The sequence below is a fragment of the Kribbella sp. NPDC004536 genome, assembly GCF_042873835.1.
Lineage (GTDB): Bacteria > Actinomycetota > Actinomycetes > Propionibacteriales > Kribbellaceae > Kribbella.
In genome coordinates this window covers 396,112-451,048 of record NZ_JBIALY010000003.1, presented here as the reverse complement: position 1 = coordinate 451,048, position 54,937 = coordinate 396,112, and the positions used below count along the sequence as shown (strand labels likewise).

Sequence of the window (54,937 nt, the reverse complement as noted above, 5' to 3'; positions counted from 1 at the left end):
AGGACCAGGTGGTCGACGGCAAGCGTCAGACCGGTGTCGGCGTACTCGTACCGCGTGGTGAGCTCACGGACCAACTGCGCAAACGCGTACGTGAGCTCACCGGCCTCCCGGTGCACCACACCCGATGGCATCGCGAGACCGGGGTGCCGCCGGCCGACGATGCCGAGGTCGACGGCCGCGAAGTAGAAGTGGTGATTGCCGGACCGGCCCGCGAGGTGATGCCTGACCCCCGGCGGTACGGCGAACAGGTGCCCCGGGTGCAAGGCATAGCTCTCACCATCCGCGATCCAGTGCGTGGTTCCGTGCTGCTGCAGGTAGATCTCCCAGACCGGATGCTCGTGCGGCTCGATGAGAAACTGCTCCGGGACCCACTGCTCGCCGGCGTGCAGCAGGCCGCTGCCCGGAGCGAACCCGTCGGCGTGGAAGCCCGCGCGCAGCCCGTCGGGCCGGTACAAGGACACCTGAAGATTGTGTCCAATCAGCTGAACATCGGCAACGCTCGGAGCAGGCGTTGGTTCCTAACGTGGTCTGCATGGACGCTGACGACATTGCCTTCTACCGGGAACACGGCTACTGGATCTCGCCGGTGATCATCCCGCCCGACGTACTGGACGCGGCCGAGCGCGGCATGGAACGGTTCTACGCGGGCGATCACGATCATGTGCTGCCCGACGTACGAGCTACGCGGGGCTGGCAGCCCTCGGACGCCGACGTACTCAGGAAGAACGACTACGCGTCGCTGCGGGTCGACGAACTCGCTGCGCTGGTTCGGCATCCGGCGATCGGGGAAGCCGCGGCGGCGTTGTCCGGCGCGGACGGGATTCGCTTGTGGCACGACCAGTTGCTGTACAAACCGCCGGGCGGGTCGGCAGGGAAGGTCGGGTGGCATACGGACCGGCAGTACTGGCAGTCGTGTACGTCGGACGAGATGCTCACCGCGTGGGTCGGGTTCCACGACGTCGACGAGGTGAACGGGGCGGTCGCGTTCATGCCCGGCAGTCATCGGTGGCCGGTCACCGGGCTGGACTTCTTCTCGCAGGACGCGGCCGGGTTGGAGGCCTCGATCGTCGCGCAGGGGTTCGACCCGGCGCCCGTCGTACCGCGGATGAAACGCGGGCAGGTCAGCTTCCACCACTGCCGGACGGTGCACGGTAGCTCGGCGAACCTCAGTACGTCGCCGCGACGATCGATCGCGATCCACCTTCAGCCGGCCGGAAACCGGTGGCGGGCCGGATCCGCGCACCCGAACGACGAGCTCGTCCGGCACAACCCCGACCCGGACTACACCGACCCCGCGATCCAGCCGCAGCTCTGGCCCTAGCTCTCCTTGACCACTTCGCCCTGCTTCATGATCACCGCGAACGACGTCTCCGGCGTGGCCAGCAGTTGGAGGTCGTCGAGCGGGTTGCCGTTGACGAGGATCAGGTCGGCGAGCGCGCCCTCCTCGACGACGCCGAGGACACCTGGGTAGGGGTTCCGCTCACCGGACAGGGTCAGCAGTTCGGCGTTGGTGACCGTCGCCATCGTCAGTACCTCGGCAGGCGTGAACCACCGCGCCGTCTTGGCGAGCTGCTTGCCCTGCTTGGCGGCCAGCCCCGGGTCGAACAACGTGTCCGTACCCCAGGCCAGCCGGACCTCGTGCTTGCGCGCCAGCTCGTACGCCGTCTCGGTCCCTTGCACCATCTGGTCGAACTTCGACTGGTTCCCCGGCGGGACCGGCGGGGAGTCCTCGTCGTCCATGAAGGGCTGCAGCGACCACCAGACACCGTTCTCGGCCATCAACGCGACGGTTTCCTCGTCGAGCAACTGGCCGTGCTCGATGCACTTCACCCCGGCCCGGACCGACTGCCGTACGGCGCGCGGGGTGTAGGCGTGCACCATGACGTACGTACCCCAGTTCTCCGCAGCCTCGACCGCCGCGCGCAGCTCGTCCTCGGTGTACTGGGTGACGTCCAACGGGTCGTACGGCGACGCGACGCCGCCGCCTGCCATCAGCTTGAGCTGGGACGCACCGAGCATGAGCTGCTCCCGGGCGGCCTCGAACACCGCGCTGACGCCGTCGGCGATCCGTACGGCACCCACCAGCTCAGCATGACTGAGGTGCCCGGTGCGGCCGCGCGGAACCTCGTGCCGGGTCCGGAAGTCACCGTGTCCACCGGTCTGCGAGATCATCGCGCCCGACGGGTAGATCCGCGGGCCGGGGATCAGCCCCGCGTCGATCGCCTGCTTGAGCCCGAACGACGGACCACCGGCGTCCCGGACCGTGGTGAAGCCGCGCAGCAACGTCTCCCGCGCGGCCGCCGCGGCGACGATGTGCAGGTACCCGACATCGCCCAGCATCGCGGTGGCGAGCGGCACCGCGGCGAAGAGCGAGTGCCAGTGCGCGTCGATCAGCCCCGGCATCAGCGTCCGCCCGTCGCCCGGGACCACGCGCGCGCCGGGCGGTACCTCCGCCGCCGCGGAGATCTGGTCGACGACGCCGTCGCGGACCACGACCTGCGCCGGGTCGCCGACGGTGCCGTGGCGTACGTCCAGGACGCGCACCTGCTGGAAGACGGTCGGCTGTGTCTCTGTCACGGTGACCCCTCTCGCAGTGGGCTCACGTTGCAGCGTAGGACCGCGCCGGACGCGGCTGCTCACCCGATTCGGAGGAGGAAGCCGGCGCTCGCGCGGGTCACCCTGGGAGCCCATGACGGACACGAAAAGGGTCAGGACCGTGCTCGCGGCCGTCCTGATCGTCGCCGGGTGCCTGCTGGCGCCGGTCGCGGTTGCCGGCGCGTGGGCGCGGACGCAGGTGACCGACACCGACCGGTTCGTCGGCAACGTCGCCCCGCTGGCCGCAGACACCGACGTACGCAACGCCGTCGCCGACCGGGTCACCGACGTGATCCTGCGCAACCTGCCGGACCGGATCGCGAACGGTGCGCGCGGCGTCGTACGCCGCCAGGTCGGTGGGCTGGTCGAGAGCGACACGTTCCAGAGCCTGTGGAGCAGCGCGCTCCGGTCGGCACACGGGCAACTGCTCGACATTCTCGCCGGCCGCGGGCCGGTCGGGTTGGACAGCGGTACGGTCAGCATCGAGCTCGGGCCGTTCGTCGCGGCGGCCAGAGATCGCCTGGTCGCCTCGGGATTCACGGCCGCGCAGCGGATCCCCGATGTCCAGCAGAGCTTCGAGCTCTTCTCCTCGCCGGACCTGGTCCGGGTCCAGCGCGGCTACCGGCTGCTGGACCGGTACGGCCCGGTGCTGCCGTTCTTTGCGGGTGGGTTGCTCCTGCTCGGTCTGTGCATCGCAGTACGTCGTCGCCGTACGTTGATCGGCACCGGTCTCGGTGTCGCCGCCTCGATGGTCGTGCTGGGCATCCTGGTGCTGGTTGTCCGGCAACTCGCTCTCGACCGGCTGCCGGACGGCATCGCGCCGGCGGCCGTGTTCGACGCCGTCACCCGATCGCTCTGGCTCACGCTGGTGGTCGTCTTCGTGATCGGCCTGGTCGCGGCGGCCGCCGCGTTCGCCGCAACACGACTCGGCCGCGCACACTGACGGCTGCCGGACCCCGAGCCGATAGGCTTCAGCCGTCCGCACGCACCGTGACGAAGGACTTACCAATGGCCGACGGGGAAGCCTGGACCGGAGTCGTCGTGAAGAAGTCGCGCGCCATGTACGACGGCGCGAACCTCTACCGCAAGCTCGAAGTGCAGCTGGACAGCGGCGAGGTCCGCGACGTCAAAGTGAAGCGCGACCTCTGGAAGTCCCTCGAGGTCGGCGACCGCCTCAGCAAGGAAGCGGACGCCGACCCACAGCGGGGGTGATCAGTGCTGCCGGTTGGCGCGGCGCTTCCGGCCGATCAGCAGGAACGCTGCGCCGGCGGCTGCCAGTAGGCCGCCGAGGATGATCAGCAGCGGCGAGACCGGCGCGCCGGTGCCGGCCAGGTTGCCGCCCGGACCGGGTGGCGGCTCGGTGGTCGTCGGCGCCACGGTCGGCGTCGCCGACTGGGTAGGCGTTGCCGACGGGGTAGGCGTGACGGTCGGGCTGGGTGTCGCCGTCGGTGTCGGACTCGGTGTGGGAGTCGTCGGCGGGACCGGGGCCGGGATGTAGACGCCCGCGTCGATTGTGTGGTCGACCCCGCCCGGGCTGCCGGGTGCCGTCACCTGCGTGGACGCCTTGCAGAGCTGCCCGGAGGTGGGCGGCGTCGGGTTCGAGTCGTGCGCCCGATCGGAACCCGCCACCGGCAGGGTGAACCGCAGATCGGTCGCCGCCGGTTGCTTCGGTACGTTGCCGGTGTCGGCCGTACAGACGTTGAACTCGACGGTGTACTTGGCTCCAGGCGTCAGCTCGTACTTCGCTCCGACGCCGCCGAAGTAGTACTCGCCCGCGGCGTCGGTCTGCGTACTGTCGACCTGCTTGCCGTCGGCATCGATCAGGTTGACGGTCGCACCCGCCAGCGGCACCTCGTCCTCATGATAGGGGTCCTGGATGCCGTTGTGGTCACCGTCGAACCAGACGATGTTGCCGATCTGGATCGGCGCGTTCGCCGCCTCGTACGCGATGTCACCGAGACCGCCGGCCTTGCCGAAACTGTTGGTCGGGCCAATGAACTGATACCCGTGCGCCGGGTTCTCCTGGCCGGGGCCGACACCGGTCTCGACGTTGTAGAAGCCGGCGCCGTTCGAGCTCACGTCCCGCGCCGGGTCGAGCTCGGTGCTGACCACCCACTGCTGCTGCGGGATGTAGGCCACCGAACCCTGCGACGTCTCCTGGTGCAGTCCGTTGCCCGAGCGGTTCGGATCGAAGAAGTCGCCGTGGAAGTACTCGACCACGCCGTCCGGTTCGTGCCCGTTGGTCGCGGTCGTGCCGTGGTTCGGGCAGCTGCCCGTACCTTCCCAGTCGTACCCGCCGCCGGGCTTCGCGCAGGCCATGTTGATGTCGCCACCGGACATGCCGGCCTCGATCTGGCTGTTCAGCGGACGCGGGTCCTGGCCGTTGCCGATGACATCCATGAACCGGTCGCGGAAGCCGAGGATCATCGACCCGTTCCGGGTGAAGGCCAGGGTGGCCAGCTCCGGCTGCGGGTTGACGTACAGGCTGGGGCTGATCGCGCGGCTCTCCCAGTTCAGCAGGCTGCTGTCCCATGGGTTCCAGTGGTTCGTGGTCTGCGTGGTCCACCCCTGCAGGACCTGGCCGCGGTCGAATCCGAGGCTCTGCGTGAGGACCGGCGTGAACGTCGAGCCGTCGTAGCTGTAGACGACCGCCTTCAGGTCGCTGCGCTGCTTGGTGCTCTCCGCCGAGCACACGCCGCCGACGTAAAGCTGGGCGTCGTGCGCGGTCAGCGCGAACGGCCGCCAGTCGTCGGCCGCGGCGCAGTCCGGGTCGGGAATCTGTACGGACTTCTCCGGCAGCGCGGCCGCGGCGCCGGTGGCGTCGAAGCTCAGCAGCCGGCGGGTCCGCAGGTTCACTGCGTACAGCGTCCTGCCGTCCTCGGACAGCGCCAGACCGCCGAGGCTTTCCTTGCCTGGGGCATCGGTGAACAACGGATCCTTGCGCAGGTCGCCCGGACCGTGCGGCGTCAGCGCGGCGCCGGCCACCTTCGTGAACAGCGTCGGCGCTCCCGAGTCGTCGAGCGGCGTCGTGTAGATCGCGCCGCCGCCCTCAGGACCGTACTCCGTGTAGCGCTTCGCGAACGCGGCCTGGAAGATGCGCTTGCGGTACTTGTCGTACGCCAGACCCCACGTCGTACCGACCTGTGCCTGGGTGTTGACCACCTTCGGGCAGGCGAGCTGGTCCGGGCAGGTACCGCGTGCGTCCTGGCCGAACGACACCAGCGCACGGGCGTTCGGGTCGGGCGCCGAACCGTCGGCGTTCACGGCCGGGCTCTGCACCGGCACGTAGTACTTCGAGTCCGGCAGCGTGTAGTCCGCCGGGTTCCAGACCGCGGTGACCACCGAGTCGGCCTGGCCGTTGCGGACGTCGACGAACGACGTGAAGCTGTCGAAATGGTTGTCCTTGGTCGACGCAGGCGCGGGCCGCAGGTAGCCGTCGTACGGCGCGGGGATCGACACGTCCACGCGGTACTGCCCGCCGACCAGGGTGGCCGACGGTGGTACGACGACCTTCCCGGTCGCGTCCGTCGTACCCCGGACGTGATGCCCGGCGACGTCGGTGACCTCGACGACCATGCCCTGCTGGGGCGTGTCCATCGCGGCGTTGATCACCCCGGTACCGAAGAAGTCCCGCAGTACCTGAACTGTCAGTGTCCCGTCCGCGGTCGCGGCACCGGCCGCACCGCTCGCCGCCACCATCGTGCCCGCGGTACTGCCGGCCAGTAACAGGCCCGACACCCCCGCACGCAGCAGCCGTCTTCTCATAGTTGTTGCTGTCCCCTTTGTGGTCGTGCTCTTAAATCGATTCAGCCAAGCAGAACGGGACCGTCGAACACTCTCGGTATCGGGTGAATTACTGGGTGAAACTGATTGCCTGTTAGCGTCCGCGGCATGCGAAACCTGACGCACCGGACCAGATGGGTGGTCGCAGCTGGTCTGGCGGCGTGTGCCGTGGCCGCGCTCGTACTTGCCGTCGTCGGCACCGGCTCCGGAGCGGCGGCACCGCGGGCACTGACCGCGGACGAGGCGAACCGGCTCGCGATCACGCGCTTCCGCAACTACGAAACCGGTGGGCGCGCGGTACGCATCACGGTGCCGGACGCCGCCGGCGGTGTGGTGGTCACCGCGTCGGTGGACTTCCGGGCGAAACGCGCCGCCGGCGAACTCCACGGCAACGGCCGCAACTCGTCCAGCGACGGGTTCGTCCGCTGGAATCTGACGTCGCTGTCGGTCGCGCCGATCGCGGACGCGTCGGCGTGGAACACCCGCCCGCTGCAGCCGACCGGCAGCGCGCTGGACACCGCGCTCCGGATCGCGATCGGCCTGGGCAGCGACCGCCCCGACAACGCCCAACTCCTCCCCCAGAACGGCGCCACCCGGATCGGCCAGGACACCGTCAACGGCCACCAGGTCGAGATCATGACCGGCCCGGCCGCCCGCAACCACCCCGGCACCGACGGCACCGTCCGCTACTCCCTCGGCCCGGACGGCACCATGTACCGCGTCCAGCTGACCGTAGCCTCAGAACCCCACCCCCTCACCATCGACTTCGACACCCAGCCCTACATCCCCCCACCCAACTGATCCCCCGGCGGTCGGTGAAGGTCGCCGGCTTAGCCGGCGCGGGCGAGGGAGTGGTCGGCGAGGAAGGACGTGGGAGGTGCGGCAAGCGTCGCGAGGGCCGGCAGGCCGGGAGTGGCGGGGACTGCAGTGGCGCCGGTGGTCTTGGCGTTGGCGAGCTCCGGTTGCGCCGGCGGCGCAGCAACCTCACTGAACGGGATGCCGGGAGGCGGGGTCGGGGCAGCCCAGCTACCCGACGGCGACACAACACGAGCCCCCGGAACAGACGGTGAGGGTGCGCGGGACGGCAGCCCCGCTTTCTCTCCTCCACCGCACGGGGCGGTGGTTGCGAGGGTGGACGGGATCGTTCGGCGGATGGGTCCGGAGATGCAGTTGTTGTGGCCTTTGGTGGGGGTGGGGAAGGTCCAGCCGACGTCGAGGGTGTTATTGGTGAAGGTGTTGCCGACGATCTTGTTGTTGTCCGGCGGCAGGTCCTGGGTGGCGGTGAGGATCACTCCTGCGTTCGCGTTTCCGGAGATGCGGTTGTGCACGATCTGGTTTGCGCTGCCGCCGTCGATGCCTACGCCGATGCCCCAGCCGCCGTCGGCCTGTTCGGGTGTCGCGGGCTGCTGGTTGTTCGCGATCAGGTTGCCGGCGACAACGGCACCCTCCTGCGGGAGGAGCTTCTCCTGGTGGTCGGAGCCCGTCGTGAGACCGACCCGGTTGCCCGTCAGCCGGTTGCGTACGACGTACATGTCGCCGCTCGCGTTCGTACCCTCGAGCCCGACCGCGTTGTACTCGGCAACGTTGTCCCGTACGACGATGTGGCACGGCTTGCACTGCCCGACGTAGATCCCGGAGTCGGCCGCACCGGACGCGTACGACTGCTCGATCACGCCGTTCTGCGCGGAGAACGCGTAGATGCCGTACAGCCCGTTCCGCGTCGACGTCACATGCGACACCAGGAACGAGTCGAGGAACCGTACGGGCTCGTCTCCCGTGTCGTACCCGCCATCGCCCGGCTGCTCGTCGGCCGCTTTCACAGAACCCGTGACGAGTACGCCGTTCTGCGTGTTGCCGCGGACGGTCAGGTTCTCGACCGCGACACCGGGCGCGGTCACGACGATGCCGTTCGGCTGCTGGAGCCGGCCGTCGATCACGACCTTGGCGCGGGACTCGCCGCGCAGTGTCACGTGCGGGGTCGTGATGCGTACCGACTCGTGGTAGGTCCCGGGTGCGACCAATACGAGATCGCCTTGCTGCGCTACGGAAACCGCTGCTGAGATCGTCGGGGCGTCCGCGGGTACGTGGATCGTCACATGGTCCCCGGCGGGGCGCCGTACCTGATCCGCCTCCGCACCACTGCATCCCGCCAACGCCAGCACACCTACGACCAGGACCACCGCACGCAACATGGCGGAAGTGTGGCACGGTCGGCCGATTCGCGAGTACTCCGGGTGATGTGGCACTCTCGCTCCGTGATCCGAGCCGACGACCGCCCGTCACGCCGCACCCTCCTCACCGTAGCTGCCCTCTCCGCTGCCGCTACCACCGCCGGTTGCTCGGCTACCTCCACTCAGCAGTCCCACACTCCACCAAGCACTGCGGTACCACCGACCGGTCGCTACCAAGCAGGCGTCACCACCCCACGCACTCCCCAACTGAACCTCCTCGCGGTCGTCGCGGATGTCACGCCATCGGTTGCCGTCGGCCGGCTGCTCGCTGACCTCGGCGAGACGATCCTCGAGCTGACCTCCGGCAAGTCCCCCCGCCTACTCGGCCTCGAACCTGGCGACTTAACAGTCACCGTCGGCGTAGGCCCAGAACTGATGCGAATGGTCGCCAACCGGAGGCCTGGCACCGGGGCCGGGGGCCGGGGTGCCACCGGAGCCGGTGGTGACGCCGGTGGTGACGCCGGTGGTGACGCCGGTGGTGACGCCGGTGGTGGCGGCGGGGGTGGGGTCGGGGGTGGGGAGTTGCCTGGGGCGGCGGAGCTGCCTGTGTTTGGGCATGAAGCGGTGGGGGATGGGGCGCGGGGTGGGGATTTGTTGGTGCAGGTTTGTGCTAGTGATGCGTTGGTGTTGTCGGTGGTGGCGGCTGCGTTGCTGGAGCGGGCCGGGGGGCGGCTGAAGGAGCGTTGGCGGCAGTCGGCTCGGCGTGGGCCTTCGGTTGCGGTTGCGGAAGGGTTGACAGCGCCGCGCAATCAGCTGGGCTTCATCGACGGCATCGTCGGCCCGCACACCGAGGAGGAGCAACAGCGCGACCTCTGGATCGCCGAGCCGAGCGAGGTGGCCGGCGGTACGATCGCTGTCGTCCGGCGGATGGAGCTGGACCTGCGCCGCTTCGCCGCGCTCTCCGTCGACGAACAGCAAGCGGTGATGGGCCGGCACCGCGACACCGGCATCCCGTTGTCCGGCGGAGTAGTTGCCGACGGCCCCGACCTCGGCGCGAAAACGCCCGACGGACGCTACCTCGTCCCCGCCGGCGCCCACGCCCGTCGCGCGCACGCGGCCGTCGTCGGCGTCGGCCTGATGCTCCGCCGTTCGTACAGCATCGACGAACCCAACCCGGGCCTGCTGTTCATCAGCTTCCAGAACAGCCTGCGTACGTTCACCGCAACGCTCACCCACATGGAGAACGGCGACGCCCTGCTCCCGTTCACCAGGACCACCGCGAGCGCAACCTTCCTGATCCTCCCCGGCTTCGATCAGCAGCGACCGCTGGGCAGCACCCTCTTCTAGAGCAACCCGAGCTCGTACGCCCGCAACACCGCACCCTCCCGGCTGGAAGCACCAAGCTTCCGGTAGACGCTCTTGACCTGCGTACGCACGGTGTTCACCGAAACCACCAGCTTCCCGGCGATTTCCGGCGTACTCCCACCGTCGTCCAGCTCGGCCAGCACAGCGTGTTCCCGGCTCGTCAGCTCCACCAGATCCAGCCGATCCGGAAACACCCCGGGCGCCCGCGCGAGCCGTTCCCGCGCTTCGTCGGTCAACGGAAACTCCTTGATTTGCTGGATTTCCGCTCGATCGGCCGCCGACAGCGACGCCAGCGACAGCACCTCGTCCGGCGCCCGCAACCGATCGGTCAGATCAGCCGCCGCCCGCGCCTCGTGCGGGTCCCCGGTCCGCAACGCCGCGATCGCCTTCAACAGCAGCAGTTGCCGCAGATCCCGGTACGACGTCACGCTGCCCCAGGACAGCCGCGAAGCCAACGCCCGGACGGCGCCGTACTCGCCGTTCAGGAACCGGACCCGTGCGGCCGGCAGCGTCAGCCACGGTTCGTTTGCACCGCTTTCCTTGATCAGCCGCAACGCCCGGGTCCCCTGTCCGGTGGCGATCAGGAGATCGATCAACGCCCGGCGCATGATCCGCGCGGCGGCCGGGAGTTCGGTGAGCTCCGGCGCGTGGCTGAGGCGGAGCGTATCGAGATGCGCGAGCGCGGCGGCCTGGTCGCCGCGGTACAGCCCGTGCGCGAACATCAGCGCCGCCGCGAACGGCCACACCTCGATCCGCCGCGTACCGTCGCCGACGGTCTCCAGCACACGCGCCAGTTCACTGTCGTCGTAGCGGTCCAACGCGTCCCAGCCCTCGGCGATCGATCCGCCGACGGTGAGCAGGTACCGGACCCGCGGCGACGGCGCCTCGAACTCCCGCATCCGGCGCAGCCACTGCCCGGCCGGACCGGTGTGGCCGAGGTTCGCGAAGATCATCGCGAGGTTCGCGGAGGCGTTCAGCGCCGTACCGGCCGGCACCGGCTCGAGGGTCGCCAGTTCGTACGCGTGCCGGTACAACTCGACCGCGGCCGGCAGCTCGTCGGTCAACGTCCGGGTCAGCCCACGCTGCAACGGCAACCACCCTGGCCGCCACGCACCGTCGGCCCCGGGCAACGGACTGAGTTGCGCCGCCCGGGCCGTGAGCCGCTCGCCGAGCTCCTCCGCGTCGACGCACCGCCCCTGCTCCCGCAGCGCGATCATCGCCGCGACGCCGACCGTCGTCAGCGTCGCCACCGACGTCTCGTTGGCAATGTCCATCGACGCCGCGAGCCGGGTCCCAAGCTCGGTGTAGTGCCGCAGGAACGGCCTCAGCTCGAGGGCCTCCGGCTGCGTGGCCGCGTAGTACACGCACAACCACGACATCATCAGCCGCGGCCGAGCCCGCAGCTCGTCGTCCGGAACCAGCGTCAGCACGCCGAGCAGTTGCGCCGCGAGCTCCCCTTCGACCGACAGCAGATGCTGGTCACACACGACCTGCAGCGCATCCCAGTCACGTTCCCCCGCGATCCTTGCCAGCACCTCACTCGTGACCAACTCCGGCATCCTTCCCCCACTGCGGACACGGAGTGTAACCCAGCAATCACTCTGCTCACGCAGGTACCTAGCCGGCGGGCTTCTTTCGTCGCCGCGGTTGCGCCGATCGCGGTGGCGTCCGACGCATGTGGTCCCGGGCGCGGCCGAGGATGTCGGCGAGGGTTTCGATGTCGGAGCGGGACAGCGAGGCGAACAGCAGGTCGTCGAGGATGGCGATGTGACCGGGGAAGACCCCGGCGAGCACCGAACGTCCGGCCTCGGTGATGGTGACGGTGACGCTGCGCTCGTCATCGGCGGACTGCGTGCGCGTCACCAGGCCACGCTTCTCCAGCGTCTGGGCCTGGTAGGTCAGCCCGCTGCGGCTGTAGACGACACCGTCGGCCAGGTCGGTCATCCGCCGGCTGTCCGTCGGCGAGTCGCCGAGGCTGGCCAGGAGCTGGAACTGCACGTAGCTGAGCCGGCCGGCCTCTTGCAACTGCTGCTCGACGGCGTGCTTCAGCAGGCTGCTCGCCTCGATGAGAGCGAAGTACGCACCCAGCTGCGTGGGGTCCAGCGACGGCGATGGCGTCATGGGCGGAGCGTATCAGTGCTTCTAAGTCGAAGCACTTGCTTCGAGTTCGAAGCACTGCTAACGTCGTCGGCAGTTGCTTCGAATCCGAAGCACATCCTCGAAGGGTGACTTCCATGAAGGCAGTGCGGTTCCACGAAACGGGCGGCGCGGAGGTGCTGCGGTACGAGGACGCCGAGCAGCCGGTGCCCGGCGCCGGCGAGGTACGCATCCGGGTCGCCGGATCGGCGTTCAACCCGGCCGACGGCGGCCTCCGCGGCGGCTTCCTGCCGATCCCGGTGACGCTGCCGCACGTTCCGGGCTACGACGTCTCCGGCACGATCGACGCCCTCGGCGACGGGGCCGGCGACGCGCTCGGCGACCGGGCCGAGGGACTCCGCGTGGGCGACGACGTGATCGGGTTCATCCCGATGAACGCCGACGGCTCAGCGGCTCAGTACGTCGTCGCGCCGGCCGGTGCCCTGGTGACGGCCCCGGCGCGGATTCCGCTCGCCGACGCGGCCGGGCTGCCGTCGGTCGGGCTCACCGCCTCGCAGGCTCTGTTCGAAGCGGGCGGCCTGACGGCCGGTCAGCGGGTGCTGATCAACGGCGCCGGCGGCCCGGTGGGCGGCTACGCCGTGCAGCTGGCCAAATGCGCCGGTGCGTACGTCGTCGCCACCGCGAGTCCGCGCAGCAGCGCGATCGTCAAGACCGCGGGCGCCGACGAGATCATCGACCACACGACGACCTCGCTTCTCGACGCGGTGACCGAACCTGTCGATGTGCTGCTCAACCTGGCCCCGATCAGCCCTGACCGGTTCACCGACCTCGTGGCGCTGGTCCGCGACGGCGGCGTGGTCGTCTCCACCACACCGACCGTGACCACGCCAGGCGACGAGGCGCGGAACGTACGTGCCACCACGATCTTCGTCCACCCCGACGCGACCGTACTCTCGCAGCTCGTCGCCCTCGTCGACAGCGGCGACCTGCACGTCGAGATCGCCCAGCGCGTACCGCTGAGCGACCTGCCCAAGATCCACGAGCAGGCTGACGAGGGCCGCATCCACGGCAAGGTCATCGCCGTCACGCCCGCCGGGTGACGAGCCCGCTCAGCTCGCCTCGCGCTCCGGCCGGGAGGCGAGCGGCGCGTTGCGGGCAGGGAACACCGGCGACCGCCGACCGAACCAGGCGTCCAGCACCGCGTCCGTCCCGATCGTTCCGAACAGCGCTGCCGGCCGCTCGATCAACCGCCGCAGCGCCAGCAACCGCGCGCACGTCTCACACAACCCGAACCAGCTCCTCTCAACTGGTTGTATCGGGCAACAGGCGGTGAACGTTTCACGCCACTGAACGTTCTCTCAGCTGAGACCCTTCAGCAGCTGGCGGGCCATCACGATGCGCTGGACCTGGTTGGTGCCTTCGTAGATCTGGGTGATCTTGGCGTCGCGCATCATGCGTTCGACCGGGTAGTCGTGGGTGTAGCCGTAGCCGCCGAGGAGTTGGACGGCGTCGGTGGTGACGGCCATCGCGGTGTCGGAGGCGAAGCACTTGGCGGCGGCGCCGAAGTAGGTGAGGTCGGCGTCGTTGCGCTCGGACTTCGCGGCGGCGGCGTAGGTGAGCTGGCGAGCGGCCTCGATCTTCATGCCCATGTCGGCGAGCATGAACTGCAGGCCCTGGAACTCGGCGATCGCCTTGCCGAACTGCTTGCGTTCCTGGACGTAGCCGAGCGCGTAGTCGAGGGCGCCCTGGGCGATGCCGAGGGCCTGCGCGGCGATCGTCACGCGGGTGTGGTCGAGGGTCTGCATCGCGGTCGCGAAGCCGGTACCGGGCTCGCCGATCAGGCGGGACGCGGGGATCCGGACGTTGTCGAAGTACACCTCGCGGGTCGGTGAACCCTTGATGCCGAGCTTCTTCTCCGGCGCGCCGAACGACACCCCGTCGTCGGCCTTCTCCACCACGAAGGCGGAGATCCCGCGGGACCGCGCGTCCGGGTCCGTCACCGCGAACACCGTGTAGAAATCGCTCACGCCGGCGTTGGTGATCCAGCGCTTCACGCCGTTCAGCACGTAGTCGGAGCCGTCGAGCACCGCGCGGGTCTTCATCGAGGCGGCGTCCGAACCGGCCTCGGGCTCGGACAGGCAGTACGAGAACATCGAGTCACCGGACGCGACCGGCGGCAGGTAGCGCTGCTTGACCTCGTCCGAGGCGGACAGCAGCAGCGGCAGCGAGCCGAGCTTGTTCACGGCCGGGATCAGCGACGTCGACGCGCAGGCGCGGGCGACCTCCTCGATCACGATCACCGTGGCGAGTGCGTCCGCACCCGCCCCGCCGTACTCCTCCGGGATGTGCGGGGCGTGGAAGTCCGACGCCTTCAGCGCGTCGTACGACGCCTTGGGGAACTCGGCCAGCTCGTCCACGTCGCCCGCGTGCGGGGCGACCTTGGCGTCGCAGACGTCGCGGACGGCCGCGCGGATCGCCTGGTGCTCCTCCGACAGCGCGTACAGCTCGAATGAGTTACTCACGAGTCACACAGTACGACGAACCATCGCCGTGCGGAGGACGTCGTACGCCGAAAGTGACCAACAGCGCACGCCCCGGCCATACGCCGGTCACGCGTTGATAACCACGATGGGTAGAGTCCCGGACATGAGTGAAGCGACGTCCCGTCCGCTCCGGATCGCCGTCATCGGCACCAACTACCTCGGCGCCAACACCGCCGCCGGGATGGCCGAGTTCGGTTTCGACGTGATCGGGGTCGAGATCGACGAGCACCGGCTGAAGCTGCTGAACGACGGCAAGGCTCCGCTGTACGAACCCGGGCTGGATCCGCTGCTGAAGAAACACGTGGACTCCGGCCGGTTGCGGTTCACCAAGGACTACAGCGAGATCGCAGACTGGGCCGACGTGCACTTCGTCTGCGTCGGTACGCCGCAACTCGAGGGCAGCGAGGCCGCCGACCTGGCGCAGGTGCACTCTGTCGTGGACATGCTCGCGCCGCTGCTGACCCGGCCGGCGCTGGTGGTCGGCCGCTCCACGGTCCCGGTCGGTACGTCGAAGATCGTCGAGGCCCGCTTCCACGCCGAGGCCCCGGCCGGTACCGGCGTCGAGATCGCCTGGCAGCCGGAGTTCCTCCGCGAGGCACACGGCGTCGACGACACCCTGCACCCGGACCGGCTGGTCTTCGGTGTGCAGTCCGAAGCCGCCGAGGCCCGGCTGCGCGAGGTGTTCGCGACGCCGATCGCCGAAGGTACGCCGGTCGTGGTCTGCAACCTGCCCACCGCGGAGCTGGTGAAGGCGGGCGCGAACGCGTTCCTGGCCACGAAGATCTCGTTCATCAACGCACTCGCCGAGATGGCCGACGCGACCGGCGCCGACGTCACCCAGCTGGCCGACGCGCTCGGGTACGACAAGCGGATCGGCCGCGGGATGCTGAACGCCGGCCCCGGGTACGGTGGCGGCTGCCTGCCGAAGGACCTGCGCGCGTTCATGCACCGCGCCGGTGAGCTCGGCGTCGAGGAGGTCATCACGCTGCTCCGCGAGGTCGACGACATCAACCAGCACCGGCGCGCCCGGATCGTCGACCTCACCCACGAGATGCTCGGCGGCGAGTGGTCCGGCAAGAACGTCACGGTGCTCGGTGCCGCGTTCAAGGCCGGTACGGACGACGTCCGCGACTCGCCCGCGCTCGACGTGGCCGGCCGGATCCAGCTGCACGGCGCGAACGTCACGGTGTACGACCCGGAGGCGATGGAGAACGCCCGCCGCGTCCGGCCCACCCTGCGCTACGCCCAGTCCGCCGTCGAGGCCTGCCGCGACGCCCACGCCGTACTGCACCTCACCGAGTGGCCCGAGTTCCGCGAACTCGACCCCGCGACCCTCAAGGACGTCGTCGCCACCCCGGTCGTCGTGGACGCCCGCCTGAACCTGAACGTCGAAGCCTGGCGCACCGCCGGCTGGACCTACCGCGCCCCCGGCAAGCCCTAGCCGTCAGGAGACGCGAGCGTTCCGGATCACCGGGCGGCTGAGCGCGGTCACGCCGATCAGCGTGATCGCGACGCCGATGCCGAGGCAGACGCCGGTGATCCGGATCCCCTGCACGTCCGCGAGGCTGCCCAGGAGCGGGTTCATCACGACCTGGGCCAGGCTCTGGCAGAGCACGATCACCGACTGCAGCCGTGACTGGTACTCGCTCTCGACCGAGTTCATCAGCAGCGGCAGAACGTGGCCGGTGAACGCGCCGACGCCGATTCCGCTGATCACCGCGAAGACGATCGCGAGCGGCAGTACGTGCACCATGGAAAGCCCGGCGAAGCCCACCGCGGCCACCAGCAGGCCGACCATCGCGACGACCCCGGGCCGCTGGAACGCACCACGCATCAGGATCCGGATCGACACGACTCCGACACCGATGCTCCGGGTCGCGATCAGGACCGCCGCCGTCTTCGCGTCCCAGTGATGGTCGCGGGCCAGCAGCGGTAGCAGCAGCGCGTCCATCGGCATCAGCAGACCGGCAGCCATCGTCATCGTGATCAGCAGGGCCCGGGTGAGCGGCCGCCCGAACGCGGCCCGGACGCCCTCCGCGATCGAGCGGAACATCCCGCTCCGCCTGGTCCCGTGCGGGGTCGTCGTGCCGCGCAACACGTAGAGCACCGCGAGCATGGTCGCGAAGGTGATCGCGTCGAAGCCGGCCGCCGCGGACATCCCGGCCCAGTTGACCAGCAGGCCGCCGACCGCGGTGCCACTGACGGCGAACACGACCCCGGTGACCTGGAAGCTCGCCAGCGCCCGGGGCACCTGCGGTGCGGGCACGAGCAGCCGCGGCATCGCCCGCGACGAGGGTAGGAAGAACGCGTCGATGACCCCGATCACCACCGCGAGGATGCACAGCAACCACACCGGCTCCCCCACGGCGCGCGTTGTCGGGACCAGCGTCGCGGTGACCAGGAACATCGCCGTACAGCTCACCAACAGCACCCGTGGCGCGCCGTACCGGTCTCCGATGGCGCCGCCGATCAGCAGCAGCACGGCGCGGGGAGCCGCGGCCAGCAAGAGGATGACCCCGGCGACCCCACCACCGTGCCGGGTCGCCGACCAGCCGATGGCGAAGCTCATCGTCAGGTCGCCGAGGAGGGAGACGGCGGCGCCGAACAGCCAGATCCAGTAGCGGACCGGGATGCGCTGCGTGTCCGAGTCAGTGGGCGGAGTCACGATCGACGACCTTAAACGACAACCGATGGGATCTCATGACTACCCGCCCCCGTCCTGTGGAAACCAGCGCCGAGCTCAGCCTTTACGCAACTCTGCCGCCCCGTCACGCACCGTGCTGCCCTTTCCCCGGGCGACCTCCGCGAGCGACTCCTGGAAACCGATCATCCGGCCCCGCAGCACCTCGTCGGAGGCGGCCAGGATCCGGACCGCCAGCAGCCCCGCATTCCGAGCGTTCCCGATCGAGACGGTCGCAACCGGAACTCCGGCCGGCATCTGCACGATCGACAGCAGCGAGTCCATCCCGTCGAGATACCTCAGCGGTACCGGTACCCCGATCACCGGCAGCGGAGTCACCGACGCGAGCATCCCGGGCAGGTGCGCGGCACCGCCGGCGCCGGCGATCAGCACCTTGAGGCCGCGCTCGTGGGCTGACCGTCCGTAGTCGATCATCTCGGCCGGCATTCGGTGCGCGGACACGACGTCTGCCTCAAAGGGCACGTCGAACTCGGCGCACACCTCGGCGGCCGCCTTCATCGTCGGCCAGTCGCTGTCCGACCCCATCACGATCCCGATCATCCGCAAGCCCTATTCGTCGATGGTGCCGGTCAGGTACGCGGCGGCGTGCCGCGCGCGTTCGCGTGTGTCCTCGAGGTCGTCGCCGTACGCCGTCACGTGGCCGACCTTGCGGCCCGGTTTCACGGACTTGCCGTAGAAGTGCACCTTGAGCCCCGGGTCGCGAGCCATGCAGTGCAGCAGCCCGCGGTGCATGTCCTCGACGTCGCCGCCGAGTACGTTCACCATCACGGTGTACGGCGCTCGCGCGGCCGGGGACCCGAGCGGCAGGTCGAGCACCGCGCGCAAGTGGTTCTCGAACTGCGAGGTGACCGCGCCGTCGATCGACCAGTGGCCGGTGTTGTGCGGGCGCATCGCGAGCTCGTTCACCAGCAGCCGGCCGTCCCGGGCCTCGAACATCTCGACCGCGAGGACGCCGACCACGCCGAGTTCACCGGCGATCCGCAGCGCGGTCTGCTGCGCCTGCGCGGCGCGGTCCGCGGGCAGGCCGGGCGCCGGTGCGGTGACCTCGACGCAGATGCCGTCGCGCTGTACGGACTCGACGATCGGGTACGCGACGGCCTGGCCGTGCGGGGAGCGGGCCACGATCGCGGACAGCTCCCGGACGAAGTCCACCTTCTCCTCGGCGAGGATCGGTACGCCGCTGCCGAACGCGGTCGCGACCTGCGGGTCGTCCGGTCCGTCGACGAACCAGACGCCCTTGCCGTCGTACCCGCCGCGGGTGGTCTTGAGGATGATCGGGAAGCCGCCGACCCGCTTGGCGAAGTCCGCGACGTCGGCGGCCGTCTCCACCACCTGGTGCGCGGGCGCGGGGACGTCGAAGGTGTCCAGCCGGGCCCGCATCACGGCCTTGTCCTGGGCGTGCACGAGCGCGTCCGGACCGGGGTACACCTTGACCCCGTCCGCCTCGAGCGAGTGCAGCAGATCGGTCGGTACGTGCTCGTGGTCGAACGTCACCACGTCGCACTCGGCCGCGAACCGCCGGACGGTCTCCGCGTCCTTGTAATCGCCGACGGGGGCGTCCGCGACTGCCTGCGCGGCCGACACCGCGGGGCCTTCGGCGAGTACGCGGAGCTGGATGCCGAGCGCGACCGCCGTCTCCTGCGTCATCCTGGCCAGCTGGCCGCCGCCGACCATGCCGACCACCGGGGTGCCGGTGGGGAGGTCTTTCCGATCGAACTTCACAGCGGTGAGCCTAATGTCCATACATCATCGGCCGGACAGCGGCCAGGTTTGACACTCTGGGACGCGCGGGCGATTTCGGGGTCGGACCGGTCGCCGGGTACCGTGGGAAGCTGCCCTCCCGTCGCGGTGTGATCACAGAAGGTTCCGAACCCCGTTGAAGCTCGTCACCAAGCTGTACCACCAGTTCCAGCACCTGGTGCACGAAGTGGCCAAGTTCGGTCTGGTCGGCGTCCTCGGGCTGGTCGTGGACCTGCCGATCTACAACTGGCTGGTGTTCAACAACCCGCTGGTCCTCGCGGACTCCGGCGAGGGCATGCTGCACCACAAGCCGCTGACCGCGAAGCTGATCTCGACCACGGTCGCCACGATCGTGACGTACTTCGGGAACCGCTACTGGACGTGGCGGCACCGCGAGCGCTCCGGCCTGCACCGCGAGTACGTGCTGTTCTTCGTGCTGAACGGGATCGGCCTGCTGATCGCGGCCGGCTGCCTGGCCTTCTCGCGGTACGTGCTGGACCTGCACACCTGGCTGTCGGACAACATCGCGGCCAACTTCATCGGCCTCGGTCTCGGCACCCTGTTCCGCTTCTGGTCGTACCGGAAGTTCGTGTTCAAGGAAGAGATCGCCCTCGACGAGGCCGAGCACACCCCGGCGCCGGACTCCCCGGCCGAGCTGGACGGGGAGTCCACGGGCGACCTGCCCGTCGTGCGCTGAGCGTTTCCAGCGCAGGTTTCGTTCAGTACTGCTTCAGGCAGATGTGCGACCGTCGGTAGCCACGGCGTGTCCAGCTCCCGCCCTCGCCGGGAGCATCTGTATCGGAGTGGTTTCGTGGGTTGTACCGCGTCATGACGCAGGCGACTGGCGTTGTCGCCGCACCTGCGGTCGCACAGCAACGTTCGATCCTCGGCGTCCTGGTCATCAGCAACGCGCTCGGCGGCATCGGGGTCGCAAGCGGATACCTGATGATGGGCCTCTTGGGCGAAAGGATCGGCGGTTCGACGTCGCTGGCCGGGCCGGTCGCCACGTCAACGGCGTTGGGCGCGGCGATCATCGCCGTCCCGCTGGCACGCATGGCCCGATGGCACGGCCGGCGAGCGGCACTGTCCCTCGGCTACTTGATCGCAACCTTCGGCGCACTCCTCTGCATCGCCGCGGCTCAGCTCAGCTCCCTGCCCCTGTTGTTGCTCGGTGGCTGCATGTTCGGCAGCGGTTCTGCGGCCAACCTGCAGTCGCGATACTCCGCAGTCGACGCAGCCGAGCCAAGCCGTACGGCTCGCTCCCTCTCCGTCGTCGTTTGGGCAACCACGATCGGTGTCGTCGCCGGGCCGAATCTGATCGGACTCGGCAGCACGATCGGCGACCGGCTCGGTATCGCGCCTTTGGCCGGGCCATTTGTCATCTCCGCACTCGCCTTCGCAGTTGGTTCGGTCGTTGCCCGGCTGGGTCTGCGGCATCTGCGTCCGGCGACCGCGATCGAGATCGCCCGGCAGCCGGTCCCGACCACCTTTCGCCAGATCATGGCCAGGCCGCAGGCGCGTCTCGGTCTGCTGAGCATCGCCAGCGCGCATCCGATCATGGTCGGCATCATGGCGATGACGTCGGTGCACCTACGGCATCACGGCGCGACGTTGCCCGTCATCGGCGTGGTCCTGAGCGGGCACGGAGCCGGCATGTACGCCCTCTCCCCGGTGTCCGGCTGGTTCGCCGATCGGCTGGGTCGCACAACCACCATCGGAATCGGGTTGGCGATTCTCGCGGTCGCGCTGACGATCGCCGTCGTTGCACCAGGCAACGCGCACACAGCAGTTGGCGTCAGCCTCTTCCTTCTCGGCCTCGGCTGGTCCGCCTGCCTGGTTGCCGGCTCTACTCTCCTCTCCAGCTCAGTTCCCGGGGACCTTCGTACCTCAGCGCAAGGAGTGTCGGACCTCACCATGGGGCTGCTGTCGTCGGTGGCCGGCATCGTCTCGGGACCGGTCTTGGCGCATCTCGGTTTCCATTGGCTCGCGATGCTGTGCGGATTGCTCCTGATTCCGGTCGCGCTACTCGCGGCGACGACCGGGGACAAAGGCTGAATATCAGGCGAGAGTCATCTTCAGATCAGCGGCGTGGACCACAATCGTCGGGTGCGGAACAAGAAATTGCTCACCCCGAAGAACATCGCCGCACTTGTCGCACTCGCCGTCGCAGCTGCCTTGGTAGCGCCACCCGCTGTACACGTCCGGATTGTTGACGTAGCTGTCGCGATACTTCCCTTCTGATCTGTCAGTTCCCGGCGAAGGCCCAGTGGAAGTACACCGGGTCGCTGAACTTCACCGGTGGCTTGCCGAGGCCCTGGATCACGGTGCTCGTTCCGTTGGGTGCCCCGACGGCGTAGAGGTAGCCCGTCTGGGTGTCCTTGTCGATCCCGAGCAGTACGAAGCCGTATCGGCCGCAGGGTTGCGCGATCAGCGTCTCGAAGCCCTGCCAGGTCGCGGCGCGGACGAGCTTCACGACGGGCTTGAGCGGCACGGTGGCCGGGAGGAGGATCGTGTACAGGCCGCCGCCGCGGGTGTTCGCGAGGAACAGGTCGTACGTCTTCGTGGCCCGCAGCAGCGTCATCGACTTCACCGCGGCGAACCCCGGTGCCGACGCCGGGCTCCGCCAGACGCCCTTGTTGTCGATGCTCCAGCGGAACAGAGTGCCGTCGTTGCGTAGCCCGTACCCGTTGTTCCGTCGCTGCACGGTGTCGGCGTACCCGGTCTGTTCGAGCGCGACGAAGGTCCCCCAGCCGCCGCCGACCCGCTGCACGCTTCCGTCGATCGGGCCGCCGCCGGGCGCCGCGTAGTTCGCGTAGTACAGCGCGTCGCCGAGGATGCTGTAGCCGCCGACGAAGAAGATGCTGATCCCGTCGTTGGCCAGGGACTGCGAGGCGCTGACGCGTACCGCTCCGGGCGGGTACACGTGCTGCCCGATCGAGTACGGCGCGTCCGCCGTCGGCGGTCTGGTCGAGCGTAGGTCCAGCTCCAGGTGGTCACCGGCCGCGGTCACGGATCCGACCGCGATCCCGCAGGACGCCGCCGTACTCGCGGTGGCTGTTCCGGGGACCAGTGTGGCGGTGACGAGTGCGGCCGCGGCGATTGCGCCGAGTGGTTTGATCATTGGTCCACCCCCTCATCTGCTGTGATGATCGATAACCGGCCGCGGTTGCGGAAAGAACGTGTGAAGATGCGGGCATGACTGACATCGAGGTGCGGGCGGCCCGGGCGGACGAGTGGAACGCGGTGCGCGGCGTGTTCAGCGGGGCGATGATGTTCGACCCAGGACCGCCGAACGAGCTCGACCAGCAGTTGTACGAGGCCGAGCGGGCGCTCGTCGCGGCCGACGGCGACGAGGTCGTCGGGACCGTGCTGGCGCTGACCCGGGACCTGTCGGTGCCGGGTGCGGTGGTGGACGCCGCGCACGTGACCGGGGTCGGCGTACTGGCGACGCATCGCCGGCGGGGCGTGATGTCCCGGCTGATCGGGCAGCAGTTGCGCGACGTACCGGAGGCGATCGCGGTGCTGTGGGCGAGCGAGCCGGCCATCTACGGCCGGTTCGGGTACGCCGCCGGCGCCTGGTCGCTGGACTACGAGATCGACCTACACCGTGTTGGTCCGGACAACGATCGGATCCGGCCGGGCGCGCTCGGCGTACTGACCGTCGACGAAGCGCTCAAGGAACTCCCGTCCGTACTGCGCCGGCTGCAGGAGCAGCGTGCCGGTGTGTCCGGGCGGTCCGAGGCGCGCTGGCAGAAGCGCCTGCAGGACGAGCCGGAGCACCGCGGCGGGCGGACCGCGCGGCAGATTCTGGTGCACCGCGACGAAGACGGCACCATCGACGGGTACGCGCTGTGGCGCGGCAAGATGAACTGGGTCCCGGTCGGTCCCGCGAACGAGGTGACGGTCGAGGAACTGGCGGCGCCGGACCCGATCGCGTACCGCGAACTGTGGCAGTACCTGCTGACGATGGACCTCACCGCGAAGGTCAGCTACGGCCACGCGACGATGGACGAGCCACTCCAGCAGTTGGTCACCACGCCCACTGCCCTCGACCGACGTGTCAGCGAGTCCTTGTGGATCCGCATCACCGATGTCCCGCGGGCGCTCACGCAACGGCAGTACTCGACACCACTGGACGTCGTCCTGGAGGTCACCGACGACCTGATCCCGGCGAACGCCGGCCGCTTCCACCTGACGTCCACGTCCTGCGAACGCACCGACGCGCCTGCCGACCTCGGCCTGTCGGTGACCGAACTGGGCGCGATCTACCTGGGCGAACGCCCGCTCACCGAGTTCGCGGCGACCGGTCGCGTCACCGAACACACCGCGGGCGCGCTCAACCGGACCACCGCCGCGTTCCGCTGGCCGGTCTCGCCGGTCAGCCTGGAAATCTTCTAGCGGTCGTCGTCCGAACTGAAGATCGTTCCGTCGTCGTTCCGCGGCTGCTCCGGCGGCTGCGGGCGGCGGCGCATGTGCTCCGGCGGTGCCTCGTCCTCGAGGATGCCGTCACCAGGCTTGCCGTCGGGGCCGCCGAACAGCAGGTCGGACATCTGCAGATGGACGTGCTCGACGTGCGGTACGTCCGGAAGGACGACCTGGCCGCGTTCGCCGGCGGACTCGATGTGCAGCGTGCCGCAGCCGAGCATCCGGTCGATCAGGCCGTGCTCGTAGGACACGTCGTTGATCCGCATCAGCGGGATGTCCCGGCCGGTGCGGGTGAGCACGCCGTGCCGGGTGATGAGGCGCCGGTTGGTGATCGTGTACGTCGAGAAGAACCAGTCCAGGAACGGCCGCAGCGCGAACACCGCGAGCACCACCACGCCGACCGCGAGGATCGCGATCCGGGCCGGCGTCTGCAGTGACCCGGACGGCACGATCGCGGCCAGGAAGCCGCCCAGGCCCGCCACCACCAGCAGCAGGAAGACCGGGCCGATCAGTGCCTTCCAGTGCGTCCGGGTGCTGACGACGACGTACTCGTCCTCGCCCAACAACTTCGCCGAGATCGCCATAACCCCCAGTCTCACAGGTCGCGGGTTCGGTTGTCCCGTCCCGACACGATCGGCTTCCAAAGATGGTTCAACACTTCACAAGATGCATACAGTCAGCAAAGATGCGCGAGGGGTTATCAACTGGGGGACGAGAGGAAGCCGTGATGGCAGTCTTGTCGATACTCGACCGGGAGCACACCGTCGCACCGCCGGGGTACAGCCGCTGGCTGATCCCGCCGGCCGCGCTGGCCGTCCATCTCTGCATCGGCCAGGCGTACGCGACCAGCGTCTACAAGACCTCGATGGTCAAGCACTTCGGCAGCAGCCAGACCGCTGTCGGGGTGGTGTTCAGCATCGCGATCGTGATGCTCGGCCTGTCCGCCGCGATCGGCGGTACCTGGGTGGAACGCAACGGCCCGCGCAAGGCGATGTTCGTCGCCGCCTGCTTCTGGGCGTCGGGCTTCCTGGTCGGGGCGCTGGGCATCGGCACCGGTCAGCTCTGGCTGGTCTACCTCGGGTACGGCGTGATCGGCGGCATCGGACTGGGCATCGGGTACATCTCCCCCGTCTCGACGCTGATCAAGTGGTTCCCGGACCGCCCGGGCCTCGCGACCGGCCTGGCGATCATGGGCTTCGGCGGCGGCGCGCTCGTCGCCAGCCCGCTGTCCCGGCAGTTGCTCAGCCTGTACGACGGCAACTACGACCCGAACGTCAGTACGTCGGTCGCGGGCGGCGGGGCGCTCGTCGGGCTGTTCCTCACGCTCGGCGTCGGCTACTTCGTGATCATGATGTTCGGCGTCTTCAACATCCGGGTGCCGGCCGACGGCTGGACACCGGACGGGTTCGACTCCTCGTCGGTCCGCCAGAAGCCCCTGGTCACCACCGCCAACGTGTCCGCGGCGAACGCGATCAAGACGCCGCAGTTCTGGTTCCTGTGGGTCGTGCTGTTCTGCAACGTGACCGCGGGCATCGGCATCCTCGAGCAGGCCAGCCCCATGATCCAGGACTTCTTCCGCGGTTCCGGCGGGAAGTCTAGCGTGGCCGTCGCGGCGGCAGCCGGATTCGTCGGCCTGCTGTCGATCTTCAACATGGCCGGGCGGTTCGGCTGGTCGTCGACGTCCGACGTGATCGGGCGGAAGCCGATCTACGCGATGTACCTGGGCGTCGGGATCGTCGCGTACGCGTTGCTCGCGACCGTTGGTCATACCAACACCGTGGTCTTCGTGTTGCTCGCGGCAATCATCATCTCGTTCTACGGCGGCGGATTCGCGACGGCGCCCGCGTACCTGCGGGATCTGTTCGGTACGTACCAGGTCGGCGCGATCCACGGCCGGCTGCTGACCGCGTGGTCCGCGGCCGGGATCGCCGGGCCGCTGATCGTCAACGGGTTCCTCGACCACGAGGGCAAACCCGGCACGCTGACGGCGTCGGCGTACCGGCCCGCGCTGTTCACGATGGTCGGCGTGCTCGCGGTCGGGTTCGTCGCCAACCTCCTGATCCACGCGGTCGCGGAAAAGTTCCAACTGGAAGCATCGTCCACAGTGGAGGCGGCATCATGAACCAGACCCCACGCCTGGTGATCTCCTGGCTGCTGGTCGCCGTCCTGCTCGGCTACGGCGTGATCGAAACCCTGATCACGGCGGCCAAGATCTTCAAGTAGTCCGCAGATGCGTGACGTCGCCTGCCGCTAACGGTCGAGGGCCGTCAGGGGTGTCCACTATGAGCCGGCCGTCGTCCGCCAGGTCGCGGGCGGTTCCTTCCAGATAGCTGCCATCTGGAAGTTCTACGCGTACTGGTTGGCCGAGGGTGGCTGAGAGTTCGCGGTATTCCGGAAGTACTACGGATGGATCCCCGTTGGCGTCTACCCAGGACTGGTAGCGGGAGGCGAGTTCGCGGAGGACGGCGGACATGACTGTGGCTCGGTCTGTGGTCCGCGCGTGCTCTAGGGATAGGGAGGTGGCGGCCTCGTGGGGCTTCTCTTCGGAGCGGAGGGTTACGTTGAGGCCGATGCCTACGACGGCGGCGGGGCCTTCGACCCGTTCGAGGAGGATGCCGGCCAGCTTGCGGTTCTCGACCAGTACGTCGTTCGGCCACTTCACCTGGGCAGGGATCTCAGCTACCTGTCGTACGGCCGCCGCAACGGCCAGCGGGACCAGCAAACCCAGCCACGGCCACCGTGCCGCGTCAACGGTTGTTGGGCGCAGCAGGGCCGACATGAGCAACGCAGAGCGAGGCGGTGTGGTCCACGTACGTCCCAGTCGACCACGACCGGACGACTGGTACTCAGCAGCGACCACCAAGCCCTCCGGCTGACCTGCCGCAGCCGCCGCTGCTACGACGGCGTTTGTCGACGGCGTCTCCGCGACGACATCGATCTGCGTCCACAGCGATCCGGGACGCACCAACCGCCCCCGCAGGAACTTCTCGTCCAGCGGGGGCCGTTCCAGGTCGCTGTAGCTCATCCGGTGTTCTGCAGACCTGCGGCAACGCCGGAAACGGTCAGCAACAGCAGGCGTCGCGTACGGACGATCTGCTCCTCGTTGAGGGAGTCATCGGTCCGCAGCGTGCGCAACGCCCGCAGCTGCAGGTAGCTGAGCGCATCGACGTACGGGTTGCGCAGCTCGACCGCACGACCCAGCACCCGGCGTCCCTGCAGCAGCCGCTCCTCGTCGAGGACCTTCAGCACCCACTCAGTGGTCAACGCGTGCTCGTCCATCATCTGCTTGGTCAGCTCCGGCCGGTCGCCGAGCTCCAGGTAGCGGCCGAGGATGCGCCGGTCCGTCTTGGCCAGCGACATCTCCGCGTTCTCCAGCATCACCTGGAACAGCGGCCAGTTCTGGTTCGCGTCCCGCAGCAGGTCGACGTCGCCGACGGCCGCCAGCGCCGTACCGAGGCCATACCAACCAGGGGCGTTCACCCGTGCCTGCGACCACGCGAACACCCACGGGATCGCCCGCAGGTCCTCCAGCGACGACACCGCGACACCACGCCGCGCCGGCCGCGAACCGAGCGGCAGCTGGCCCAGCTCCTCCAGCGGGGTCACGGTGCTGAACCACTCCGCGAAGCCGTCCGCCTTCACCAGCCGGTGGTACGCCGTCCGCGCCGCCTCGTCGAGCGTCTTCTCCATCACCGCGAACCGGTCGGCCGCGGCGGCCGCCCGCTCCTCGATCGCCGGCGTCGACGCCAGCAGGGTCGCCGCGGTGACCTGCTCGATGTGCCGCTGCGCGATCGCCGCGTTCCCGTACCGGGCCGGGATCGCCTCGCCCTGCTCGGTCAGCTTGAACCGCCCGGCCACCGAGCCGGGGGCCTGCGCCAGGACGGCGCGGTTCGCCGGGCCGCCGCCGCGTCCGAGGGCGCCACCACGGCCGTGGAACAGGGTCAGCCGGATCGCGTTCCGCTGCGCCCACGCGGTGATCCGTGCCTGCGCGTCGTACAGCGCCAGCGTCGCCGACACCGGTCCGACGTCCTTGGCGGAGTCGGAGTACCCGAGCATGACCTCGAAGCGCCGGTCGTTCGCGGTCAGCCGGTGCCGGACCCGGGTCAACTGGATCGCGTTGTCGAGCACCTCGACCGAGTTCTGCAGGTCCTCGCCGGTCTCGAACAGCGGTACGACGTCCAGCTCGATCGGCCGCCCGTCCAGCGCGGCGTCGGCCAGCTCGTACACCGCGGCCAGGTCGCCCGCGTTCCGGGTGAACGAGACGACGTACCGACGGCAGGCCTCAGGGCCGAAGCGCTGCTGGATCTGGGCGATCACCCGGAGGGTGGCGAGCACCTCCTCCGTCTGGTCGGACAGCTCGCCTCCGCCGAGCACCTCCTCGAGCGCCTTCGCGTGCACCGAGGAGTGCTGGCGGATCTCCAGCTCGGCCAGGTGGAACCCGAACGAGTTCACCTGCCAGATGAGCTGCTGCAGCTCGCCGTACGCCTGCCGTGGTGCACCGGCGGTCACCAGCGAGTCCTGCAGGACCTTGAGCTCGTGCAGGAAGTCGGCGGCCCGCGGGTACCCGAAGTCGGCGTCACGGGAACGTGTCGCGGCCAGACGGCGGGCAGCCAGCAGCAGGAGCTGCCGATGCGGCTCAGCGGGCGAACGGGTCTCGATGTCGGTGATCAGCTCCGGGTTGACGGCCCGGGCGTCTTCCAGGATCCGCCGTACCGGCGCGGACGGCGGAGTGGTCGCGGCGTCCAGGGTCAGCGCGCGGCCGAGCTCCTCGGTCGCCTGCTCGAGCGCCCGGAGGACGTGGTCGGCCTGGATCTGCATGGCTTCGCGGGTGATCGCCGCGGTGACGTTCGGGTTGCCGTCGCGGTCACCACCGATCCACGAGCCCAGGTGGACGAACGGCGCCACCACCGGAGTACGAGTACCGGCAGCATCACCGGCGAGCGCGTCGTCGAGCCGGCGGTACACGTTGCCGACGACCTTGAACAGGGTCTCCTCGAACACGGCCATCGCCGAACGAACCTCGTCCAGCGGCGACGGCCGGCTGGTCCGGAGCTGGGACGTACGCCAGAGCACGTCGACCTGCTCGACCAGGCGGCGGCGGTTCTCGGCCAGGTCGCTGTCGCCGGCGCGCGGGTCGTGGCGCTCGTCCAGCAGCGAGGTGATCCGGCGGATCGTCGCCAGCACGGCACGGCGCCGGGCCTCGGTCGGGTGCGCCGTGAGGACCGGGCGGAACTCCAGGCCGCTCAGCAACGCCCGGGCCTGCTGCTCGCCGGAGTCGCGGGTGATCTGCTCGACGGCCTGGGCCAGCTCGGACACCACGGCCTCGCTGCCGGCCCGGTCGCGCTCGCGGAGCACGCGCGCGCGGTGCAGCTCCTCGCTCAGGTTCGTCAGGTGGAAGTAGCAGGTGAACGCCCTGGCCACGTCCTCGGCGCGTTCGTGCGGCCACGAGGCGACCAGCTCCTCGGCGGCCGCGCCGTCGCCGGCGATGGTCAGCTCGCGGAGTTTCTCGACGTCGTCGAGCAGCGGCTGACCGGCGTACTCGACCAGAACCTTGCCGAGGATCTCGCCGAGCAGGCGGACGTCGGCCCTGAGTTCTTCAGGCACCTCGAACCGCGCGCGGGTACGGGTCTCACTTCCGGTCTCGGTCACGTTCGCCCACCCTATCGGCGGACGCACGATCACGCTGCCGAGTCCGCCCACTGGAAGCCGATCGTGACCGGCCGTTCAGCTACTTCACAGTAGCTGGGTCAGACGTTGCCGAAGCCGCCGGCGACGACCTGGGAGACGGTGCGGGCCAGCTCGGCCGGGGTGCGGTCGGTGGGCCTGCCGGTGTCGCCGACGATCATCCGGGCGCAGGCCTCGGTCATCGAGGCGAGCAGTTCGGCCAGCACCGGGAGGTCGGCGTCCGGGTCGGTGACGCCGGGCAGCGACTTCATCAGGGTCAGCCGGAGGCTCTCGACCAGGAACGCGCGGGCCGCCCGGACGCGCTCCGCGACGACCGGCGCGGCGCCGTACTGGGCGCCGAACACGATCCGCCACGAGTGCGGCTGCTTCGCGACCGCGGTGAGGAACGCGGTCAGGCCGTCGAGCACGTGCTCCGCGGGCGTGCCGACGCTCGGGTCCGGCGGCAGCGCGGAGACGATCGTGATCACCAGGTGCTGCTCCTCGCGGGCGAGCAGCGCCAGCAGCAGCTCGTCGCGGTTCGCGAAGCAGTCGTAGACGACCGGCTTGGTGACTCCGGCGGCGTCGGCGACGGACTGCATCGTCGTACCGGCGTAACCCTGCGCGGAGAACACCTCGAGGGCCGCGTCCAGGATCAGTGGGCGGCGGCGTTCGCGGCCTAGATGCGGCGCGCGCCGACGGCGTTCGGCATCCCCTCCGATGTCGCTGGCCACTTGACAAACCTAACAGGCCGTAGGAAATTCCTACGGTCTGGTAGGAACTGCCGCGGGGGTGGTCGATGACCGAACGAGGCAGTGCCGGTTGGCTCGAGTCCGAGGGCGTCACGGCCTTGGACGCGAGCGAGTTGGCTCGGCTGGTCGACCGGACGTCGGAGCGGGAGCTTCGGCATCGACTCATCGGGGGAGTACGAGAGATCGCGTTGCGCGAGATCTTTCGCCGGATGCCGGAGTACCTCCGACCCGCCCGGGCCGCCGGGTTCGATGCTGTCATCAACTGGCAGATCACCGGCGCGGGCGGGCCCGGCCGACCTGAGGCGGTCGACGAGTACTGGATCCGCGTGCACGATGGCCGCTGCACGCCGGTGCCGTCCGGCCCGGCCCCTCCCGACATCACCATCCGTACCGACCCCACCACGTTGCTGCGCATCGTCACCGGCAACGAGGACCCGGTGCTGGCGGTGCTCAAACAACGGCTCACCGTCCAGGGCGACCTCGCCCAAGCCGCGCGTCTCCCCAAGCTGTTCAGCACCGGCCCTGCTTAGCGGTCGATCGTCCGGTCCGTGGTCTGCTCGGTCGCGGTGCGATTGGTTGCCGCCGGTGCAGTGGTTGCCGGCTTGACGCTCGCGAACGGGGTCGCGGCCGGGTCTGCGCCGGGCGCGAACCTGGTCGTGCCCGCCTGGCGGTCGAGGTCGCGGGACTCGCGCCGGGCGCTGCCGGGATCCTCCTCGAAGATGCTGACCATCTCGAGGCTCAGCCTGGCCACGTACTCGCCGTACCCGGCCGCGTCGTCGACCTCCCGGTCGGCCAGCACGGAGTACCCGCCGTCGCGCCACACCTCCACCTGCGCCGGCAGCCGGTCGAAATGCTTGTCGACGTCGGCCGCGATCAGCCGGACGGCGAACCGGCGCTCGCCGGGATCGATCGTGGAGCCCTCCACCAGCCGATGGGCCGCGGCGATCGCGATGCCGGCCCGGCCCTGGCCGGCCATCCGGCGCAGCGTCTCGTTCGGGAACTCGGTCCCCCGGGCCGCGTCGACCGCTTGCGCGAACGCCCGCGCCGCGGGTGCCTGGTCGGTGTCGCGGTACGCCGGTTCCGTCGTACGCAACTGGTCCGCGTACTGCGGGGGCACCGCGCGGTCGATGATCTCGTTGAGGTGGTCCTCGCCGAGCGCGTTCGTGACCGCGTCCTGGAGCGCAAGGAACTGCGGCGCGACCGCCTGGACGGCGGCTTCGTTCCGCCGGTCGTAGCCGTACGGGACGGCGAGCCTGGCGTACTGCGTCGCGACCTTCTGGACCGCTTGTCGCGCGACCGGGACCTGCCCGGCCGGGAGCGGACCGTCCGCGCCGTCCGCGGTCAGGTCGCGCAGCGCGAGTGCCTCGTCCCGGGTCAGCCGAAGCGAGTAGTCCGGCACCGGTACCGCCTGTCCAGGCTCGGGGATGGTCTCGTTCCACAGGGACTGGTGGGTGCCGGTCAGCTCGTGCACCGCGAGCTGGATCCAGCGGACCTGCTCGTACAGCGTCCCGGCCTGCTCGGGTTGCTCGATCGCCTGGTGCTCGTCGACGGCCGCATGCAGTTTGTCGATCTGCGCGCCGGCCCAGGAATTCATGTCGTCGACCGCGAGCGCGCCGCCGGCGATGTCGTCGCGGCGGTTCTCGACCTCCTCGGTCAGCTCGCGTTCCTTCGTCTCGCGCGGATCGCGGGACGCGAAGTTCGCCTCCAGCTCCTGCGCCGCCTGGCGTACGACGGACGCCTTCTCCGCCGCCGGCAGCGTCGCGAACCCGGGATTTCGCTCCAGCATCTTCTTCGCGATCACCGGCGCGGCACCACCTCGACCGGCCGCGACAAGCTCCCGCAGTACGTCGCTGTCCCGCTGGTCGAACCGAACTCCGACGGCGAACGCGAGCGAACGCGCAGCCGCCACGTCACCTTCCAGCACCGGCGGCGCGAACAGCCCGAGATCGCCCGGCTTCCCGTCCGTGAACAGGGACTCGGGCAGCCGCGGCGCGACGGACTCGGCGTACGCCCGGCTGACCGCCCACCCGAGCCGATCTCGCTGCGCCTGGCCGGCCGGCTCTGGCACGCCCTCCCCGGGCCGAAGCCGGTCCGCGACTCGCGCGGTGACGATCGTCAGCAGGGCCCGGGCGGCGCGCCGGTCGTCCCACGGTTCCTCGAAGGTATGGTCGCTGGGCTCGAGATCGTTCGGATCCAACCGCCACCGGTCCCGCGCCAGCACCTCCTCGGTGCTCGGTGCGAGTCGCGCCGGAATGTCCAGGTTGTCGCCGAGCAGTCCGAGTACCCGCAGGTCGCCGTCGGTCAGGCCGGCCACCAGCTCGTCCGTCGTCGCCGCGCACCGAAGGCCGGTGTCCCCCTCGACGAACCGGACGACACCTGCGACGACCCGTTCAACACTCGGCTCTGCCACGCAGGGCAACCTACCGACGACCGGGGTCCAGAAGGACCTCGATCAGCGCTCCTGACTCGCGCCGGACCTGCCGGTCAGCGGCCCGGGGCGTCGCGGTGGGCGTCGCCGGCGGAACCGCCGGCGCGGGGTGTCGCCTCGGAGCGGTGGGCGGTCGTGGCGGACGTACGCACCACCCGCAGCGGCGGGATCGCTCCGTCGGTCCTGTGGTTCGCGGCAGCCTCCTGGCCGCGATCCGGCTGTGCACCCGCCGGGTCCGGCGGCTGCTGCTCGAAGCTGCGGATCGCGGACATCGTCCGGTCGCCGAGGGTGTTGCCGTACAGCTCGGCCTCGCGGTGCAGGTTCGCGCCACGCGCTCGCCAGTCCGCCATCCGAGCAGGCAGTTCGTCGAATCCCTCGGCGAGCATGGTGGCGGTCGCCTCCGCCGCGAGAGGACGGCTCGCGAGAGGGATGCTCGACGACGCGACCATCGCGTCGACCGCGGCGGCCGTCGCGGCCTGCGGTGACCTCGCCTGCGCCGCCGACAGGGCGGTTCCGATTCCGGAATGGTGCTCGACTCTGGTGAGGAGCCGCTCAGCCACAACGGCGCGGAGGTCCTCGAACTGTTGATCTGCCACGCTCGGCAGCGTAGCGACCGCGCGAGTCAGCACACCGTGCGGCGGAGGTCACAGGCGGTAGGGCGTACTGGCGCGTAGGCTGCCCGTTCATGGGAGAGACCGTGAACATCCACACCACCGCCGGGAAGATCGCGGACCTCGAGCACCGGCTCGACGAGGCCGTGCACGCCGGGTCGGAGCGGGCCGTGGAGAAGCAGCACGCGCGCGGGAAGAAGACCGCCCGCGAGCGGATCGAGCTGCTGCTGGACGAGGGATCGTTCTCCGAACTGGACGAGTTCGCCCGGCACCGGTCGACGAGCTTCGGGCTGGAGGCGAACCGTCCGTACGGCGACGGCGTGGTGACCGGGTTCGGCACCATCGACGGCCGCCAGGTGTGCGTGTTCGCGCAGGACTTCACCGTCTTCGGCGGCAGCCTGGGCGAGGTGTTCGGCGAGAAGATCGTCAAGGTGATGGATCTGGCGATGAAGATCGGCTGCCCGCTGATCGGCATCAACGACTCCGGCGGCGCCCGGATCCAGGAGGGTGTGGTCAGCCTCGGCCTGTACGGCGAGATCTTCCGCCGCAACGTCCGCGCGTCCGGCGTCATCCCGCAAATCTCGCTGATCATGGGCCCGTGTGCCGGCGGCGCGGTGTACTCGCCCGCGGTCACCGACTTCACCGTGATGGTGGACGAGTCGTCGTACATGTTCATCACCGGCCCGGACGTGATCAAGACCGTCACCGGCGAGGACGTCACCCAGGAGGAGCTCGGCGGCGCCCGGACGCACAACACCAAGTCCGGCAACGCGCACTACCTGGGCTCCGACGAGGAGGACGCGATCGAGTGGGTGAAGGCGCTGGTCGGTCACCTCCCGCAGAACAACCTCGAGGATCCCCCGGTGTACGACGCGCCCGCGGACCTCGAGCTCTCCGAGACCGACCTTGCCCTCGACACCCTCGTACCGGACTCGCCGAACCAGCCGTACGACATGCACACCGCGATCGAGGCGGTCGTCGACGACGGCGAGTTCCTCGAGGTGCAGGAACTGTTCGCGGCGAACCTGATCGTCGGCTTCGGCCGGGTCGAGGGCCGCCCGGTCGGGGTGGTCGCGAACCAGCCGATGCAGTTCGCCGGCACCCTCGACATCGACGCCTCCGAGAAGGCGGCCCGCTTCGTCCGGACCTGCGACGCGTTCAACCTGCCGATCCTGACGTTCGTCGACGTACCCGGCTTCCTGCCCGGCACCGACCAGGAGTGGAACGGCATCATCCGCCGCGGCGCCAAGCTGATCTACGCGTACGCCGAGGCGACCGTGCCGATGATCACCGTGATCACCAGGAAGGCGTACGGCGGCGCGTACGACGTGATGGGGTCCAAGCACCTCGGCGCCGACATGAACATCGCCTGGCCGACCGCGCAGATCGCGGTGATGGGCGCGCAGGGCGCGGTGAACATCCTGCACCGCCGCGAACTCGCCGCCGCCGAGGACGTCGAGGCGCGCCGCCAGGAACTGATCACCGAGTACGAGGACCACCTCGCGAACCCGTACATCGCGGCCGAACGCGGCTACATCGACGCGGTCGTCAAGCCGAGCGAGACCCGCGCCGAGATCGTCCGCGCCCTCCGCCTGCTCCGCACCAAACGCGACACCCTGCCCCCGAAGAAGCATGGGAACATCCCGTTGTGAAGATCCTCAAAGGCAACCCGACCCCTGAGGAACTGGCCGCCCTCGTCGCCGTCCTCGCCACCCGCACCGCGCCCGCACCGCCCGCCCCCGACACCACCCGCGCCGGCAACTGGGCCACCTACTGGCGCAACGCCCGCACCCCCTTCCACCCCGGCCCCGGCCAGTGGCGCGCGTCGGCTCACCCCTGACCGAGGCGCCCGATGAGAGTTCACACCCGGCGGAAGCGGACCAGTGGGTACGTCGGGGCTTCGCCGGTGTTGCGTACGGGGCCTTGGAAGGTGGTGGCGCCGTCCAGGGTGAGGCCGTGGCGGGCGGCGATTGCTACCAGGTGGGCGAGGGAGTCCTGGGAGCGGGTGTCGTTGGGGACGCGGTCGTCGGCGTAGCGGCTGGCTTCGGTTTTCTCGGTGGTCGTGACGAAGACGCCGTCCGTACGCAGGACGCGGGCGACCTCGGCGATCACCGGTTCGCTGTCGTCGAGCAGGTGCAGCAGCCACACCGCGACCACCGCATCACACCGCCGATCCCCAACCGGAAGCCGCCCGGCGTCCGCGGCCGCAACATGCCCCGGCAACCGAACCTTCGCCCGCTGCAACATCGCCACGGACAGGTCGAACCCATGCACGAGGTTGCCAAGAGCAACAAGCTCAGCACCGACGATCCCGGTCCCGACAGCCAACTCAAGCACCCTTCCGGTGTTCTCGAGAAGACTGTCGACCGCTTGGGCGGCGGCTTGGGCTCGGGGGTTGCCGCCTCGGGTTTCGTCGTAGGTGGAGGCGACGGATTCGTTGTAGGTGAAGGGTTTTTGGGAGTTCCAGAGGGCCGGCCAGGAGATGCCTACTTCGGCGAGCATGCGGCGGAGCAACGGTAGGGAGAGGCCGACGACGTTGTGGTAGTCGCCTTCGATCGCAGTCACGAACGGGCCGCCGAGCCCGTCGACGGTGAACGCGCCGGCCACCACGAGTGGTTCGCCGGTAGCGACGTACGCGTCGATCTCCTCGTCGGTCAGGTCCGCGAACTGGACCTTCGTCGACGACAGCTCGCGCAGTTCCTGCTTGCCGGAGGTGTCGATCAGGCAGTGCCCGGTGTGCAGCACGCCGCTCCGCCCGCGCATCATCCTCCACCGCTCCCGCGCGACGTCCGGCGTCTCGGGTTTACCGTACGGTTCCCCGTCGAACTCCAGTACCGAGTCGCACCCGAGTACGGTCGCGTGATCGCTCAGGTTCGCGACCACCGCCCGCGCCTTCAGCGTCGCGAGCAGCCGCGCGAGCTCCCCCGGGTTCTCCGCGATGACGTCGTCCTCGTCCACACCGGAGACGATCACCTCCGGCTCGATGCCCGCGCTGCGCAGCGTCTTCAGCCTGGCCGGCGACTTCGAGGCCAGCACGAACCGGACACTCACAGCTTGGCCAGCGCCCGGCGCAACGGGTCCAGCCCGATCGAACCGAGGTTCAGCGCGTCCCGGTGGAACTCCCGCAGGTCGAACGCGGATCCCTTGCGCTGCTTGGCTTCCTCCCGCGCCTGCAGCCAGATCCGCTCGCCGACCTTGTACGACGGCGCCTGGCCCGGCCACCCGAGGTACCGGTTCAGCTCGGCCTGCAGGAACTCCGTCTCCATCCGGCAGTGCGCGCGGAGGAACTCGAACCCGAGCGCGGCGTTCCACCGCTCCCCCGGCCGCCACCCGAACGGGTTGTCCCGCGGCACCTCGAGCTCCAGGTGCATGCCGATATCGACGACCACCCGCGCGGCCCGGAAGCCCTGCGCGTCCAGCATCCCGAACCGCGCGCCCGGATCCTCGAGGTAGCCGAGCTCCTCCATCAGGCGTTCGGCGTACAGCGCCCAGCCCTCGCCGTGACCGGAGACCCAGCAGGCGAGCCGCTGCCAGCGGTTCAGCAGGTCGGTCCGCAGCATCGTCTGCGCGCACTGCAGGTGGTGACCGGGCACGCCCTCGTGGTAGACGGTCGTGACCTCACGCCAGGTGGCGAACTTCTCGACGCCGCTCGGTACCGCCCACCACATCCGGCCCGGCCGGGTGGTCAGGTCCTCGCTCGGGTTCGTGTAGTAGATCGAGCCGTCCGAGGTCGGCGCGATCATGCACTCCAGGGTGCGGATCTCCTCCGGGATGTCGAAGTGCGTACCGCCGAGTTCCGCGACGGCCGCGTCGGACAGCTGCTGCATCCAGTCCCGGAAGGCGTCCTTGCCCTGGATCGTCCGCGCCGGATCGCTGTCCAGCAGCGCGGCGGTCGCCTCGATGTTCCGCTCGCCGCCGTTCAGCCCGGCGGCGATGTCCTGCATGTCGTTCTCGATCCGGGCCAGCTCCTGCCAGCCCCAGGCGTACGTCTCCTCGAGGTCGACCTTGGCACCGAGGAAGCTGCGCGAGGCGAGCTCGTACACCTCCCGGCCGCACGCGTCCCGCTCCGGCGCCCGCGGCGCGAGGTCGGACGTGAGCCACGCGCCGAACTGGTCGAACGCCTTCCGCGCGGACCCGGCAGCAGCTTCGACGGCCGGCTTCACGGCACCCTCGGGCGCCTGCGCGGCGAGACCGGCGAAGAAGTCGTCGCCGTCGGCACCGGTCCAGCTGGCGATCCGCTCGGCCAGCCCGGTCACCTGACGGACCGCGGAGACCCGCCCGGCGTCGGCCTGCTCCAGCAGCGTGTCGCGATACCCGTCGAGGGTCGTACCGATCTGGTTCAGCCGGATCGCGACGACCTCCCAGTCCTGCTCGGTTGCTGTCGGCATCAAGTCGAACACCTGGCGCAACGCCGCCGGTACCGACGAGATCGCGTTCAGCTGGTGCTGCGGGACGCCGGCTTCGTACCGCTCGAGCTCCAGCCCGAGCCGCTCCACGAACGCGTCCTTGGCGACCTCCTCGCGCGGACTGCCCGGCTCGATCGCCCGCGCCGCGGCGAGCGACCGCCGGGTCAGGTCGACCCGGGCCGCGAACCCGGCCGGGGTGAAGTCCGGCAGCTCGTGGTCGTGGCCGGCGATCCCCATCTCGGTCGCGCCGATCGGGTCCAGGACGATGTCCTGCTCGAGGTGCTGTTCGGCAAGCTGGTCGATCGGGCTGTTCGGTGTCGTCACTGCGTCAGTCACGGCCTGACCATACCTTTCGAGGCCGCTCAAAGCTGACCTGTTTGTTGCCGATACTGTGACCGTTGCTCCAGTACGAGGCACGAGAGGAACGGCGTTGAGCCAGCCACCCTACGGTCCGCCCGGCCAGAACCCGCCGTACCCTCCTTACCAAGGCCCGCCACAGCAGTACGCGCCGCAATACCCGCCCCAGTACCCCCCGCAGTACGGCCCGCCGCCGCAGCAGCAGGGACCCGGCTTCGGCTGGGGACCGAACTTCGGGCCCGGCCCGGGTGGTCCCGGCGGCCCGCGCCGGCCGCGGAAGAAGTCGAAGGCGCCGCTGATCGCGATCCTGTCGATCGTCGGGATCGGCATCGTCGGCGCGGTGCTGATCGGCCTGGTGAAGAAGGCCGCCGAGGACGTCACCACGCCGCCGGTCACGCCGACCCGGTACACCCCGAAGCCGACCGCGTCCCCGACTGGCGAGCCGTCGACACCGACCAGCACAGGCTCCCCGACCGAGGCGTCGAGCGAGACGATCGTGGCGAAGAACCCGATCTACACCGTCGGGCAGATGGCGTCGGTCGGCTGCCGGGAACCGAACATCAAGCCGAACACCGCGAAGAACGCGGCCGCCTACTGGACCGCGATCAAGCCCTGCCTGGACCAGTCCTGGAAGCCGCTCGTCGAGAAGGCCGGCTTCCAGTTCACCCCGCCGACGATGACGTTCTGGGCGGGGACCACGGTGGCCAACCCCTGCGCCAGCGGTGCGGTGAACGTGCCGTTCTACTGCTCGGCGAACAACATGCTGTACATGAAGGTCGACGTGTTCGTGAAGGCGTACACCGAGTACCCGGGCGATCCGATCGGCGAGGCGTACGCGCGGATGTGGTACACCCGCTCGGTCGCGCACGAGTTCGGCCACGGCGTCCAGAACATGACCGGGATCCTGCAGGCCGCGAGCAAACTGCGGTACGCGCAGGAGGACTACGCCGGGCAGATGCGGATGACGCGGCGGATGGAGCTCCAGGCGAACTGCTTCGCGGGCGTATTCCTGGCCGTGAACAAGTCGAGCTACCCGATCAACGGCAACCTGCTGTACGTCTGGAACAAGTACGTCGTGACCGCCGGCGACAAGCCGGAAGAAGGCGACCACGGCAGCGTCGCGAGCCAGGGCCGGTTCATGGGCAGGTCGTTCAACACCGGCAACCCGGCCAGCTGCAACACGTTCTCGGCGTCACCGGCCAACGTCAGCTGACAACTCCGGCGGCGCGACCTGGCGCCAGGAGTCGATCAGGATGTCGTGCAGTTCGTCCGCGTCCTCGAGCGCGGCGAGGCGGGCTCGAACCCAGTTCGAGCCCGCTTCGTGTTTCGGTACCCAGAACTTCTCCGGCTCCGCCGCGATCAGCTCCTCGCGCTCCAGCCGCGGGCAGCGGACCGCGAACGACGTCTGGTCGTCCGGCACGGTGACGAACATCCGCCCGGCGACGTCGAACGTCGGGTGCCCCCAGCGCCGCTTCTCCACGGTTTCCGGGAAGGACAGCGCGATCCGTCGTACGTCGTCAGCGTCGAGCACGGTCACACTGTAGAACGTTGCCGCCCCGGGAGCAGGAGGGCGATGAAGGTACCGGCGGCGACCACGGCGGCGCCGGTCCAGACCGCGGGGACGATACCGGCCGCGAAGTCGGTCGGCGACGCGTACGAGCCGGCCGAGGCGAACACCGAGGCGAGGATCGCGACGCCCATCGCGACACCGACCTCTCGGATCGTGTTGTTCGTCCCGGACGCCACACCCCGGTCGGCCTCGGACGCGCTGGCCATCACCACGCTCGCCGACGGTGCGAACGTCAGCCCCATGCCGATACCCGCCAGCACGAACGGCGCGACCAGCTCGCCGTACTGCGTGGTCGCGGTGGTGACCAGCGCGATCCAGCCGAGCGCGGTCGCGAGGAACGCCTGCCCGATCACGATCAACGTACGCGCCCCGACCCGGTCGACGACCAGGCCCGCGAGCGGTGCGACGACGAGCGGCGCGGCGGTCCACGGCAGCGTCCGGACGCCGGACTGGAACGGCGTGTACCCCTGCACGACCTGGAAGAACTGCGCGAGCAGGAACACCGACCCGAACACCCCGACCGCGAACGTGAACGCGACCACGTTCACCACGCTGAACGAGCGGACCGAGAACAACCGCAGCGGCAGCATCGGGGCGCTGGTACGGCGCTCCCAGCCGAGGAACGCGGCGAGCAGGACGCCGCCGGCGATCAGCGTGCCGAGTACGCCGCCGGACGTCCAGCCGTCGTCGGCGCCGTGCACCACGCCCCAGACGATCGACAGTACGCCGGTCGTCGCCAGGACCAGGCCGACCAGGTCGAGGCGTTTCGCCGTACCCTTCGACTCGGTCAGGACGCGGGAGGCCAGCAGTACGGCGACGACGCCGGTCGGGACGTTCAGCCAGAAGATCCACTGCCAGTTGAGGCCGTCGACGACCGCGCCGCCGACCACCGGGCCGACGGCGATGCCGAGACCGGAGATGCCGCCCCAGATACCGATCGCGGCGCTGCGCATCTTCTCCGGTACGGCGTCGGCGAGCAGGGTCAGCGACAGCGGCATCACGGCCGCGGCGCCGATGCCCTGGATCGCGCGGGCGGCGGTCAGCATCCACGGCTCGGTCGCCAGCGCGCAGGCCGCCGATGCCGTTGTGAACAGGGCGATTCCGGCCAGGAACATCCGCCGGCGGCCGAGCCGGTCGCCGATCGCGGCGGCGGTCAGCAGCAGCGCGGCGAAGGCCAGCGTGTAGGCGTTCACGAACCACTGCAGGTCGGACAGCGTCGCGTTCAGCTCGTGCTTGATCACGGGCAGCGCGTTCGTCACGACCAGGTTGTCGAGCGTGACCATGAAGGTCGGGATCCCGACGGCGGCGAGCACGACACCGAGCCCACGGGTCGCCGGTGTTGCCTGCCTCTCCTCGAGGGCGGTCGACGTCATCTCCGTACTCCCTTGTATGCATTGACTGATAACAAGCTCGATGACGAGAGTATGCATTGACTGATAACATGTCAACCGACGAGAGGAGAACTGGTGACTCCCAAGGTTCGGCTCACCGCCAAGGAGCGCGGCGACGAGGTCCTGCGCGCGGCCGTCCAGGCGTTCGCGGCGTCCGGCTACGAGGGCACGAAGACCGACGAGATCGCCCGGCTGGCCGGGGTCTCACAGCCGTACGTGATCCGGCTGTTCGGCACCAAGCAGCAACTGTTCCTGGCCGCCGTCGAGAGCGTCTGCGCCCGGATCGAACAGATCTTCCGCGAGGCCGCGGCCGAACGCCCCGACCTGGCCAACCTCGGCAACAACTACGAACGCCTACTGGCCGAACCCGAGCTCCTCGTCGTCCTCCTGCACGGCTTCTCCGCCGCCGGCGACCCCACCATCGGCGACTGCGTCCGCCGCCGCTTCGGCAGCATCTACACCCTGATCCGAACCCTCACCGGCGCCACCCCCCACGAGACCCGCGAATTCCTCTCCGCCGGCATGCTCATGACAGTAATGTCCGCCATGCAGGTCATGGGCCCCAACCCCATCCCCCTCCCCTGGGCCCAAGAACTATCCGAAACCTTCACCGACGAAGAGAAGTAACCGAACAGAGATGGTCGGTTTCGGCAGGCGTCCTTCGGAGATGGAGATTATGCCTGCTGTCGCGCAGCCTCGAGTGCCAATTTCCACGGAAATCGACTCGCCGCCGCGTCTCCGGTGCGGGGCGGGTGCGGCTCGAACTCGCCTGGACCGAAAAGTACGGCGACTCCGGATGTGCGGAGTTCTGCGACGCTCCGGATAAAGGTGGAATTCGCGGCCAGAGCCTGGTTCACGAACGGGAGCGCGACGATTCGAACTCCCAGCCCGGTCAGTTCGGCGAGTTGTGTCAGCGGGTAGTTGTCGGCGATCCCGGCAGCCCATTTGTTGATGGTGTTGTACGTCGCCGGAGCGACGACCACCGCATCAGGGTTCGGCGTGGGAGTGTCCCCGGGTCTGCGGTAGGTCGTTCGCACAGGATGGCCGGAAAGCTCTGCAACGGCATCCACATCCAGAAAATGTTGTACGGCGCTCTCGGTGGCGACGCAGTACACATCCCAGCCATCGTCGTGAGCGAGATCGATCATCTCGTGGATCCGCGCAGCAGGTCCGGCGCCACAGATGAAGAGATGCAGGACGCGTCGTTCGCTCACACCACCACACCTGCCCGAGCTGCCATGTCGCGAACCACCTGATTGAGAATTCCCAGAAGAGCGCGGACCAAGCCATGGGCCAACAATCGACAACACACCTTTTGCGGCACCAGGCGCTCAGCCTCTTTCAGGACTCGTACGGCGTCTTCACACTGTCCCATGGAGGTGTTGGACGTGGTGAGGTCGAGCAGGCTGCCTGCTGTGGGATACTTGACCCAGTCGATCCTGGAGGTGACGTCGTGAGCGCTGACAACGCTGAGCACTCTGCGCGAGAGCGCGCGATCGCGTCGGTCGACGAGCTCTTCCGGGATTCCGCTCCGGTACGCTCTGCCGGGGATCTCGCCATGGACGGCGTGTTCGACGATGACGAGGTGCAGGAGTTCCTCACAGATCTCGGCGAGATGCGGCGGGCCGACGTCGCGTGAGCTCGCGCACGATCATTCTCGACACCGACGTAGCTTCCCTGAGCATCAAGAACGCGCTTCCTCCGGCGCTGCTCCGCGAACTACTCGGTGCTCAGATCGGCATCACCTTTGTCACACTGGGCGAGCTCAGCCGGTGGGCGCATCTGCGTAACTGGGGCTCCACGAAGACGGCCGGGCTGGAGGCTTGGCTCAGCACGCGGCCTACCCTGCCGTACAACGAGGCGGTGGCGCGACGGTGGGGCGAAATCTCGGCGTATGCCACCAAGCGGGGACGCCCGCGCCCTCAGAACGACAGCTGGATCGCGGCCTGCTGCCTGGCCTACGACCTGCCGCTCGCGACGCTCAACGTGAAGGACTTCGCGGACTTCGCCGAGTACGAAGGTCTGCGGATGGTTGGGTGCGAAGAGAGCTAGTCGCGGTTCAGTCTTTGGCCGGCTACCAGCCACAGGGTCGTGGTGGTCAGGGAGATCGCGGCGACTGTCACCAGCAAGGAGCCGGTGATGTTTGCGTGTTGGATCAGCGCGGCGGCGGCCGATGCGGTAGGGGCCAGGAGTAGGGCGATTGTGCCGGGGAGCCACCAGCGGCGGAGGGCGGTTGGGTGGACCCGCGCGTACGACGGGAGTTGGGCGGCGAAGGCGGCTGCCAGGTGGACCGTGGCCAGGGCCATTGCGGTGACGGGCAGGGCCCAGGTGATGGTCGTGGGGGCTCGCATCAGCCAGCCCAGCGTGATCACGAACAGGAACAACGTCGCGGCGACCGAGTCGGGGAGGACGACAGTTGCCAGCAGGAGCGGGACGGCCAGGTAGAGGACCAGGTCCATCTGGTCCCACGGCTGCACGGTCGGTAGGACGATTGCGGCCGTACCGGCGGCCGCGATGACGAAGCGGGCCAGGAGTACGGCTCGGCTCGCGGCGCGGAGTTCCGCCAGCCACTGGGTGATCTTCTCGTCGGCTGTCATGAGCGGATCCTGGGTGCGGCGGACAGGCGGGCGGCGTCCCGGAGAACTTCGTCCAAGGTGCCGGAGCCTTGCCAAGGGACAGTAGGTACGCCCAGGTCGCTCAACCGGTCCAGGTCGCGGCGGCGTTCCAGCAGGCGCAGGCGCCAGGCGAGCGGCCACGAACGGGTGTCGTGGGTGTCCAGGTCCATGGTCGACACCACGTCCGGCGGGAGGGTGTCGATCGCGATCACGGTGCAGCCCGAGTGGACCAGGGTCACGATGTAGCCGAGCATCGTCTGGCGTAGCAGCGGACTGAGCACCAGTACGAGGCTGTCCGAGCGGACCCGGTTCCGGCGGGCCAACTGTTGTTCGTCCTGTTGGCTGCCCCGGCGATCCGCGTGCACGAGCGTGTCGAGGATCCGCCGCAGATGCCCGCGCCCGCTTCCCGACCGCACACCCCGGAACAGGCTGCCCGTGTCGATCAAGCGAACCCGGTCGCCGTTCCGCAGGTAGTGTTCGGCGATCGCCGCCGCGGCACGTACGGCGGTGTCGAGGCTCGACGACCGCCCGTCGATCCCTTCGCTGATACCGATCTCGCCGCCGGTGTCGACCATGATGACGACCTCGGTGTCGCGGTCCGACCACGTCGACGTCACGTGCAGTTCCTGCGTACGCGCCGACACCGCCCAGTTGATCCGCCGCAACCGGTCACCCGTACGGAACGGCCGTACGCCCGACAGCTCCGTACCCTCACCCGGCCGCCGCGACCGGTGCAACCCCACCAGCCCGGCAGGACGCGGTACGGCGTCCACGGCCTCGAACCCTTCCCGCAACGGCAGCGTCGTCACCGCCTGCGTACCGGCCGACGTCACCTGCACCCGGTACGCCCCGACCGCCGACGTCGCCGTCACCGTTGGCCGCTCCAACGACCGCAATCCCCACCGCTTGGACCGCACGCCGACCTCGAGCGTCACCTCGCCGTGCGTGACCGGTTCCGCGACCGCGGCCTGCGGCGGGTCGTACTGGAACCACGCGGTCCGCGGCAGCGCCGCCACGATCAGATCGATGTCCGGATCGACGGACTCCGGTACGCGCAGGCGGTACGTCGTACCCTGCCCCTCGAACAGCACGTCAGCGTCCAGCTCGGTCCGTACCTCGGGCCGTTCGTGCGGCCGGAAGTACCGCCCCCAACCCGCGAGGAACACCAACGGCAACCCGAACACGGCCGCGTCCGGGCGACGGAACAGAACGGCAACACCGAGCAGCACCGCGGCGACGACAACCGCCCGGATCTGCGCGTGGGTGGGTCTCCAACTCATCTGACAACCGCGACGGTGGGCGGCGCGGGGACCGAACCGAGCACGGTCCGTACCACCGTCGCCCCGGTCACCTCGTGCAGCCAGAACTCGGGCCGTACGGTGATCCGATGCGCGAGCGCCGCGACCGCGACCGCCTTCACATCTTCCGGTACGACGTAGTCGCGCCCCTGGATCACCGCGTACGCGCGGGATGTGAGCAACAACGCCAGCGATCCACGAGGCGACGCTCCCACCAGCACCTGCGAGTCCCGCCGGGTCGCCGTCGCGAGGTCGACGCAGTACTGACCGACGCTGTCGTCCACCGTCACCGTCTCAACGGCACGTTGCGCCGCGAGCAGACCGGCCGCGTCCGTCACCGCCTCGACCGACTGGTCCTCGGTACGGCGGCTCATCCGCCGGCGCAGCACCTCCCACTCCTCCGCCGGGCTCGGGTACCCGAAGCCGATCCGCAGCATGAACCGGTCGAGCTGCGCCTCCGGCAACGGATAGGTGCCCTCGTACTCCACCGGGTTGGCGGTCGCGAGTACATGGAACGGCACCGGCAGCGGGAACGTCTGGCCCTCGACCGTGACCTGGTGTTCCTGCATCGACTCCAGCAGCGCGGCCTGCGTCTTCGGCGGGGTCCGGTTGATCTCGTCCGCGAGCAGCAGCCCGGTGAAGATGGGGCCTGGCCGGAAGACGAACTCCGACTCCTTCTGGTCGTACACGAACGCGCCGGTCACGTCCGACGGCAGCAGGTCCGGCGTGAACTGGACCCGCCGGAACTCCAGCCCGAGTGCCTGCGCGAACGACCGCGCGGCCAGCGTCTTCGCCAGGCCCGGGTAGTCCTCGAGCAGCACGTGCCCGCCGGCCAGGATGCCCGCCAGCACCAGCTCGAGCGCCTCGCTCTTCCCGACCACGGCCTGGCCGACCCGCTCCAGCACCTGCCGGCTCAGTTCGGAGACCTCCCCCAGAGTCCGCTCCTCAGTCACTGTTCCTCACAGGTTCTCGATGGTGTGGATCGCGTCCTCGATCTCGCCGAGCGACGCCGTACGTTTCTCGTCAGCACTGATCAGCGCCCACAGCCGGTCGCCGACGATCGCCCGGGCCTGGTCGGGCTCCCGCGCCGGGTCGACGCCGTGCCGGTGCACCAGGCGGTCGGTGGCCAGTTCCAGCAGCAGCGGCCGGATCCGCCGTACAAACGTCTGCGACCCCTCGCCGGCGCGCCGCTCCCGGCCCGATTCCTGCAGCCAGGTGGCGAGGAACTGGGTCCGGGTGTCGCTGTTCTGACTGCGGATCCCGGCTGTCCGGTCGTCGTGCCGGCCGGGCCAACTGGTCTCCAGTACGTGCGGCAACATCAGCCGGATCGCGAGCGAGACGAGCCCGACCGCCAGCGCGGTCGCGACGAACCACAGCGGCCGCGGCGCCATCCCTGCCGCCGCGAAGATCGCCACCAGCGCGATGCTCGCGAGCACGGACACGCCAAGGTGCTGCAGAAGCATCTTGTTCGGCAGCCGCCGCTTCGGCTTCTCCGGCGGCGGTCCTTTCTCCTCGAGAGCGGACCATCGGTACGCCGTCATTCGCCGGCCTCCACAGCTATCGCGAGCTCCTCGCGCAACCGGAGCAGTGCCGCGCGGGCCTCGGTACGAGCCGCTTCGGTCGAACCGTGGGTCGAGTAGCGCGCCTCGCGATACAGCTCGCCCAGCCGGATCAGCTCCGGTTCCGAGATCCCGCCGACGCCGAGGACCCGTACGGTGAACTCGGCCGGCGTCTCGGACGGATCCCGCGGTACGCCCGCCGACGCCGCCGCTTCCTCGAGCGCGACCCAGCACGCCACGACCGCGTCGGTCGCCGTACCGGTGTCGATCTGCGCGAGACCTGTGTCGACCGCCTCGGCCAGCCGCTCGGCCTTCACCCGCTCCCACTCGTTGTCGTCCGGCTCCCGCTGCGGCAGCCGGACCCGGCGGACGATCCGGACGATCACCAGCACGATCAGCACGACGATCGCGGCGACGATCAGGTAGATCAGCGTCTGCCACATCGACAGCAGCCAGCTCGGGGTGTCGTGCTGCGGCAGCATCCGAGGCGTCGGCGTGGCCTGCGACGGCGGCGTCTGCGTGACGAGTTGAGGGGGCAGCGTCCGGGGCTTCGCGCGCAGCGTGCTGCCGCTGACCGGACGCACCGGTCCGCTCGCGGACGCGAGTACGACGAAGCCGGCCGTCACGAGCCCAACGAACAGGACGACGGCCGCCGCGAGCGCACCCCTACGCTGCGTCTGCATTTGGGCAGGTTACCCCTTCAGAAGCCTGTGTCGAGGAACGGAAGTCGAGATGTGGAAAACGCTTGCGAAGTCGCGGCCAGCGAACCCGGGGTGTGTTCGGTGACCAAGCCGGCGCGACCGAGGCGGGCGAGGGACGGGCGGCCGAGGTAGACGGCACCCAGATCGCGTACGTCGAGCGTGAGGTCGGCCGCGCGATCCACGGAAACGCATGCAGCGCCGTCGAGGCCGCCCGAAAGGTGCCAGCGGCCCGCGTTCCACGGGAGGAAGTCGTCGACGATCTCGAGCACCACGTCGACATCCCGCGCGTACGTACGCCCGGCGAGTGCGCGGGCGACGTCGACCGGCCGTACCCACAGACCGTCCCGCGTGATCGCGCCCGGCGCCCGCGGGTCGAGCAGCAGGTCCAGCAACGGGTCGTCGGACGCGAGCGGCTCGCAGTGCGTCTGGCTGAGCAGATCCGGCTCGAGCAGGTACCGCCACAGCGCCGCATGCGCCGCGATGTCGACAGCATGCACCCGTTGTACGTCGACGTACCCCTTCTCGGCCCGCTTGGTCCGGTAGTGCGCGAAGCCGACGAGTTCGCCGTCCCGCTCGGCGACGACGCACCGCAGCTTGGACGCGTTCGCAAGGTCGCTCACGACGGTCGGGCTGATCGTGTACTGCTGCCAGCGCTCGTCGTGCTGGAACATCCCGGGTCGTTCGAGCGCGAGCCGGTTCCGGAGCTCCGCGCAGCGCGACAGGCTCTCGCGGACGTCGACGTACCGGATCCGTACGTCGTCGATGCCTTCCACTGGGCGCAGCGTCCGGGACGCCTTCGGTACGACGATCTCCTGGTGATCGGCGGCCAGCCCGTACCCGAACCGTGGGTAGATGACCGGTTCGCTCGCGGTCAGCGCCGCCAGCGGCTCGCCCGCCTCGTGGACGTCGGTGAGCTGCGCGCGCATCAGGTCGCGCAGGATCCCGCGCCGCCGGTGCGTCGGCCGGACGCCGACCATCGTCACGCCCGCGGTCGGCAACTGCCCGCCCGGCACCGACATCCGGTGCGAGAACGTGCCGGTGTGCCCGACGAGCTGACCGTCCTCGCTCGCGACGATGCTGCGCCCGGGTTCCCAGACGCCGCGCTCGGACTCGTACTGCTCGTCGGTCCACGGCGCCGAGAACGCCACGTCCAGGAGCTCGAGGAGCTCGTCCCATCCACCGGTGTATTTCCCGATCTCGATCGCCATGTTCCTTGCCTACCAGACGATCGGGGCCTACCGCCTGTTGTTTCCGGACACGCCGTAGCAGTGGACTGATGAAAACCGTTTTCATATAATGTGTCCATGACCGCCCAGTCGAAGACTCCGTTGTCCCTGTTGGTGGGGCTGTCCGCGACGCTGCGGGCGCCCGTACTGGAAGCGATGACCGACGCCACGACCGTGGTCGTGGCGGTCGATCAGGACGAGCTGCCCGGTCGCGGCGTGCTGACCTGGCTCGTACAGGACCTGTCCGGGCCGATCGACGCGGGCGAGTTCACCGTCGGCGACGACTGCGGGGCGTGCCAGCTGATCGAGTCGCTCGTACCGTTGCTGGAGGCCCTGGTCGCCCGCGGGCACTGGGATCACGTCGTGCTCGCGACACCACCCGCGATGGAGGCGCGACCGTTGGTGAACACAATCGTCGCGACACTGCCGGAGCTCGTCGTGGACACGGTCACCTGTGTCGTCGACGCCGTACTGCTGGTCGAGCAGCTGTCCGGTGACGAGCTGCTCGCGGAGCGCGGCCTCGCGCTCGGGTTGCCGGATCGGCGCAATGTCGCGGAGTTGACGGCGCGGCAGATCGAGTACGCCGACGTGTGCGTGCTGGCGAATGCGCACCGGAGTACGGCGGTCGTCCGGCTCGAGCACCTACTGGAGCACCTGAACCCGCGGACGTCGGTCGTGACGGCGGGCGCTTCCGGCGTACCGGACGGAGCGGTGGCGCGGACCGGGCGGTTCGACTTCGACGCCGCCGAGGCGTGGGCGGGCGAGCTCGCTACCTCGGACCGGGTCCAGCCGAGCGACGACGGGGTGACGACCGTACTGTGGCGGTCGACGCGACCGTTGCATCCGGCCCGGTTGAACGATGCGCTCGAGGACATCGTCCACGGCGTGGTGCGGAGCCGCGGCGTTGTCTGGCTGGCGAACCGGCCGACCCAACGGGTCCGCTGGGAGTCGGCCGGCTACAGCGCGTCGCTCGGCATGCTCGGCGAATGGTCCGAGACCGAACACCTCGCGGAATGCACCGTGGTCGCGACCGGCATGGGCCTCGACCCGGCGCGCCTGCAGGCGATCCTCGACGCATGCCTACTGACCGAGTCCGAGCTGGCCAGTCTGGACTGGAGCAACCTGGAGGACCCGTTCGCCGGGGTTTTCTAGCTCAATAGCGGGAGGCGGGTCGCGTGTGGGCCGAGCATGTCGTGGTCGGCTTCGTCGAGTGGGATGCGGCCGGTGGCTTTCAGGATGTACGTGGTGGTGTCCCAGCCGATCAGGTCCCACGCCTCGGGGCCGAACAGGCCGTCGAGTGTACGAGCGGTGACCTGCAGCGCCTCGGGATCCGGCTCCGGTGCGTTGGGGAAGCCAACGGTCAGATCCAGGTGGTGAACCGTTGCCTCGAGCACCAAGGTGGCGACGAAGTCCTTCGCTCTGAGGACATGTCCCTGGGTCTCGATGCGGTGGTCCTTCGTGGCCAGTCCGACCGCCGCTGCGCGGACGGCCGCCTCGGAGACCTCGCGCCAGTGCTGCACGAGCTGCGCCGGTCTCCGGTACGCCGAGGCGACCGTCGACACGAAGGTGGTGCCGCCCTGCGGCGGGACGTCCTTCCAGTAGGTGACGAAGTCCCGGTCCGGCTCGACCACCGCCGGGCTGGCGAACGCGATCAGCGCGCGCTCGGCGTCGTACAACAGATGCACGAGCAGCGGACCGACCGGCATCCCGGGGCAGCGCGTCTCGCGGCGGAAGTCCGCGTCGCTCAGCCCCTGCACCGTCTCGGTCAGCCGCCCGTAGGCCCGCCCCAGGGTCGCCGCCAGTCCCAGCGGCAACGCGCCGCGCTCGGGTGCCCTCATCCCGGCCTCCTCGGTGTGCTCCCCTCGAACTTACCGCCTACGACCGGGCCGTCTGCAGATGTGCCGCTGCGATCGCCTCGAGGTGGCTCAGGTCCGACGCCACCGTCGCGAACGTGTAGCCCTGAGCCAGTCGCTTCTTCGCCGACTCGCCGTCGAACGTGTGGATGCCGGCCGCGATCCCCGCGTCGCGGGCGGTCCGCGCGATCAACTCGACCGCCTCCTCGAACGGACCGTCCACCTCAGGATCGCCCGGGAACCGCGCCCCGAGCGCGAGGCTGAGGTCCGACGGCCCGACGTACACGCCGTCCAGACCGGGCGTCGCACAGATCTCGGCCACGTTCTGCAACCCCGCTGAGGTCTCGATCATCGCCAGTACGACGGTCGCGGCGTTGCTGTCGGCCGGCACCGGCCCGATCCGCAACGAGGCCCGCATCGGCCCGTACGAGCGCGCCCCGTCCGGCGGGTACTTCGCCGCCCGCACCGCCCGCGCCACGTCCTCGGCAGTGTCGACCAACGGCACGATCACCCCGGTCGCTCCCGCATCCAACGCCCGCCCGATCGGCGTCGGATCGTTCGCCTCCACCCGCACCAGCCCCACCGACGCGCGCGGCCCGAGCGCCGCCCCCGCGTCGATCGCGAGCAACCCGGTCACCAGCCCCTGATACCCGATCAACCCGTGCTGCCCGTCCAGCACCACGTAGTCGTACCCAAGTCGCCCGATCCGCTCAGCCACCGGCGGCGAGTCCAGCGTCATCCAGTACCCGACCAACGTCTCCCGACCCCGAACCCGCTGCGCAAAATTCACGGTCCGACCCTAACTACACCGGCGGGACGCCGTGGCGGCGGTGGGAGAAGGTTCGGTCCTTGGACTGGGCGGCGGCGAGGCGGGCGATCAGGTCGGTGCGGAGGTTCTCGGGTTCGACGATGGCGTCGATGACCAGGTCGGCGGCGAGGCGGAGGATGTCGATGTCGGTCTCGTACTCCTCGCGCAGCTTGGCGACGTACTCGACGCGTTCGGTCTCGTCGGCGATCTCCTGGATCTTGTTGTAGTACACGGCGTTGATCGCCGCCTCCGGACCCATCACCGCGATCTTCGCCGTCGGCAGTGCGATACACGCGTCCGGCGAGAAGCCAGGACCGCACATCGCGTACAGCCCGGCGCCGTACGCCTTCCGGACGATCACCGAGACCGTCGGTACGGTCGCCTCGGACACGGCGGTGATCATCTTCGCGCCGTGCCGGATGATCCCGGCCCGTTCGACCTCGCTGCCGATCATGAAGCCCGGAACGTCGCACAGGTACACCAGCGGCACGTTGAACGCGTCGCACAGCCAGATGAACCGGGCAGCCTTGTCGGCGGAGTCGACGAACAGTACGCCGCCCTTCACCGCCGGCTGGTTCGCGACGATCCCGACCACCTGGCCCGCGAGCAGCCCGAACCCGGTCACCAGCTCCGGCGCGTACGCCGGCTTGATCTCGAAGAACGTGTCCGCGTCCACGACCGCGTCGATCACGTCGTGGATGTCGAACCCGATGCTCTCCTCGGCCGGCACCAGGTCCCGGGTGAAGTCACGGCCGGCGTCCGAGGCGTCGTACGACGGCGGCCGCGAACGCCACGAACCCGGCAGGTAGGAGAAGTACTGCTTGGCGAGCTCGATCGCCTCGGTGTCGTCGGACGCGAGCAGGTCGCCACAGCCGGAGACGCTGGTGTGCATCCGGGCACCGCCCATCTCCTCCAGCGTCACCTTCTCGCCGACGACCATCTCCGCCATCCGGGGCGAACCCAGATACATCGAGGCGTTGCCGTCGACCATGATCACGATGTCGCAGAACGCCGGGATGTACGCGCCACCCGCCGCGGACGGCCCGAACAGGCAGCAGATCTGCGGGACCTTGCCGGACAGCGCGACCTGGTTGTGGAAGATCCGCCCGGCGCCGCGGCGGCCCGGGAACAGCTCGACCTGGTCGGTGATCCGGGCACCGGCGGAGTCGATCAGCCAGAAGATCGGCAGCTCGTCGCGGAGCGCGACCTCGGTGACGCGGACGATCTTCTCGACCGTACGGGCACCCCAGGAGCCGGCCTTCACCGTCGGGTCGTTGGCGACCAGCAGCGCCGGCCGGCCGTCGACGAGCGCGCGGCCGGTGACGACACCGTCCGCGGGCAGGCCCGGGTTCAGCGCGTTCGCGAGCTGCGCGTCCTCGACGAAGCTGCCCTCGTCGACGAGCAGCGCGATCCGGTCCCGGACGTACAACTTGTTCTGACTGTCCAGCTTCGCCTTGGCCTTCTCCGGCGGGGAGAGCGTGGCCTCGCGGGCGACCTTGACCTCGGTCCAGTGATCGTGGGTCATGACCACATCATTCCACCGGGAGCCCGAGGCCTCGCGCGATCAGCATCCGCTGCACCTCCGACGTACCCTCGCCGATCTCCAGGATCTTCGCGTCGCGGTAGAACCGGGTGACCGGGTACTCCTCCATGAAGCCGTACCCGCCGAACACCTGCGTCGCGATCCGGGTCGCCGTGACCGCGGACTCGGTCGCGTACAGCTTCGCGACCGCGGCGGCCTGCTTGAACTCCTGCATCGGAGCCCCGGCGTCCTTCAGCGCGGCGGCTTTATAGACCAGCAGCTCCGCGGCGTCGGCCATCACCTTCAGGTCGGCGATCTGGAACGCGACGCCCTGCTTGCGGCCGATCGGTACGCCGAACGTCTGCCGCTCGCCGGCGTACTGGGTGGACATCTCCAGGCAGGCCCGGATACAGCCGAGCGCGACCGCGCCGATCGCCACCCGCCCGTCGTCAAGCGTCGCGAGGAACTGGCCGAATCCCTTGCCGCGCTGTCCGAGCAGGTTCGCCTCCGGGACGCGGCAGTTCGCGAACGACAGCGGATGCGTGTCGGAGGCGTGCCAGCCGAGTTTGTCGTACGCCGCTTCCGCGACGAATCCGGGCGTACCGCTCGGGACGATGATCGTGGAGATCTCAGGCTTGCCATCCGCGCGCTCACCGGTGCGGGCGGTGACGGTGACGACCGACGTGATCGACGAGCCGGAGTTGGTGATGAACTGCTTCGAGCCGTCGATCACCCACTCGCCGTTGTCCAGCACCGCGCGGGTCTTGGTCGCGCCCGCGTCCGACCCGGACTCCGGTTCGGTCAGGCCGAAGCCGGCCAGCTTGTTGCCCGCGACCAGGTCGGGCAGCCAGGTGGCCTTCTGCTCGTCGGTACCGAACGTCAGGATCGGGTTGATGCCGAGCCCGACAGCCGCCTCGAGCGTGATCCCCATCGACTGGTCGACGCGGGAGATCTCCTCGATCGCCACGCACAGGCTGGTGAAGTCGCCGCCGGCACCGCCGTACTCCTCCGGCGCGGTCAGCCCGAACAGCCCGAGCCGCCCCATCTTCTGCACGACCTCGACCGGGAAGTAGTGCTTGCGGTCCCACTCGGCCGCGTGCGGCGCGATCTCCGCCTCGGCAAAGTCGCGAACGCTACGCCGGAACTCCTGATGCTCCGCGGACAACTCGTACATGCGGCACTCCCTCGTGCTTGACGCTTACGTAAACGTAAAGCACGCTGGGTGGCATGCACAATAGCCGGGTGCCCGAGACCTGGTCGATCGCGGAACTCGCCGCCGAGTACGACGTCACCCTGCGCACGATCCGCTTCTACGAGGACCGCGGCCTGCTCACCCCCGAACGCCGCGGCACCACTCGCGTCTACCACCCCCGCGACCGCATCCGCCTGGCCCTCATCCTGCGCGGTAAACGCCTCGGCTTCTCCCTCGACGAGATCGCCAAGATCGTCGACATGTACGACGCCGAACCCGGCGAGGAAGGCCAGCTCGTCTACCTCCTCAACCAGATCACCCACCGCCGCGCCGAACTCGAACAACGCCGCCAAGACATAGAACAAACCCTCCAAGACCTCTCCGAAGTAGAAGCCCGCTGCCGCACCGACCTGCGAGCCCTCCGCAACCGCTGACGCGAGCGGTCGGGAAAGAATTCGTCACTTACTGACGAATAGTTTCCCGGCTAGGACTCCAGGATCTGTTTCGCGCGGTCGAGGGCGGCTACTTCGGAGTTCATCGACTGCTGGACGGGCTTCGACATCAGGAGTTTCTTCAGGCCGGTCAGTTCGGCGGAGAGTTTGAAGGTGACGTCGGTTCCTTCGTCGACCGCGGCGAACCGGTAGTCGCCGACCGGTCGTACCGGCCCCGCGGTGACCTCGAAGGCCAGGTGGGTGTCGGGTTCGTACGCCGTCACGCGGTAGTCGGACGGGATCGCCCGCCCGGCCGGTCCGGCGATGCGTTGCCGGTACGTCGCACCCGGGCCGATCGGGCCGCTGCGGCTGATCTCCTTCACCGCGGGCCGCCACTTCGGGTCGTTCTCGCCGTCCGCGAAGAACGCGAACACGTCGGCGGCCGGACGACGGATCCGGACCGTACGTACAGCTTCAGGCATCGTGCCCTCACCAGCCGCTAGGTGGTCTTGCGGCGCCCGACCAGCCAGTAGGCGACCGGTGCCGCGCCGACCGAGTTGAACAACGTCAGGAACACGGCCCACACGGGCTTCGGCCCCCGTACCTGGTCCGCGGGTCGCCGGGCGAGGTCCGCGAGCGCGATCGCCTTCAGCACACTCTCAACCACCGCCCCGAACACCACCAACCGCCGGCTCCGCGGACTCAGCTCGTCCCACTTCTTCCCGCTCACACCCCCACGATGCTCCCCGCGCCGTCCCACAGGCAAGCACCGGCCTCGGCCCGCGCGGCGTCGTACCGGCGGAGGGCGAGGGTGGCCAGGCGGGGGTCGGGGGCCAGGGGTGGGGTGACGCGGTGCGGGCCGGCATGGCGGTGGACGAGGGTGTTGAAGAAACCGGGGGCCAGGAGGTACGTCGCGATCGCGAGGCGGCCGCCGGTCCGTGCGATCACGGCGGGGAGGCGGTCGCCGGAGCCGGAGATGTAGCCGACGTGAACCGGGCGGTCAATCCGGCGGGAAAGCAGGGTGGCTGTGATTTCGCAGTCGGTCAGGGCGCGGGGGTCGGAGGAGCCGGCCGCGGCCAGGACCACCTGGTCGACGTCCGAGAGATCGCCGAGGCGGTCGGCGAGGATTTCGACCA

The 54,937-nt window shown here is 69.4% G+C and carries 57 protein-coding genes (2 of these 57 running past the window's edge); 21 read left to right on the top strand and 36 right to left on the bottom strand.

Annotated elements, in window-relative coordinates:
- A protein-coding gene (locus tag ACFYRU_RS27320; protein ID WP_387663496.1) for a helix-turn-helix domain-containing protein crosses the window boundary here: on the bottom strand, nt 1-461 show its 5' portion. 370 nt of this gene lie to the left of the window's left edge; the window shows 461 of its 831 coding nt (coding positions 1-461); the start codon lies at nt 459-461; its stop codon lies beyond the left edge, outside the window.
- A 71-nt stretch (nt 462-532) separates the two neighbouring features.
- Here ACFYRU_RS27320 and ACFYRU_RS27315 point away from each other — a divergent pair, with 71 nt between their 5' ends.
- Complete coding sequence (locus ACFYRU_RS27315) at nt 533-1,321, top strand: phytanoyl-CoA dioxygenase family protein (RefSeq protein WP_387663494.1); 789 nt, start codon at nt 533-535, stop codon at nt 1,319-1,321.
- On the opposite strand, the gene ACFYRU_RS27310 is transcribed toward ACFYRU_RS27315, so the two are convergent.
- Nucleotides 1,318-2,577, bottom strand: a complete 1,260-nt coding sequence (locus ACFYRU_RS27310; protein ID WP_387663492.1) for an amidohydrolase family protein — start codon at nt 2,575-2,577, stop codon at nt 1,318-1,320. The two genes, ACFYRU_RS27315 and ACFYRU_RS27310, sit on opposite strands and share 4 nt — an antisense overlap.
- Before the next feature lie 112 nt (nt 2,578-2,689).
- Between ACFYRU_RS27310 and ACFYRU_RS27305 the strand changes: the two genes are divergently transcribed.
- Together ACFYRU_RS27305 and ACFYRU_RS27300 are read left to right on the top strand one after the other, a co-directional pair.
- On the top strand, nt 2,690-3,538 hold the full coding sequence (locus ACFYRU_RS27305; protein ID WP_387663490.1) for a hypothetical protein: 849 nt from the start codon (nt 2,690-2,692) through the stop codon (nt 3,536-3,538).
- A 65-nt stretch (nt 3,539-3,603) separates the two neighbouring features.
- On the top strand, nt 3,604-3,807 hold the full coding sequence (locus tag ACFYRU_RS27300) for a hypothetical protein (RefSeq protein WP_387663488.1): 204 nt from the start codon (nt 3,604-3,606) through the stop codon (nt 3,805-3,807).
- Here ACFYRU_RS27300 and ACFYRU_RS27295 read toward each other — a convergent pair whose 3' ends face one another.
- Nucleotides 3,808-6,360, bottom strand: coding sequence for an SdrD B-like domain-containing protein (locus ACFYRU_RS27295; protein WP_387663486.1), 2,553 nt, complete (start codon nt 6,358-6,360; stop codon nt 3,808-3,810).
- Between the two features lie 126 nt (nt 6,361-6,486).
- On the opposite strand from ACFYRU_RS27295, the gene ACFYRU_RS27290 reads away from it, so the two are divergent.
- On the top strand, nt 6,487-7,179 hold the full coding sequence (locus tag ACFYRU_RS27290) for a hypothetical protein (protein ID WP_387663485.1): 693 nt from the start codon (nt 6,487-6,489) through the stop codon (nt 7,177-7,179).
- Between the two features lie 29 nt (nt 7,180-7,208).
- Here ACFYRU_RS27290 and ACFYRU_RS27285 read toward each other — a convergent pair whose 3' ends face one another.
- Entirely contained in the window at nt 7,209-8,570 is a 1,362-nt protein-coding gene (locus ACFYRU_RS27285; RefSeq protein ID WP_387663483.1) for a right-handed parallel beta-helix repeat-containing protein, read from the bottom strand.
- A gap of 63 nt (nt 8,571-8,633) precedes the next feature.
- On the opposite strand from ACFYRU_RS27285, the gene ACFYRU_RS27280 reads away from it, so the two are divergent.
- On the top strand, nt 8,634-9,896 hold the full coding sequence (locus ACFYRU_RS27280; RefSeq protein ID WP_387663481.1) for a Dyp-type peroxidase: 1,263 nt from the start codon (nt 8,634-8,636) through the stop codon (nt 9,894-9,896).
- Here ACFYRU_RS27280 and ACFYRU_RS27275 read toward each other — a convergent pair.
- Together ACFYRU_RS27275 and ACFYRU_RS27270 are read right to left on the bottom strand one after the other, a co-directional pair.
- Nucleotides 9,893-11,473, bottom strand: coding sequence for a response regulator transcription factor (locus tag ACFYRU_RS27275; protein ID WP_387663479.1), 1,581 nt, complete (start codon nt 11,471-11,473; stop codon nt 9,893-9,895). The genes ACFYRU_RS27280 and ACFYRU_RS27275 overlap by 4 nt on opposite strands.
- A gap of 58 nt (nt 11,474-11,531) precedes the next feature.
- Nucleotides 11,532-12,035, bottom strand: a complete 504-nt coding sequence (locus tag ACFYRU_RS27270; protein WP_387663477.1) for a MarR family winged helix-turn-helix transcriptional regulator — start codon at nt 12,033-12,035, stop codon at nt 11,532-11,534.
- 113 nt (nt 12,036-12,148) lie between these two features.
- Here ACFYRU_RS27270 and ACFYRU_RS27265 point away from each other — a divergent pair, with 113 nt between their 5' ends.
- A complete protein-coding gene (locus ACFYRU_RS27265; RefSeq protein WP_387663475.1) occupies nt 12,149-13,111 on the top strand; it encodes an NADP-dependent oxidoreductase in 963 nt (320 codons plus the stop codon).
- 9 nt (nt 13,112-13,120) lie between these two features.
- Here the strand turns inward: ACFYRU_RS27265 and ACFYRU_RS27260 are convergent, their stop codons facing one another.
- A complete protein-coding gene (locus ACFYRU_RS27260; RefSeq protein WP_387663474.1) occupies nt 13,121-13,297 on the bottom strand; it encodes a hypothetical protein in 177 nt (58 codons plus the stop codon).
- 72 nt (nt 13,298-13,369) lie between these two features.
- The gene (locus ACFYRU_RS27255; RefSeq protein WP_387663472.1) at nt 13,370-14,533 is read right to left on the bottom strand and encodes an acyl-CoA dehydrogenase family protein; all 1,164 of its coding nucleotides are present in this window, start codon (nt 14,531-14,533) and stop codon (nt 13,370-13,372) included.
- A gap of 124 nt (nt 14,534-14,657) precedes the next feature.
- Between ACFYRU_RS27255 and ACFYRU_RS27250 the strand changes: the two genes are divergently transcribed.
- Nucleotides 14,658-15,995: a UDP-glucose dehydrogenase family protein gene (locus ACFYRU_RS27250; protein WP_387663469.1), complete on the top strand. Its 1,338-nt coding sequence runs from the start codon at nt 14,658-14,660 to the stop codon at nt 15,993-15,995.
- A 3-nt stretch (nt 15,996-15,998) separates the two neighbouring features.
- Here the strand turns inward: ACFYRU_RS27250 and ACFYRU_RS27245 are convergent, their stop codons facing one another.
- The 3 genes from ACFYRU_RS27245 to ACFYRU_RS27235 all read right to left on the bottom strand — a co-directional run bounded on the left by ACFYRU_RS27245 (nt 15,999) and on the right by ACFYRU_RS27235 (nt 18,977).
- A complete protein-coding gene (locus tag ACFYRU_RS27245) occupies nt 15,999-17,219 on the bottom strand; it encodes an MFS transporter (protein WP_387663466.1) in 1,221 nt (406 codons plus the stop codon).
- Between the two features lie 75 nt (nt 17,220-17,294).
- Nucleotides 17,295-17,795 (bottom strand): 5-(carboxyamino)imidazole ribonucleotide mutase, encoded by a 501-nt coding sequence (gene purE, locus ACFYRU_RS27240; RefSeq protein WP_387663464.1) that lies wholly within the window; start codon nt 17,793-17,795, stop codon nt 17,295-17,297.
- A gap of 9 nt (nt 17,796-17,804) precedes the next feature.
- Nucleotides 17,805-18,977 (bottom strand): 5-(carboxyamino)imidazole ribonucleotide synthase, encoded by a 1,173-nt coding sequence (locus ACFYRU_RS27235; protein WP_387663462.1) that lies wholly within the window; start codon nt 18,975-18,977, stop codon nt 17,805-17,807.
- A 154-nt stretch (nt 18,978-19,131) separates the two neighbouring features.
- Here ACFYRU_RS27235 and ACFYRU_RS27230 point away from each other — a divergent pair, with 154 nt between their 5' ends.
- The 3 genes from ACFYRU_RS27230 (at nt 19,132) to ACFYRU_RS27220 (ending at nt 21,236) form a co-directional block, all read left to right on the top strand.
- Nucleotides 19,132-19,692: a GtrA family protein gene (locus tag ACFYRU_RS27230; RefSeq protein WP_387663460.1), complete on the top strand. Its 561-nt coding sequence runs from the start codon at nt 19,132-19,134 to the stop codon at nt 19,690-19,692.
- A gap of 131 nt (nt 19,693-19,823) precedes the next feature.
- Nucleotides 19,824-21,050: an MFS transporter gene (locus ACFYRU_RS27225; RefSeq protein WP_387663458.1), complete on the top strand. Its 1,227-nt coding sequence runs from the start codon at nt 19,824-19,826 to the stop codon at nt 21,048-21,050.
- Nucleotides 21,051-21,101: 51 nt separating this feature from the next.
- Nucleotides 21,102-21,236 (top strand): hypothetical protein, encoded by a 135-nt coding sequence (locus tag ACFYRU_RS27220; RefSeq protein WP_387663457.1) that lies wholly within the window; start codon nt 21,102-21,104, stop codon nt 21,234-21,236.
- Between the two features lie 4 nt (nt 21,237-21,240).
- Here ACFYRU_RS27220 and ACFYRU_RS27215 read toward each other — a convergent pair whose 3' ends face one another.
- On the bottom strand, nt 21,241-22,116 hold the full coding sequence (locus ACFYRU_RS27215; protein WP_387663455.1) for a hypothetical protein: 876 nt from the start codon (nt 22,114-22,116) through the stop codon (nt 21,241-21,243).
- A 74-nt stretch (nt 22,117-22,190) separates the two neighbouring features.
- Here ACFYRU_RS27215 and ACFYRU_RS27210 point away from each other — a divergent pair, with 74 nt between their 5' ends.
- Nucleotides 22,191-23,393, top strand: coding sequence for a GNAT family N-acetyltransferase (locus tag ACFYRU_RS27210; protein WP_387663453.1), 1,203 nt, complete (start codon nt 22,191-22,193; stop codon nt 23,391-23,393).
- Here ACFYRU_RS27210 and ACFYRU_RS27205 read toward each other — a convergent pair.
- Nucleotides 23,390-24,004: a PH domain-containing protein gene (locus ACFYRU_RS27205; protein ID WP_387663451.1), complete on the bottom strand. Its 615-nt coding sequence runs from the start codon at nt 24,002-24,004 to the stop codon at nt 23,390-23,392. The two genes, ACFYRU_RS27210 and ACFYRU_RS27205, sit on opposite strands and share 4 nt — an antisense overlap.
- Before the next feature lie 143 nt (nt 24,005-24,147).
- On the opposite strand from ACFYRU_RS27205, the gene ACFYRU_RS27200 reads away from it, so the two are divergent.
- Nucleotides 24,148-25,542, top strand: a complete 1,395-nt coding sequence (locus tag ACFYRU_RS27200; RefSeq protein ID WP_387663449.1) for an OFA family MFS transporter — start codon at nt 24,148-24,150, stop codon at nt 25,540-25,542.
- A gap of 93 nt (nt 25,543-25,635) precedes the next feature.
- On the opposite strand, the gene ACFYRU_RS27195 is transcribed toward ACFYRU_RS27200, so the two are convergent.
- The 3 genes from ACFYRU_RS27195 to ACFYRU_RS27185 form a co-directional block, all read right to left on the bottom strand.
- Entirely contained in the window at nt 25,636-26,445 is an 810-nt protein-coding gene (locus ACFYRU_RS27195) for a biotin--[acetyl-CoA-carboxylase] ligase (RefSeq protein WP_387663447.1), read from the bottom strand.
- Nucleotides 26,442-29,069: a phosphoenolpyruvate carboxylase gene (locus ACFYRU_RS27190; RefSeq protein ID WP_387663446.1), complete on the bottom strand. Its 2,628-nt coding sequence runs from the start codon at nt 29,067-29,069 to the stop codon at nt 26,442-26,444. Before ACFYRU_RS27190 ends, ACFYRU_RS27195 begins: the two co-directional genes overlap by 4 nt.
- A gap of 98 nt (nt 29,070-29,167) precedes the next feature.
- Nucleotides 29,168-29,815: a TetR/AcrR family transcriptional regulator gene (locus tag ACFYRU_RS27185; protein ID WP_387663444.1), complete on the bottom strand. Its 648-nt coding sequence runs from the start codon at nt 29,813-29,815 to the stop codon at nt 29,168-29,170.
- A gap of 65 nt (nt 29,816-29,880) precedes the next feature.
- On the opposite strand from ACFYRU_RS27185, the gene ACFYRU_RS27180 reads away from it, so the two are divergent.
- Entirely contained in the window at nt 29,881-30,363 is a 483-nt protein-coding gene (locus tag ACFYRU_RS27180) for an SCP2 sterol-binding domain-containing protein (RefSeq protein ID WP_387663442.1), read from the top strand.
- Here the strand turns inward: ACFYRU_RS27180 and ACFYRU_RS27175 are convergent.
- A complete protein-coding gene (locus tag ACFYRU_RS27175) occupies nt 30,360-32,243 on the bottom strand; it encodes a hypothetical protein (RefSeq protein WP_387663440.1) in 1,884 nt (627 codons plus the stop codon). The two genes, ACFYRU_RS27180 and ACFYRU_RS27175, sit on opposite strands and share 4 nt — an antisense overlap.
- Before the next feature lie 74 nt (nt 32,244-32,317).
- Entirely contained in the window at nt 32,318-32,857 is a 540-nt protein-coding gene (locus ACFYRU_RS27170; RefSeq protein WP_387663438.1) for a hypothetical protein, read from the bottom strand.
- Between the two features lie 89 nt (nt 32,858-32,946).
- On the opposite strand from ACFYRU_RS27170, the gene ACFYRU_RS27165 reads away from it, so the two are divergent.
- Together ACFYRU_RS27165 and ACFYRU_RS27160 are read left to right on the top strand one after the other, a co-directional pair.
- Nucleotides 32,947-34,524, top strand: coding sequence for an acyl-CoA carboxylase subunit beta (locus ACFYRU_RS27165; RefSeq protein ID WP_387663436.1), 1,578 nt, complete (start codon nt 32,947-32,949; stop codon nt 34,522-34,524).
- Nucleotides 34,521-34,712, top strand: a complete 192-nt coding sequence (locus ACFYRU_RS27160; RefSeq protein ID WP_387663434.1) for an acyl-CoA carboxylase subunit epsilon — start codon at nt 34,521-34,523, stop codon at nt 34,710-34,712. The genes ACFYRU_RS27165 and ACFYRU_RS27160 overlap by 4 nt, the downstream gene beginning before the upstream one ends.
- Nucleotides 34,713-34,732: 20 nt before the next feature.
- Here ACFYRU_RS27160 and ACFYRU_RS27155 read toward each other — a convergent pair whose 3' ends face one another.
- Nucleotides 34,733-35,923 (bottom strand): Maf family nucleotide pyrophosphatase, encoded by a 1,191-nt coding sequence (locus ACFYRU_RS27155; RefSeq protein WP_387663433.1) that lies wholly within the window; start codon nt 35,921-35,923, stop codon nt 34,733-34,735.
- Nucleotides 35,920-37,614, bottom strand: a complete 1,695-nt coding sequence (locus tag ACFYRU_RS27150) for a DUF885 domain-containing protein (RefSeq protein ID WP_387663431.1) — start codon at nt 37,612-37,614, stop codon at nt 35,920-35,922. The genes ACFYRU_RS27155 and ACFYRU_RS27150 overlap by 4 nt, the downstream gene beginning before the upstream one ends.
- A 94-nt stretch (nt 37,615-37,708) precedes the next feature.
- On the opposite strand from ACFYRU_RS27150, the gene ACFYRU_RS27145 reads away from it, so the two are divergent.
- Nucleotides 37,709-38,848, top strand: coding sequence for a neutral zinc metallopeptidase (locus ACFYRU_RS27145; protein WP_387663429.1), 1,140 nt, complete (start codon nt 37,709-37,711; stop codon nt 38,846-38,848).
- On the opposite strand, the gene ACFYRU_RS27140 is transcribed toward ACFYRU_RS27145, so the two are convergent.
- Entirely contained in the window at nt 38,828-39,166 is a 339-nt protein-coding gene (locus tag ACFYRU_RS27140; protein ID WP_387663427.1) for an MmcQ/YjbR family DNA-binding protein, read from the bottom strand. The genes ACFYRU_RS27145 and ACFYRU_RS27140 overlap by 21 nt on opposite strands.
- A 2-nt stretch (nt 39,167-39,168) precedes the next feature.
- Nucleotides 39,169-40,578 carry an MFS transporter gene (locus ACFYRU_RS27135; protein WP_387663425.1) on the bottom strand — a complete coding sequence of 470 codons (1,410 nt, stop codon included), beginning with the start codon at nt 40,576-40,578 and terminating at the stop codon, nt 39,169-39,171.
- A gap of 93 nt (nt 40,579-40,671) precedes the next feature.
- Here ACFYRU_RS27135 and ACFYRU_RS27130 point away from each other — a divergent pair, with 93 nt between their 5' ends.
- Entirely contained in the window at nt 40,672-41,223 is a 552-nt protein-coding gene (locus ACFYRU_RS27130) for a TetR/AcrR family transcriptional regulator (protein ID WP_387663423.1), read from the top strand.
- A 47-nt stretch (nt 41,224-41,270) separates the two neighbouring features.
- On the opposite strand, the gene ACFYRU_RS27125 is transcribed toward ACFYRU_RS27130, so the two are convergent.
- On the bottom strand, nt 41,271-41,810 hold the full coding sequence (locus ACFYRU_RS27125; RefSeq protein ID WP_387663421.1) for a flavoprotein: 540 nt from the start codon (nt 41,808-41,810) through the stop codon (nt 41,271-41,273).
- 239 nt (nt 41,811-42,049) lie between these two features.
- Between ACFYRU_RS27125 and ACFYRU_RS27120 the strand changes: the two genes are divergently transcribed.
- Both ACFYRU_RS27120 and ACFYRU_RS27115 read left to right on the top strand, forming a co-directional pair.
- Complete coding sequence (locus tag ACFYRU_RS27120) at nt 42,050-42,235, top strand: hypothetical protein (RefSeq protein ID WP_387663419.1); 186 nt, start codon at nt 42,050-42,052, stop codon at nt 42,233-42,235.
- Nucleotides 42,232-42,648, top strand: coding sequence for a type II toxin-antitoxin system VapC family toxin (locus ACFYRU_RS27115; RefSeq protein WP_387663417.1), 417 nt, complete (start codon nt 42,232-42,234; stop codon nt 42,646-42,648). The genes ACFYRU_RS27120 and ACFYRU_RS27115 overlap by 4 nt, the downstream gene beginning before the upstream one ends.
- On the opposite strand, the gene ACFYRU_RS27110 is transcribed toward ACFYRU_RS27115, so the two are convergent.
- Genes ACFYRU_RS27110 through ACFYRU_RS27085 form a run of 6 tightly spaced genes read right to left on the bottom strand, consistent with a single transcriptional unit; the run spans nt 42,645 to nt 47,977 of the window.
- A complete protein-coding gene (locus ACFYRU_RS27110; protein WP_387663416.1) occupies nt 42,645-43,193 on the bottom strand; it encodes a hypothetical protein in 549 nt (182 codons plus the stop codon). The genes ACFYRU_RS27115 and ACFYRU_RS27110 overlap by 4 nt on opposite strands.
- Complete coding sequence (locus ACFYRU_RS27105; protein WP_387663414.1) at nt 43,190-44,491, bottom strand: DUF58 domain-containing protein; 1,302 nt, start codon at nt 44,489-44,491, stop codon at nt 43,190-43,192. Before ACFYRU_RS27105 ends, ACFYRU_RS27110 begins: the two co-directional genes overlap by 4 nt.
- Nucleotides 44,488-45,462, bottom strand: coding sequence for an AAA family ATPase (locus ACFYRU_RS27100; protein WP_387663412.1), 975 nt, complete (start codon nt 45,460-45,462; stop codon nt 44,488-44,490). Before ACFYRU_RS27100 ends, ACFYRU_RS27105 begins: the two co-directional genes overlap by 4 nt.
- Before the next feature lie 6 nt (nt 45,463-45,468).
- Complete coding sequence (locus ACFYRU_RS27095; RefSeq protein ID WP_387663410.1) at nt 45,469-46,050, bottom strand: hypothetical protein; 582 nt, start codon at nt 46,048-46,050, stop codon at nt 45,469-45,471.
- Nucleotides 46,047-46,751: a DUF4129 domain-containing protein gene (locus ACFYRU_RS27090; protein ID WP_387663408.1), complete on the bottom strand. Its 705-nt coding sequence runs from the start codon at nt 46,749-46,751 to the stop codon at nt 46,047-46,049. The genes ACFYRU_RS27095 and ACFYRU_RS27090 overlap by 4 nt, the downstream gene beginning before the upstream one ends.
- 17 nt (nt 46,752-46,768) lie before the next feature.
- Nucleotides 46,769-47,977 (bottom strand): GNAT family N-acetyltransferase, encoded by a 1,209-nt coding sequence (locus ACFYRU_RS27085; protein ID WP_387663406.1) that lies wholly within the window; start codon nt 47,975-47,977, stop codon nt 46,769-46,771.
- 96 nt (nt 47,978-48,073) lie between these two features.
- Here ACFYRU_RS27085 and ACFYRU_RS27080 point away from each other — a divergent pair, with 96 nt between their 5' ends.
- Nucleotides 48,074-49,147, top strand: coding sequence for a CobW family GTP-binding protein (locus tag ACFYRU_RS27080; RefSeq protein ID WP_387663404.1), 1,074 nt, complete (start codon nt 48,074-48,076; stop codon nt 49,145-49,147).
- Here ACFYRU_RS27080 and ACFYRU_RS27075 read toward each other — a convergent pair.
- Genes ACFYRU_RS27075 through ACFYRU_RS27060 form a run of 4 tightly spaced genes read right to left on the bottom strand, consistent with a single transcriptional unit; the run spans nt 49,144 to nt 53,352 of the window.
- Nucleotides 49,144-49,833 carry a maleylpyruvate isomerase N-terminal domain-containing protein gene (locus ACFYRU_RS27075; RefSeq protein WP_387663402.1) on the bottom strand — a complete coding sequence of 230 codons (690 nt, stop codon included), beginning with the start codon at nt 49,831-49,833 and terminating at the stop codon, nt 49,144-49,146. The two genes, ACFYRU_RS27080 and ACFYRU_RS27075, sit on opposite strands and share 4 nt — an antisense overlap.
- A gap of 37 nt (nt 49,834-49,870) precedes the next feature.
- Nucleotides 49,871-50,638 carry an HpcH/HpaI aldolase/citrate lyase family protein gene (locus ACFYRU_RS27070; protein ID WP_387663400.1) on the bottom strand — a complete coding sequence of 256 codons (768 nt, stop codon included), beginning with the start codon at nt 50,636-50,638 and terminating at the stop codon, nt 49,871-49,873.
- Between the two features lie 13 nt (nt 50,639-50,651).
- Nucleotides 50,652-52,181, bottom strand: a complete 1,530-nt coding sequence (locus ACFYRU_RS27065; protein ID WP_387663398.1) for an acyl-CoA carboxylase subunit beta — start codon at nt 52,179-52,181, stop codon at nt 50,652-50,654.
- 7 nt (nt 52,182-52,188) lie between these two features.
- Nucleotides 52,189-53,352, bottom strand: a complete 1,164-nt coding sequence (locus ACFYRU_RS27060; RefSeq protein ID WP_387663396.1) for an acyl-CoA dehydrogenase family protein — start codon at nt 53,350-53,352, stop codon at nt 52,189-52,191.
- 68 nt (nt 53,353-53,420) lie between these two features.
- Between ACFYRU_RS27060 and ACFYRU_RS27055 the strand changes: the two genes are divergently transcribed.
- Entirely contained in the window at nt 53,421-53,804 is a 384-nt protein-coding gene (locus ACFYRU_RS27055; RefSeq protein ID WP_387663394.1) for a MerR family DNA-binding transcriptional regulator, read from the top strand.
- A gap of 50 nt (nt 53,805-53,854) precedes the next feature.
- Here the strand turns inward: ACFYRU_RS27055 and ACFYRU_RS27050 are convergent, their stop codons facing one another.
- The 3 genes in view from ACFYRU_RS27050 to ACFYRU_RS27040 are tightly spaced (at most 17 nt apart) and all read right to left on the bottom strand, a layout consistent with a single transcriptional unit that may run on beyond the window.
- Nucleotides 53,855-54,283 carry an SRPBCC family protein gene (locus ACFYRU_RS27050; RefSeq protein WP_387663393.1) on the bottom strand — a complete coding sequence of 143 codons (429 nt, stop codon included), beginning with the start codon at nt 54,281-54,283 and terminating at the stop codon, nt 53,855-53,857.
- A 17-nt stretch (nt 54,284-54,300) separates the two neighbouring features.
- Entirely contained in the window at nt 54,301-54,531 is a 231-nt protein-coding gene (locus ACFYRU_RS27045) for a DUF5652 family protein (protein WP_387663391.1), read from the bottom strand.
- Nucleotides 54,528-54,937 carry the 3' portion of a sirohydrochlorin chelatase gene (locus tag ACFYRU_RS27040; RefSeq protein ID WP_387663389.1) on the bottom strand. The gene runs 346 nt beyond the window's last position, so 410 of the gene's 756 nt are visible here — the last part of the coding sequence; the start codon falls outside the window, past its right edge — the gene reads right to left on this strand; the stop codon is at nt 54,528-54,530. Before ACFYRU_RS27040 ends, ACFYRU_RS27045 begins: the two co-directional genes overlap by 4 nt.

Bases quoted from the DNA above. Each gene is read 5' to 3' on its own strand.
- ACFYRU_RS27080 (WP_387663404.1), top strand. From the start codon at position 48,074: ATGACCGCCCAGTCGAAGACTCCGTTGTCCCTGTTGGTGGGGCTGTCC.
- ACFYRU_RS27275 (WP_387663479.1), bottom strand. From the start codon at position 11,473: ATGCCGGAGTTGGTCACGAGTGAGGTGCTGGCAAGGATCGCGGGGGAA.
- ACFYRU_RS27060 (WP_387663396.1), bottom strand. From the start codon at position 53,352: ATGTACGAGTTGTCCGCGGAGCATCAGGAGTTCCGGCGTAGCGTTCGC.
- ACFYRU_RS27215 (WP_387663455.1), bottom strand. From the start codon at position 22,116: ATGATCAAACCACTCGGCGCAATCGCCGCGGCCGCACTCGTCACCGCC.
- ACFYRU_RS27090 (WP_387663408.1), bottom strand. From the start codon at position 46,751: ATGCAGACGCAGCGTAGGGGTGCGCTCGCGGCGGCCGTCGTCCTGTTC.
- ACFYRU_RS27285 (WP_387663483.1), bottom strand. From the start codon at position 8,570: ATGTTGCGTGCGGTGGTCCTGGTCGTAGGTGTGCTGGCGTTGGCGGGA.
- ACFYRU_RS27300 (WP_387663488.1), top strand. From the start codon at position 3,604: ATGGCCGACGGGGAAGCCTGGACCGGAGTCGTCGTGAAGAAGTCGCGC.
- ACFYRU_RS27085 (WP_387663406.1), bottom strand. From the start codon at position 47,977: ATGGCGATCGAGATCGGGAAATACACCGGTGGATGGGACGAGCTCCTC.
- ACFYRU_RS27205 (WP_387663451.1), bottom strand. From the start codon at position 24,004: ATGGCGATCTCGGCGAAGTTGTTGGGCGAGGACGAGTACGTCGTCGTC.
- ACFYRU_RS27105 (WP_387663414.1), bottom strand. From the start codon at position 44,491: ATGAGTTGGAGACCCACCCACGCGCAGATCCGGGCGGTTGTCGTCGCC.
- ACFYRU_RS27095 (WP_387663410.1), bottom strand. From the start codon at position 46,050: ATGACGGCGTACCGATGGTCCGCTCTCGAGGAGAAAGGACCGCCGCCG.
- ACFYRU_RS27075 (WP_387663402.1), bottom strand. From the start codon at position 49,833: ATGAGGGCACCCGAGCGCGGCGCGTTGCCGCTGGGACTGGCGGCGACC.
- ACFYRU_RS27210 (WP_387663453.1), top strand. From the start codon at position 22,191: ATGACTGACATCGAGGTGCGGGCGGCCCGGGCGGACGAGTGGAACGCG.
- ACFYRU_RS27290 (WP_387663485.1), top strand. From the start codon at position 6,487: ATGCGAAACCTGACGCACCGGACCAGATGGGTGGTCGCAGCTGGTCTG.
- ACFYRU_RS27135 (WP_387663425.1), bottom strand. From the start codon at position 40,578: ATGACGTCGACCGCCCTCGAGGAGAGGCAGGCAACACCGGCGACCCGT.
- ACFYRU_RS27110 (WP_387663416.1), bottom strand. From the start codon at position 43,193: ATGACAGCCGACGAGAAGATCACCCAGTGGCTGGCGGAACTCCGCGCC.
- ACFYRU_RS27050 (WP_387663393.1), bottom strand. From the start codon at position 54,283: ATGCCTGAAGCTGTACGTACGGTCCGGATCCGTCGTCCGGCCGCCGAC.
- ACFYRU_RS27315 (WP_387663494.1), top strand. From the start codon at position 533: ATGGACGCTGACGACATTGCCTTCTACCGGGAACACGGCTACTGGATC.
- purE (WP_387663464.1), bottom strand. From the start codon at position 17,795: ATGATCGGGATCGTGATGGGGTCGGACAGCGACTGGCCGACGATGAAG.
- ACFYRU_RS27295 (WP_387663486.1), bottom strand. From the start codon at position 6,360: ATGAGAAGACGGCTGCTGCGTGCGGGGGTGTCGGGCCTGTTACTGGCC.
- ACFYRU_RS27270 (WP_387663477.1), bottom strand. From the start codon at position 12,035: ATGACGCCATCGCCGTCGCTGGACCCCACGCAGCTGGGTGCGTACTTC.
- ACFYRU_RS27265 (WP_387663475.1), top strand. From the start codon at position 12,149: ATGAAGGCAGTGCGGTTCCACGAAACGGGCGGCGCGGAGGTGCTGCGG.
- ACFYRU_RS27250 (WP_387663469.1), top strand. From the start codon at position 14,658: ATGAGTGAAGCGACGTCCCGTCCGCTCCGGATCGCCGTCATCGGCACC.
- ACFYRU_RS27225 (WP_387663458.1), top strand. From the start codon at position 19,824: ATGACGCAGGCGACTGGCGTTGTCGCCGCACCTGCGGTCGCACAGCAA.
- ACFYRU_RS27305 (WP_387663490.1), top strand. From the start codon at position 2,690: ATGACGGACACGAAAAGGGTCAGGACCGTGCTCGCGGCCGTCCTGATC.
- ACFYRU_RS27200 (WP_387663449.1), top strand. From the start codon at position 24,148: ATGGCAGTCTTGTCGATACTCGACCGGGAGCACACCGTCGCACCGCCG.
- ACFYRU_RS27180 (WP_387663442.1), top strand. From the start codon at position 29,881: ATGACCGAACGAGGCAGTGCCGGTTGGCTCGAGTCCGAGGGCGTCACG.
- ACFYRU_RS27065 (WP_387663398.1), bottom strand. From the start codon at position 52,181: ATGACCCACGATCACTGGACCGAGGTCAAGGTCGCCCGCGAGGCCACG.
- ACFYRU_RS27165 (WP_387663436.1), top strand. From the start codon at position 32,947: ATGGGAGAGACCGTGAACATCCACACCACCGCCGGGAAGATCGCGGAC.
- ACFYRU_RS27195 (WP_387663447.1), bottom strand. From the start codon at position 26,445: ATGAGCTACAGCGACCTGGAACGGCCCCCGCTGGACGAGAAGTTCCTG.